Origin of the sequence: Arthrobacter sp. UNC362MFTsu5.1 (genome assembly GCF_000685965.1) — a bacterium.
GTDB lineage: Bacteria > Actinomycetota > Actinomycetes > Actinomycetales > Micrococcaceae > Arthrobacter.
The window spans coordinates 1-57671 of the sequence record NZ_JMLE01000011.1 but is presented as its reverse complement, the minus strand read 5'-3'; the positions used below and the strand labels follow the sequence as shown (position 1 = coordinate 57671).

Sequence of the window (57671 nt, the reverse complement as noted above, 5' to 3'; positions counted from 1 at the left end):
CCCTTCGCCGTGGGCAGGTCGAAGCCTCCCGACGCCGGGTCCACGAACGTCCGGGTCTCGACGTCGAACTCGCGGTAGCGGTTGGCGTCGCCGCCGTCGGGGGAGAGGGCCACCAGCGCCAGCCGGTGCGGTTCGCCGGGCGCAGGGCGGAGGAAATTGGCGCCGTGGAAAACCCACTCTTCGCCTTCGGCGGCGGCCAGCGCGTCGACGTCCAGCAGCACATCCCATTCAGGCTCCCCGCTCCGGTAGCTCTCCCAGGATGTCCGGCGCCACAGCCCCTTGGGGTTCTGGCCGTCCCGCCAGAAGTTGTAATACCAGTCGCCGTGCTTGCCCACCATGGCGATCTTGTCCGTGGAGTCCAGCACCTCCAGGATGCGGCTTTCGAGCGCGGCATAGTCGGCGTCTTCGAGCAGGTCCTCGGTGCGGGCGTTCTGTTCGCGGACCCAGGCCAGCGGCTCCTCGCCGTAGATCTCCTCAAGCCAGATGTTTTCGTCGGTCGGTTCGGGCGCTTTCCCGCCGGGGGAAGAGGCACCGGACACGGGCTGGTGATCAGCTGCTGTGGTGGTCATGGCCCTACGAAACAGCATCCGCGCGCGGCTAGCAAGTCACATGCAGATACTCTGGAGGGCGTGGGCACATCGCAAAGCATCCGGACAGCACTAATAGGGGCCGGACCCCGCGGCACCAGTGTCCTGGAGCGGCTCCTCGCCAACTGGCGGCTCAGGAACCCCTCCGATTCGGCAACTTCGGGGACTTCCGGACCTCATGGCACCGCGAGCCACCCCGCATCCAGCCTCCACATCGACGTGGTGGACCCGTACCCGGCCGGGCCGGGCCACGTGTGGCAGCCCGGCCAGTCGCGGCTGTACCTGATGAACACGCAATCGTTCTATCCCACCGTGATTCCCGAGGACCCTGAGCTGGCGGCACCCGTGGCCGGCAGCACCTTCGAAACATGGCGTGCGGCGCAGCAGGACAGCCCGCACCCTTCGCTGACCGAGGATGAACGCCACGAACTGGCCAGCCTCGGATCCCGGGATTTTCCGAGCCGCGCCCTGTACGGCTGCTACCTCCGCTTCACCCTGGACGAGCTGCTCGCGCACCTTCCGGAAGGCGTCACCGTCCAGTTCCACCGCACCACCGCCACCGCTGTGCGGCCGGCAGGAAACGGAACGTTCGACGTCGAACTCGAGGACGGCGGGCCCCTCACCGTCGGGTCCGTGGTGCTGGCCCTGGGCCACCTTGAGTCCAGGCTCAACGCCGAACAGCGCGAGCTCCAGGCCGGGGCCGGCCAGCTGGGCCTTCTGTACCTGCCCCCTGCGGTCCCCGCCGACGTCGACTGGTCTGTGGTGCCGGCTGGCGAGCCCGTCCTGGTCCGGGGCATGGGCCTGAACTTCTTCGACGTGATGGGCCAGCTGACCGAGGGCCGGGGCGGGAGGTTCGTTGCGGCAGAAGGCGACGGCACGGCGGACGGCGTCCCCGGACAGGGGAAGGCCGGTCTCGAATACGTCCCGTCCGGCAACGAGCCGCTGATCATCGCGGCGTCCCGGCGCGGGACCCCTTACCGGGCCAAAGCGGACCTTGCAGGGTACTACCCGTCCGGCGTGACGCTGCGGTACTGCACCGAGGCCGCCGTCGGAAGGTTCGCGGCCGCGGGAATCACCCCCGCCTTCGACCACGACCTCTGGCCCCTCCTGCAGCGCGACGCGCTCTGGGCCTACTACTCCACCCTGGTTCGGACCCGTCCGGACGCCGTCAACGAGCCCGAGGCGTTCCTGGCCCTGCTCCAGGAGGCGATGCGGCCGCACGCCCACAGCGTCTCCCACTGGGAAGCCGAAGCGGATGACCTGGTGGCCAGGCATGTGGCGCCGGACCAGCGGCTGAACCTCCCGGGCCTGGCAGCTCCCCTGGCCGGCCGGAACTTCGCGTCGCAGGCTGAGGTGGATGCCGCCGTCGTCGACTACCTGCTCGATGACGCCCGGCGTTCGGCACTGGGGGAGGACGACCCCGTGAAAATGACCATCGGGGCGCTGCACCACGGGCGGGCGGTGCTGAAATCGGTGGTGGCCGACGGCGGCATCACCGATGAGTCCTGGGTCGCCGGCCTGCGGGGCTGGTTCGAGTCGTTCGTCGAAGGGCTGGCCAGCGGCCCGCCGGCCATCCGGGCCGAGCAGCTCGCAGCGCTCGCCAGGGCGGGCGTGGTCAGCTTCGTGGGCCCGGATCCGAAGTTTTCGCTCGACCGCGCGGCCGGTTCCTTCAAGGCCGTGTCGCCGTGGGTCAACGGCGGGGCCATCCACGCCCGCACCATGATCGAGGCGCTCGCTCCGGCCAACCGGGTTTCCGTCAATGTGTCGCCGGTGCTGGAGCAGCTGCTCGCCGACGGCCTGGCCCGGCCCCGGCTGATGATGACTGTGGAGGGCGCGCCGGTGGAGACCTCCGGACTTGACGTCAGCCCGCACCCGTACCGGCCGGTGGGCGCCAACGGATCCGTCTCGGAAGGACTGTACGTGCTGGGACTGCAGCTGTCCGCGGCGCAGTGGGGCACGGCCATCGCCGCGGAGGCGAGGCCGCAGGAGGGGCCGGTGTACCGCAGCGGCCAGCGCACCCTCCGCGACGCCGACGAGATAGCCCGCCACATCCTCGACCGCTGACCTCCCGGACACGAAAATGCCCCGCGTCCGGGGCCGGAATCCGAAGGGATTTCCAGCCCCGGGGCGGGGCAAGTTCAGTTACCGTCAGGCCGGGAAACTAGCCTTTCAGGCACTTCTGGTACTGGATCCAGGCCAGGCCGTACTTGATCCAGCCTGCAAAGTCGTACCACTTGGTGGGCGGGACGGGCGCGGTGCAGACCGGCGGCACCGGTCCGCTGGAAGCAACCAGGACCGCCGTTTTGACCACGGTGCCCGATTCAGCAGCGGTGAGCACCAGGGTTCCGGCGCCTGGGGCCACGCCGGCCGGAACCTTCACGTCCACTGCGGCAGCCCCGGCGGACACCGGGATGGTGCCGAGCTGGGTTACGGTGCCCGCAGCGTCCGTGAAGGAGGCCGCCAGCGACGTGTTGACGGGGCTGCCCAGCGACGTGAGATCCAGCTTGGAGACGGCCAGCGTAATGGAGTCGCCGGCCTTGACCTCGGCCGCCGTCGTGTTCACCACGGCAACAGTGCGGCGGGCAAAGTCCGGCGCTGCCGGGTTGTGCTCCTGCAGGTACTTGATCCAGGCGTCGCGGTCCACGAGTCCTGAATCCTTGGTGCCGGTTCCTTCCTTGAAAATCCGGAAGTTGTCGCCGCCGGTTGCGAGGAAGCTGAAGGTGCCGACGCGGTAGGACCTGGCCGGATCGATGAGCGAACCATTGACCCGGATGGAGGTGATGCGGTCACCCGCGGCACGTGCGGCATCGTAGGTGTAGTTGACGTTCTTGGACAATCCCAGCTGCTGGTAGGCGCGGCTTGGGACCGTGCCGTCCGGGTTGGTCTGCCACTGCTGTTCCAGGAGCGTCTTGAACTGTGCCCCGGTCAGGGACGTGGTCCAGAGGTTGTTCACGAACGGAAGCACGGCGTTCGCCTCCGCATAGGTGATGGTTCCGTCCGGCGCGAAGTACAGCTCGTTGCGCAGGCCGCCGGGATTCACGACGCCGATTTCGGCGGCGCCGAGGTCCGGAGCCTTGAGTGCGTCCACCAGTGAGTCCGCCACCAGGTTGCCCAGGGTGGATTCGCCCGCACGGTCGTCACGGGACGCCGGACTTGTTGCCGTGGCGGGCGTGAAAGCCGTGGTGATATCAGCGGTGACCTTGCCGACCGGCTGGTTGCCGATGACGGCAGCGTCGGCGACTGCCTTGTCAACGATTGCCTTCACGGCTGCCACCCGCGGGTACTTGGTCACAAGGTCCGCGGCCGTCTCCGTGGTGGTGGGGACGGTGCGCTTGACGTTGCCCGCTTTGTAGCCGGTCACCTGCATGGTCTTGGTGTCGATCGTCAGCTGGATCTGGCCGATGAACTCGCCGTAGCTGCCGGTCTGGACGATGGGGCGCGTCCTGCCCGTCGGCTGGCCGTTGCCATCCAGCACCGGAGCATCCCAGGCGTACTGCTTGTGGGTGTGGCCGGTGAAGATGGCTTCCACCTCGGGAGAGGTTTCGTTGACGAGTTTGGCGAAGGGGCCGCCGGCTGCGACTTCCTGTTCCAACGTGGAGCCTTCGGGAGCGCCGGACCCGGCGCCGTCGTGGTTTTCCACGATGATGACGTCGGCGAGCTTGTCCGCGGTGATCTTCGCCGCAACGCGGTTGATCGCTTCCACGGAATCACCGAACTCAAGTTCGGTGATTCCGGCAGGCGTGACCAGCGACGGTACTTCCTGGGTGACGGTGCCGATCACGGCCACCTTCACGCCGTTCAGCTCCAGCACCGTGTATTCGGGCAGGGCCGGTTCCGTGGTGCCCTTCTTGTAAACGTTGGCGCCGAGATACGGGAACTTGGCGTTCGTACCGCCGGCGACGACCCGGTCCCGCAGGTCCGTCCAGCCGCCGTCGAACTCGTGGTTGCCCACGGCGGACGTCTGCAGCTCCAGGGCGTTCAGCACATCGATGGTGGGCTGGTCCTTGGCGACGGCGGAAGCGAACAGCGAGGCTCCGATGTTGTCTCCGGCGGACAGGAAAGCCGTGGCGCCCGGCGCCGCGGATTCGCGGAGCTTTTCGATGGTGGCGGCAAACAGGATCGTGTTGGAATCGATGCGGCCGTGGAAATCGTTGATTCCCAGGAAGTTCAGGTCAACGCTCGGCGGCAGGACCGGTGCGGCCGGCAGATCAAGGCCCACCACCACGGGATCGTGGTCGCTTGCCCTGAACTGGTCCGGCGCATAGTAGTTGGTCACATTGTTGTTATACCGGCTGTACTCCAGCGCCACGGACTCCACGGAGTTGATGTTCCAGATGTCGGCACCCGTGACCACCGAATTGGCGGCCGGCGAGGCAAGGACGTGGTCCAGGGAACCCACCAGGCCGCCGAACAGGTAGGAGTGCTTGGCGGAGCCGTCAGCGTTCTTGGCCTTCTCGTCCTGGTTGACGTAACCGGCAGCCGTGAGGACGTTGATGGGGTCTTCCTTGGCGTAGGAATTGAAGTCGCCCAGCAGGAAAACCTTGTCCGTGCCCTTCGAGGACTGAAGGTCGTTCGAGAAGCTGAGAAGTGACTTGGCCTGCTCGGTGCGGGCAAGATTCGAGGCGCCCTGGCCCTGGTCGGTGTCCTCCGGAGTAGCGGCAGAGCCCTTGGACTTGAAGTGGTTGGCGATGGCAATGAACTTCTTGTCATCGGAGGCACCAACCGGCTTGAACACCTGAGCGAGCGGCTTGCGGGCGCTGGCGAAGGCCACGGTGTCGTTGTGGATGATGGATTCGCCCACCGGTTCCGCAGCAGCCTTCTTGTAGATGAACGCGGTCCGGATCATGTCCTCGTCAGCCAGCGGCGGAGCGTTGGCGGGGGTGCGGACGTAGTCCCAGATCCCCGGCGTGGCAATGTTCAGAGCCTCCACCAGCTTTGCCAGGGCGTCGTCGCGGTCTTTGCCGAACTGTGCCGAGTTCTCTACTTCCATCAGGGACACCACGTCGGCGCCGGACTTGCCGATGGCGGCCACGATCTTGTCCTGCTGGCGCTTGAGGTTCTCGGCGTTGGCGGCACCGCGGGCGTCGCACCCGCCGCGGACCGTAATGGGGTTGCCGTCGCGGTCGGTGTAGAAGGTGCAGCCGGCCAGCATGTCGCCGGTGGTGGGGAAGTAGTTCAGCACGTTGAAGGAGGCAATCTTGAGGCTGCCTCCGACGGCGCCGGGGGCCTCGGCGCGGGTGGCGCCGAAGGTGGCCGGCTGGATGATGCCGGCGTTTTCCGGCGTCAGGTGGGTCAGCGGCTGGAACTTCCAGGAGTTGTTGGCGTAGCTGAGCACCACGTCGGTCTGGAACGTCACGGGTGATCCGACGCGGACCGGATCCGACGTGGTCAGGTACGGCAGCACCTGCGCCTTGGTGGCGGCGTCCTTGAGGAAGTTGGTGGTGGCGCCGTCGTCGAGCTTGATGCCGCGGGCGGCGTTGGCGGCAACGGTTGCCGTGTACTCGGCCGAACCGTAAGGTGCCACGGCGGTGGGCTGTTCAAGGGGAGTGGTGCCGCCGGCCAGGCCGATTTCGCCATACTGGTTCAGGGAGTAGTTGTCAGTGACCGTCACCGGTCCCTGCGGTGTCAGCAGCATGCCTTCGAGGGATTCACGGAACGCTTCATCCGCCGGGAGGGAGAAGCCGGTGGACTTCACCTCCGGCGCCGCCTCGGCGAGCTTCGTCAGCCCGGCCGCATCAGCAACACTCACCTGGGTCATGCCGAAGAACTCGCTGACGGTGCCGGTGATTTCGACGTAATCACCGATGGCGACCGAGCCGACTGTTGCGGGCGAAAAGACAAAAACAGCGTCCGACGCCGTGTGGTTGGCTGGCGTCAGATCGCCGCCGGTCCCGGGGGTCTGGACGTAGAAGCCGGAGAAGCCGCCGGTTGGGTACGCCGCGGTCACCTTGCCCCGCGTCGTGACACTGGCGCCGACGAACGGGCTGGCCGCACCGGAGCCCTGGATCTCGGCGATGGTCTTCGTGGCGGGCGCAGGCGGCGGATCCACGGGATCGGGGTCGACAGGCCCGGGGTCCACACTGCCGCCGGCCGCCGTCGGGGTGATGGTGGCGCTAAGGGCGAAGTCGGCCGCGTTGCTGTTGGAGTCCGCTCCGTTGGTGCGGTTCAGGCTCTTGACGTCGGTGTTGCCGGCGGGCGCTGTGGCAGCCTGAGTTTCGAACGTGTTGGACGTGCCGTACCCCAGCAGGTCGGCCACGTTGGCGGGCTCGATTACCGAACCGGTGGCCAGCGAAGTGATCGCAGTGGCCTGCCTGGCCAGGACCAGGGTGCCAGTGGTTCCGGACGGGTTCAAGCCGGTAGCCACCAGGTCCGGAGTGGGCAGGTCGGCGCCGGCGGGGGTGGGCGCTCCGTTCGCCCCGCCCTGGACCAGGTAATAACCCTTCGCCGGGATACTGCCCTTGAGGGCCGCCACTCCGTTGGGTGCGGCCGTTCCCGTGCCCGAGCGGTACTGAAGGGACCAGCCATCCAGCGAAACCGGCGCATCTGACGCGTTGTACAGCTCTACGAATTTGTTCTTGTAGGCCGCTCCGGAGCTGCCTCCGCTGAGGTACGCCTCATTGATGACCACTGGCGACGTGCCCGCAGCGGCTGGTGAGACCTCCACTGCGAACGCCGGGACGGCTGCCAACGGGGCGGCTATAAGCCCCGCTGACAACGCCGTGCCCAGCGTAATTTTCCATGGTGTGCGTTTCATCCGCTCTAACTCTCATTAGGGTGCCCCGGGTAAGGGCTCGGTGGAATGTGTCCGGCTTTGTGGCGCGGACAAAAGGGCCCGGACTTTACTCCTGGTCAAGCAGTTTCCGGCACAGCAAAACAGAGTCGAATGAACGTGTGATTGATTCAGCGTGCATTCTGCGAGACGTCCCCCAGCGAAACGTTCACCGCCGGCCACAGGGCAGCATGGGCCCTGTCCCGGCAACGGTGTTCTGCGGCAGTGCTTTGATTGTGTGCATGTGCCGGCTCACCCCATGTGCCGGACATGGCAAAAGAATACCGGCCAGTAGCTCCGATGGAAGCGGCTGGCCGGTATTTTTTAGATCAATTTACTTAAATGGCATGCTGCGGCTCGTTAAGCCCCGGTGGTGTCTCCTGAGTCGGCCGGATCGCCGGTGCCCTGGCGGGTGTCGGCAACGATCTTGAACATTGCGCCGGTGGGGTCGGCCAGGGTTGCCAGGCGGCCGAACGGGGTGTCGTCCGGTCCGTCGATCACCCGCGCGCCAAGGCTGACGGCTTTTTCAATGGACGCGTCGGCGTCCTCCACGGCGAAGTAGACCTGCCAGTTGGACGGGACTTCCGCCGGGAGGTAGGCGGAGGCATCCATGATGCCCGCCTTGGCTGAGTCTCCCTTGCCCAGGGTGGTGTAGCGGAAATCGGGCGTGTCGCTCATGACGTCCGTGTCCCAGCCGAAGACGTCCTGGTAGAACCTGACGGCGGTGGCGTAGTCCTTGGTGTGGAGTTCGTGCCAGGCCGCGGCGCCGGGCTCGGCCACCAGTTCGAAGCCGGTCATTTCGCGGGGCTGCCAGATGCCGATGGCCGCGCCGGTGGCGTCGCCGAACATGGCCATGTGGCCCTGCTCCGGGACGTCCATCGGCCCCATGAAGACCTGTCCGCCGTGCGCCGTGACAGCTTCGGCGGTGGCGGCGGCGTCGTCTGAACGCAGGTAGGTGGACCAGGCGTCAGGGAAGCCCGCCATCGTTTCATCCTTTTGCATGAGCCCTGCCACGGACTTCCCGTTTTTCGAGGCTGTGATGTAACCGCCGTATTTTTCCTCGTCGCCGGTCTGGAAGTCCCACCCGAACAGTTCTCCGTAGAACTGCTTGGCTTTGGCGGCATCCGATGTCATGAGGTCGATCCAGCAGGGTGCGCCGGGAGTGATGTCAGGGCTGGGCATTGTGGCTCCTGTCGGTGGCCGCGGCAACGGACCGCGGCGGAGGGGTGGTCAGTGAAGACAAACCAGACACTATTCCGGAGCACCGACAGTTTCAATGGTCCCGGCCCGAACAGGCCCTTAACCGGGATTAACGGAAAATGTCCGGGCCCTGATTGCTCAGGACCCGGACATTGTTCGCGGAAGGTAAGAGATTCGAACTCTTGGTACGGGGTTACCGCACACTGGTTTTCAAGACCAGCTCCTTCGGCCGCTCGGACAACCTTCCTTACCGAGTAGTGTTTCATAGGCAGTTGGCTGCGACAAAAACCGTCCGGAGTGTTTGCGGGCACGCGCGGCCGCTGCACACTATTTTTTGTGGCAGGAAGCAGCTAGGAATCGGGAGTTTTCCATGAAGGCCGTCTACGTTAGCGAGGCCGGCGGGCCTGAGGTGCTCGAAGTGCGCGAGGTCCCGGCTCCGGTTCCCGGCCCCGGCGAGGTGCTGATCGACGTTGTCGCCGCGGGACTCAACCGGGCCGATGTCCAGCAGCGCAGGGGTTTCTACCCGCCGCCGCCCGGGGCCTCGGACATCCTTGGCCTGGAAGTTTCCGGCCGGATAGCGGGCTTCGGCCCCGACGTGTCCAAGCCGTTTTCGGTGGGGGACAAGGTGGTGGCACTGCTTTCGGGGGGCGGTTACGCCCAGCAGGTGGCCGTCCCTGCCGAACAGGTCCTGAGGGTTCCCGACGGCGTGGATCTGGTCACTGCCGCGTCCCTCCCCGAAGTGGCGGCCACCGTTTACTCGAACCTGATCATGACGGCGCAGCTTCAGCCGGGTGAGACCGTGCTGGTCCACGGAGCCACGGGCGGAATCGGCACCATGGCCATCCAGTTGGCCAAGGCCTTTGGCGCCACGGTGGCCACTACGGCCGGAACTGCCGAGAAGGTGGGCACCGCCAAAGCCTTCCTCCATGCGGACATCGCCATCAATTACACGGAGGAGGACTTTCCAGAATCCCTCCGTGCGCAAAACGGCGGACACGGTGCCGACGTCATCCTGGACGTTGTAGGCGCCAAATATCTCGGGCAGAACGTTGACGCCCTCGCGGACTACGGCCGGCTGATCGTGATCGGACTCCAGGGCGGCACCAAGGCGGAGCTTGACCTGGGAAAGCTCCTCAGCAAGCGGGCCGCCATCATCGGCACAGCGCTCCGGCCACGGCCGGTGGCGGAGAAGGGCGTGATCATGAATGCCGTCCGGGATGCGGTGTGGCCGCTCCTGGCGGATGGACGCATCCGCCCCCTGGTGGCCAAGACGTTCCCGCTGGACCAGGTGCGGGCGGCCCATGAATACTTCGACTCCGGCGACCATGTGGGGAAAGTACTGCTGGTCATGTAGCCGGACACCGGCGTCGGAATGAATACCCGGTATTGCCTTCGTACCGAAATCACGTTACTGTAATTCCATACGCGGTATGCACGCGTCTTGGGGGCGCGTGTATGCCGTCGTCTTTGCGACATCAGGGGGCAGTATGTCCATTCGCCATAGTCTCCTCGCCCTGCTTCAGGACAAGCCCCGTTACGGGTACCAGTTGAGGGTCGAGTTCGAGGACCGCACCGGCTCTGCCTGGCCGCTGAACATCGGGCAGGTCTACACCACCCTGGACCGGCTGGAACGGGACGGACTCGTCACGAACGATGGCGGCGACGGCGAAGGCCACGTCATCTACAGCATCACCGACGCAGGCCGCAGCGACGTCGCGGACTGGTTCCAGGCCCCGGTGGCCCGCAGCAATCCTCCCCGGAACGAACTCGCCATCAAACTTGCCCTCGCCGTGACCATCCCCGGAGTGGACGTCCCGGCCGTCATCCAGGCCCAGCGCACCGCGTCAGTGAAAGCGCTCCAGGACTACACCAAAACCCGTCGCGAGGCGTCCGCCAGCCTGCGCCGGGCCGACACCGCATGGCTGCTCGTCCTCGATTCACTGATTTTCCAGACCGAAGCGGAGGTCCGGTGGCTGGACCTCTGCGAGGCGCGGATGGCGCAGTTGAACACGCCGGCACCCTAGGCTGCCTGCCGCTCAACGCTCCCGTCCGACCGTTCAGCGAGGGCCTCAAGAGCGGCGCCCCCAAAGCAGTATCCCTGCGTCCGGGGCGTTGATATGGTGCGAAGGGGAGATCACTTTCCAGCTGGGGTTCTCGAGGAGGAGACATGGGCAAAATGCCGGATGGCAAAGCACGGACTGCATTATCGGAGGACGCGCTAGAGCCTGATCCAAAGCTTCCGCCAACGTCGGTGGACGACGCGGTGCGGGAGGCCGAAGAGCGCAAATGGACACCGACGAAGATCGCCATTTGGGCGGCGATTTCGCTGCTAGGCGGGGTCTCCTGGTTCATGCTGGCCATCATCCGAGGCGAAACGGTCAACGCGATCTGGTTTGTGTTCGCCTCGGTCTGCACGTACCTGATCGGCTACCGCTTTTACTCCAAGGTGATCGAGCGGTACATCACCAGGCCCAACGACCGCCGGGCCACTCCCGCCGAGTACAAAGCGGACGGCAAGGACTACGTCCGCACCGACCGCAACGTCCTGTTCGGCCACCACTTTGCCGCCATCGCCGGCGCAGGCCCCCTGGTCGGGCCCGTCATTGCGGCCCAGATGGGTTACCTCCCCGGCACCATCTGGATCATCATCGGCGTCGTACTGGCCGGAGCGGTGCAGGACTACCTCGTCCTGTTCTTCTCCATGCGCCGTGGCGGCCGCTCGCTGGGCCAGATGGCCCGTGAGGAACTCGGCGTGATCGGCGGCACCGCCGCCCTGATTGCCACCCTGCTCATTATGGTGATCATCGTCGCGATCCTGGCCCTCGTCGTCGTGAACGCGCTGGGGGAAAGCCCCTGGGGCGTGTTCTCCGTGGGCATGACCATCCCCATCGCCCTCTTCATGGGCGTTTACCTCCGCTTCATCCGCCCCGGCAAGGTCATGGAAGTGTCGCTGATCGGCTTCGTGCTGCTGATGGCCGCGATCATCGGCGGCGGCGCCGTGGCGGGGACCGAGTGGGGCGCGGCGTTCTTCCACCTGGACAAGGTCACCATCGCCTGGGGCCTCATCGTGTACGGCTTCATCGCCGCCATCCTTCCGGTGTGGCTCCTGCTGGCTCCCCGGGACTACCTCTCCACGTTCATGAAGATCGGCGTGATCGTTATGCTGGCGCTGGCCATCATCGTGGTCCGCCCCGAAATCACCGTGCCGGCCTTCAGCGAATTTGCCAGCAGGGAAAACGGGCCGGTGTTCCCCGGAGCGCTCTTCCCGTTCCTGTTCGTCACCATTGCCTGCGGCGCGCTATCCGGCTTCCACGCCCTGATCTCCTCCGGTACCACCCCGAAGCTGATCGAAAAGGAACGCCAGGCCCGCCTGATCGGCTACGGCGGCATGCTGATGGAGTCCTTCGTGGCCATCATGGCCCTCGTGGCAGCCATCTCCATCGACCGCGGCCTGTACTTCGCCATGAACTCCCCGGCCGCCCTGACCGGCGGCACTGTGCAAACGGCAGCCACCTGGGTCAACAGCCTGGGACTTGCCGGGGTGAACATCACTCCGGACCTCCTGGCCGAGACAGCCAGGAACGTCGGCGAGGAAAGCATTGTGTCCCGTACCGGCGGTGCTCCCACACTGGCCGTCGGCCTTGCCCACATCATGCAGCAGTTCATCGGCGGCACGGCCATGATGGCGTTCTGGTACCACTTCGCCATCATGTTCGAGGCACTGTTCATCCTCACGGCAGTGGACGCCGGCACCCGCGTTGCACGCTTCATGCTGCAGGATTCCATCGGCAACTTCATCCCCAAGTTCAAGGAGCACTCCTGGCGGCCCGGAGCCTGGCTCTGCACGGCCGTTATGGTCCTCGCGTGGGGAGCCGTGCTGCTGATGGGTGTCACGGACCCGTTGGGCGGCATCAACACGCTGTTCCCGCTGTTCGGAATCGCCAACCAGCTGCTCGCAGCCATCGCGCTGTCCGTCTGCCTGGCCATCGCAGCAAGGCGCGCCTCGTTCAAGTACCTATGGATTGTGGCCGTTCCGCTTGCTTTCGCGGCAGTCGTCACCATCACTGCCAGCTTCCAGAAGATCTTTTCGCCGGTTCCGGCAGTGGGTTACTTCGCCAACAACGCGGCCTTCTCCAAAGCCCTTGCAGACGGCAAGACGGAATTTGGCACTGCCAAGACCGTTGCTGCCATGGAGGCCGTGGTCCGCAACACCATGATCCAGGGGTGGCTGTCGGTGATCTTCGTGGTGCTGAGCATCATTGTGATCATCACGGCGATGGTGGCCACGGTGAAGGCGTTCCGGGATGCGAAGCAGGGCGTTGCCCACGCGGACCACGAGGACCCGGCCGTGCCGTCCCGCGCCTACGCGCCTGCGGGATTCATTCCCACGCCTGCTGAGCGGGAACTCGTGGCCGAGTGGAACAAACTCCCCGCCGACCTGCGCCTCGAAAAGTCCGCGCACCACTGATGCGGAGCTGGTCATGAACGCGATACTCGAAGGGTTCCGTGGCTTCGCCCGCTATTTCGGCGGGGTCATGGGAGCGGACGCCTATGCGAAGTACCTGGAGCACCATGAGGCCTCAGGGCATGCGGAAGCGCCCATGACCGAGCGGGAGTTCTGGCGGGACCACACGGACCGCCAGGACAACAATCCCCAAGGCCGCTGCTGCTGAAAGGCCGCGGCCGTTGAAAACACCTGCGCCGGGGGCGCCGTCGGATCTTAGGGTCCGACGGCGCCTCCCGCGTTTTCGGGGCACCGCCGGACCCGCCGGGGTCAACTGGGTTCACGGACTCGCGCCCGGGCTCGCAGCCCGTGAGAGTATGAAGCCATGAGCGATCCGAACGACACTCAGCCAGCTGATGATGCCCCTGTAGAGGGCACCACCCTCGACGACGAGGTCTCTTCCGGTACGGCCCCGAACCACGGCGCGGGAACCCGGCCGAAGGGGAGTAACCTCCAGGACCTGGTGGACGAGCCCGCCAAAGTGATGCGGATCGGCACCATGATCAAGCAGCTGCTGGACGAAGTGAAGTCGGCACCGCTCGATGACGCCGCACGCGGGCGCCTGGCTGCGATCCACGAACGCTCCATCAAGGAACTTGAGGACGGGTTGGCTCCCGAACTCGTCGAGGAGCTGGAACGGATCAGCCTGCCTTTTCCCGCACAGGCTACGCCGTCCGACGCGGAACTCCGGATTGCCCAAGCACAGCTGGTCGGCTGGCTGGAAGGGCTGTTCCACGGCATCCAGACGGCCATCGCAGCCCAGCATGCCGCCCGCGAACACGCGGCGGCACAGCGGCAGCTGCGCCAGCTGCCGCCGGGGACAGTGATAGCTCCGGGTGTGGTGATCGGCGAGGACGGCGAGCCGCAGCGCGCCCGGCTGCCGCATCCCGGCTCAGACAAGCCGGGCGAAGCGGAAGATCCGGACCACGGTCCCGGCCAGTATCTCTAGGGGCGGCGTGGCATTCTTCGCAGCCGCCCGCCAGGGGCGAAAAGACGACGCCGAGCTCGGCAAAGGGCTGTGGCGGCGCGCCCATGACCGTTTCCTTCGCGGGCTTGACCGGTTCCACCAAGTCCTCGAAGGGGTGGAGGACGACGTGCTGTATGCCGAACTGGTGGAGATCGCCAACGACCTTGCCGGCCTCGCCGTCAGGGTCCGGCAGGTGTGCGTCGAAGCCCAGCGGCGTTCGCCCAGTGACGGCCTGGATATCCCGGGCGCATTGGCCGGCGTCCACCGATCGCTGTCCAAAGCTGGCAACTCCCTGGCGACCACCGCGGAGGCGGCCGCGATGTTGCGCCTGGCCGTCGGGCCGGTGCCGGTAGGCGCCGCCTCGGTCCGCCGCAGGGCCGAGTCAGTCTTTGAACAGATCGCCGACGCCGAACGCCGCCTTGCCGAACAGCCGCAGGATTCCTAGCTATTCCCGGTTAAGCGCCTAGCTTAGCCGGCTGTTTTTGCTGGCCGGGCGCTGCCGGCGTTGGCAGTATGAAGTAATGACTTTTTCTCCTGAACTGACTTTCAACGACGGCAACACCATTCCCCAGCTCGGCTACGGAGTGTGGCAGGTTGAGGACGACGTAGCGGAAAAGGTAGTGGTCCAGGCCTTCGAGGCCGGGTTCCGCCACATCGACACCGCCAAGATCTACGGAAACGAAGCAGGCGTAGGCCGCGCCATCGAGCGCTCCGGATTGAAGCCTGAGGACATCTTCATCACCACCAAGCTGTGGAACGCGGACCAGGGGTACGAGTCCACCCTGGCGGCCTTTGATGCGTCCATGGAGCGCCTGGGCCTCGAAACCCTGGACCTGTACCTGATTCACTGGCAGCAGCCGCAGCAGGACAAGTACGTGGACACCTGGAAGGCCCTGATCGAGCTGCAGAAGCGCGGCCGGGTCAAGTCCATCGGCGTCTCCAACTTCACCACCGAGGGACTCCAGCGGATCATCGATGAGACCGGTGTTGTTCCGGCCATCAACCAGGTGGAACTGCACCCGTTCTTCAACCAGGCTGAACTGCGCGAATTCAACGCCTCCAAAGGCATCCTCACGCAGGCATGGTCGCCGCTGGGCCAGGGCGGCGAACTCCTGGAGCACCCGGCCGTCGCGGAGATCGCGGCCAAGCACAGTGCCACCCCGGCGCAGGTGGTCATTGCCTGGCACCTGGCCCTCGGCAACGTGGTGATTCCGAAGTCCGTCACAGAGTCCCGCATCCGCGAAAACTACGCGGCCCTGGACGTGACGCTGGATGAGGCCGACATCGCAGCCATCAACGGGCTGGACCGGACGGCGGAAGGCTCCGGCCGCATCGGCCCGGACCCTGCTGTCTCCGACTTCGCCTAAGCGGCTGCAGAGGCCCCGCACTCACAGAGTGCGGGGCCTCTGGCGTTTTCTCAGGCCGCCAGCCGTCCCTGCTCTGCGGGCACGGCGTCGATAACGGCCCAACCCTGCTCATCGAAAATGCTCCGGTTGGCGAATCGCTCCGCCGCGGGCAGGGAATCGAACGTTTCCGTGCGGATCAGGCCGCAGTCGGTATCAAAATAGGTGACGTGGAATTCCCGGGGCTCCGGTGCGTCGCCGCCGAGGTTTCCCCGCGTGGCCGCCTGGCTGGTGCTGAGGTTCGTATCCATGAATCCAGTGTGCAGCCGGCCTCCGACAGTAAAGGCGACTCAGTCCGGCGTGTTGCGAAGCCGGAGCACTCTCTCCCTCGCGAGCATTTCGGCCCGCTGTCCCTTTTCCGCGGCGCGGGCGGCCAGTTGCATCTGGGCGGCCGCGGACTCCCGCCGCCGCCGTGCAAGCTCGAACTCCTCTTCCACCGTCTTGAGGCGCGCGCGGAGGCTCCGGGCTTCGTCGCCCAGCCGGGTCAGTGCCGTTTCAGCTTCGTCGAAGTCCGCGGTGCGTTGCCGGGCTTCCTCCGCCGCCGACCGGGCGGCTTCTTCCGCCTCGGACAGGCGGGCCGCGGCGCGCTCGACCGCCGACGGCGCGGGAGCCGGCCGTTTCGTCCCGACGGCCTTCAAGCGCGGTCTTTCGGCCGTCCCTACAACAGGCGGGCTGTCCGGCGGCGCGGACTTCGGGACGCCGTGTTTCGGTGTCCCGGGCGCCCCCTGCGCCCCCTGCGCTCCCGCACTCAGTCCACTGCCCGACGTCGGCACTGCCGGCTGCGCGGGCGCGCCGGGGACCGCCACGGCATCCCGCAGGTCCACGCGGTCCACGCCGTCGGCCGACAGTACCCGGAGCAGGCGGCCGCTCCGCACGGCTGACGCCGCACCTTCGTCCACGGTGGCGGCCCGCAACGTGGCTTCAACTTCGGCTGCCACGGCGGCACTTATTTTTCGTCCCTGCTGCTCCGCCACCTCACGTGCTGTTCCCATCACGCGGGTGAGCAGCTGCCGGCGCTCCTGCGAGAGCACGCGGAGGGCGCCGGCGTCGAGCTCTTCCTGGGCGCTGCGCATGGCGGCGCCAAGCGTCTCCAGCTCACTGAGCGCGTCCGGCCGGTGGACCGCCATCATGTTCACCGCCCAGGCCGCGGCCGAGGGCTTGGGCAGCGACCGGACGGAATCGGCGAGATCCCGCCCACTGTCCGCGGCAGCAGTTTTGGCCGCCGCGGTCCTGGCGGCCACGAATCCTTCGAGCGGCAACCGATAAAGCGCGGAGGCAATATCGGCTAATTTTTGCTCTCCCATGCGAGCATCATAGGGGTCCGGTTAACGCGCAGCTGCGTCGGCGTGTCAATCCATCCGTGACCTGATGTTGTAGTGGAGGAAATCGAATGATCGAAATTGCGGGGCTGCCTGCCCACACCCTGCTGATCCACGGCGTCGTCGTACTGTCTCCGCTGGCGGGGATCGCTGCAATCGTCTACGGCGTGTGGCGTGCTGCGCGGGATTACCTGGTGTGGCCGCTGGGCGTGCTTTCCCTCGGTCTGGTCCCGTTGACGCTTATCACCGCACAGGCAGGCGAACAGTTGGAGAAAACACTTCCGGCGTCGCATCTCCTCCACGAGCACGTTGAACAGGGCGACCTGTTGAAGTACCTTGCCGTGGCGTTCTTTGTGGTCATGGCCGTGATGCTGGCTGTCACCCACGAACCCTTTGCGCGGCGGTTGGGATCCATCGGACGGCTGCAGGACAATCGCGCGGTTCGGATCGCCGCGATGACGGTGGGGGCCCTGGCTGGCGCAGCCCTGATCTACCAGAGCATCATCACGGGCCACTCCGGGGCCGCGTCGGTGTGGGCGGGCCGCTGAGCCGACGCCGGACGGGGGCCGTAGGCCCCTTGCGCCGTCCCGCCCGGTGGGCAAGGGTGGGGGCATGTGGGTGACAGCGCCATGACGGATGCCCCTCGACAGGCGGCATCCCCCGATGCCGTCCCCTGGCACCTCCGTGAGGCGGCCGAAGCCGTGGCCGCCTGCGGTGTTGACCCCGCGACCGGCCTTTCCTCGGCGGAAGCCTCCCGCCGGCTTGAGCGAGATGGGCCCAACGAACTCGAGTCCGCGCCGCCGGCACCCTGGTGGCGGCGGGTCGTTTCCCAGTTCCAGGATCCGCTGATTTACCTGTTGCTGGCTGCGATCGCCATTTCAGTTGTAGCCTGGGCAGCGGAGGGTGCCGGCGGAGTTCCGGTCGATGCCGTCGTGATCAGTGCCGTGGTCCTGTTCAACGCGGTGCTGGGCTTTGTCCAGGAGAACAAAGCCGAGACGGCCGTGGCGGCACTGCAGGTCATGACGGCGGCCAACTCCACTGTCCTGCGCGACGGTCAGCTGAAGACGGTGCCCTCAGCGGGGCTTGTTCGCGGCGACATCCTTGTCCTGGGTGAGGGCGATGCCGTAGGCGCGGATGCCCGCCTGGTCACCGCCACGTCGCTTCGTGTCAGCGAAGCCTCGTTGACCGGAGAGAGCGAGCCGGTCTTCAAGAACCCGGGAACCTTGTCCGGTGTTGTTCCTCTGGGCGACCGGCTCAATATGGTGTTCAAGGGCACTGCCGTGGCCCAGGGCGTGGGACGGGCGGTGGTGACCGGAACGGCCATGGACACCGAAGTCGGCAACATCGCCGGGATGCTAGAGCGGACTGTTGCCGAGCCGACGCCGCTGCAGAAGGAAATTGCGGGCGTGAGCCGGCTTCTGGGCACCACGGTGATCGTCATCGCCGTCGTGGTTATGGTCACCGTAGTGGCCGTTAACGGCGTCACCTCACTGAGCGACCTTGTGACCGTCCTGCTGCTCGGTGTGTCGCTCGCCGTGGCGGCAGTCCCGGAGGGGCTGCCCGCCATCCTGTCTGTTGTGCTGGCGTTGGGCGTGCAGCGCATGGCCCGGCGCAACGCCGTCGTGAAGCAGTTGCACTCGGTGGAGACACTCGGCTCCGCCACGGTGATCGCCTCGGACAAGACCGGAACGCTGACGCGGAACGAGATGACTGTGGGCCGGATTGTCACGGCCTCGGGCGAGGTGGAACTAACGGGCGTCGGCTACCGGCCGGAGGGCCGCGCCCGCCAGGAGGGCAGGGACGATATCGATCCGGCCGTGCTGCTGGAGGTGGGCCTCGTCCTTGCCGGCGGCACCTTCGCGAACAACGCCCAGCTGGCAGAGCACGACGGCGAGTGGGAGATTCAGGGGGATCCCACCGAGGCGGCCTTCCTCGTCGCGGCCCGCAAGCTGGAAGGCGTCACGGAGCGCGTCGGCGAATATGAACGTCACGGTGAAGTGCCGTTCACCTCGGAGCGGAAGCTGATGTCAGCGGTGGCGCACCACAAGGAACTGGGCACCCTGTCCCTGGTCACCAAGGGTGCACCGGACGTGCTGCTCGGACGCTGCACCGGTCTGCAGGTGGGTGAAAGCATTGTTCCGATGGACGGGGTGCGCCGTGACCAGGCGCTGGCAGCCGTGGAAGCTTTGTCCGCGCAGGCCTTCCGGACGCTCGGCGTCGCCTACCGCCGCTACGGCGAAGAGGACCGGCACGAACTTGAGGTGCTGGACGAAGCTGATGAAAGCACGCTGGTGTACCTCGGAGTGGTGGGGATCATCGACCCGCCCCGGGAGGAGGCCGCCGCTGCGGTGGCCGCGGCGCAGAATGCCGGAATACGGGTGCTGATGATCACCGGCGACCATCCGCTCAGCGCGGCCCGGATTGCCGGCGACCTGGGGATAGCGGTAGCGGGGGAGCGTGCGGTCACCGGGGCGGAGCTCGATGCGCTGGATGAGGCAGGGCTGCACGCCGTCACGGCCGCCACCTCCGTTTACGCGCGGGTGGCACCGCAGAACAAGCTGCAGATCATTGATGCGCTCCAGGCACAGGGCAACGTGGTGGCCATGACGGGGGACGGAGTCAACGACGCACCGGCGCTGAAGTCGGCGGACATCGGCATTGCCATGGGCATCGCGGGGACAGAGGTCACAAAGGAGGCGTCCAAGATGATTTTGGCCGACGACAACTTCGCCACGATTGTCTCGGCCGTCCGCCAGGGCCGCATCATCTTCGAAAACATCGAAAAATTCCTGCGCTACCTCCTGTCCTCCAACATGGGAGAGGTCTTCACGGTCTTCCTCGGCGTCGTTTTTGCCGGGGCGCTGGGCCTGGCCGGTGCCCCGGGCGAGGCTGTTGCCCTGCCCTTGCTCGCCACCCAGATCCTCTGGATCAACCTGGTGACGGATTCCGGCCCGGCGCTCGCCATGGGGGTGGACCCCGAGATCGACGACGTCATGGCGCGCCAGCCCCGCAGGAGCACCCAGCGGATCATCGGCCGGCGGATGTGGTCCGGGATTCTGTCGGTGGGCCTCGTCATGGGGCTTGCATCCCTGTTCGCCATCGACATCTTCCTCCCGGGCGGGCTGGTGGAAGGCGACGATTCCCTGGAGGTGGCACGGACCGCAGGGTTCACCACCCTCGTGTTCGCCCAGTTGTTCAACGCGTTCAACTCCCGGTCCGAGACTTCCAGCGCGTTCCACCGCCTGTTCGTCAACAAATGGCTGTGGGGTGCCGTCGCGCTGGCTGTGGTCCTGCAGGTAGCCGTGGTTGAGGTGCCATTGCTGCAGCGTGCTTTCGGCACGGCATCCATGGATGCGTACCACTGGGGAGCCTGCGTCCTCCTGGCATCCGCAGTCCTGGCTTTCGGTGAACTCCGGAAACTGTCATTCAGGTTCCGGACCATGGGCGGACTCCGGGGCGGGGCCGGTCCGGCGTGACCTGATCACGGTTGCCAGCAGCAGGACCGTCGCAACCGCCTGCAGGGCGGCCACGGCAGCAATGAGGGCCGGGCGGGAACCGTAGAGCGCGCCGTACAGGGCGCCGCCGGCGAGTGCGCCGCCTCCCTCGAAACCGGCGAAGATTCCGTATGCCGTTCCCTGCTTCTCCGGTACTACCAGATCGGCCACCAGTGCCTTCACCGTGGAGTCCTGGATGCCCGTGGCGGCTCCCCACACGAACACTCCGGCCAGGACCGGTCCCGCCCCCGAGGAGAAAGCCAGTACCGGGATCACGGCCACGAGGGCCGGCAGGACCAGAAGCACAGCGCCGCCGGCGCGGTCGTAGGCGTAGCCGCTGGCGAGGGCTCCCAGGGCGGCGGCTGCCATGCCGCCGGCGTAAACCAGCGGGACGGCGGCCACGGGAACGCCAACAGTGGACGTCAGGTGGAACGCGATGACTCCGAAGGCCACCAGACCGGCGCTCCAGAAGAAGGCGGAAACGGCGAAGAGGACGAATACCGCGGAAAGGCGCTCCTTTTGACGTGCGGCAGAGGCCCCAGCGTCCGAATCTGTCTGCGCGTCCAGCATCCCCGGCACACGTGGTCCGTGTGGATCGGGGATGCGGCGCCGCATCCGGAACAGGAGGGCCATGGCAAACGCGGCAGGAATCGCCAGGACCGCGAACGCCGGCCACAGTGCGCCGGTGGCCGCGATGACAGCGGAGGCGATCAGAGGCCCGGCAAATGCGCCGGCAAGGTCCAGGGACTTGTGCACGGCAAAACCGCGTCCACGCCCGATTGGCTCGGCAACGGCGGCCAGCAGGACGGTCTTCGCCGGGCTGCGGACAGCCTTGCCCACGCGATCGCCAATGATGAGGGCGGAGGCCAGCATGAGCCCCGCGGCACCCAGTGCGGGCGCCACGGCGAGCAGCGGGATGCACAGCGCCGTGAGGGCATAGCCGGCCAGCGTGAACGTCCAGTACTTCCCGGTTCGGTCCGCCCAGGGCCCGAAGACGAGCCGGAGCCCCTGGGCTGCAGCCTCGGCGCCGCCGGTGACCAGCCCGATCACCAAGGCGGAGGCACCCAACTGGGCAAGGAGCGGTCCGGCGAGCGGGCGCGCGCCGTCGGACACGGCATCTACGGCCAGGCTGACCAGCCCGAACCTGAGCACCATGCCCCACGGTGTGGCCGGAGGGGCCCCGCGCCGGGGAGCTGTCCGGCCAGACGAGCCTTGTTCCACAGCTCAAGAGTTTCGGACGGCCTGCCGGATTTCAATAGCGCCGGCTTCCGCTCTGCGGGTGCCCTGCAGCTGCCAGCGGATAAGATCGCAGGGTGACGAACTCACCGGGAGACGAGCGCTACGTTGTCCGCCGGTGGTGGAGGGGGCGGGCGCTGCCTTGGGCAGGGCTGGTCGGCGTTTCCATCATCCTGACAGGCATTTCCTTGGAGCGGACATTGTTGTTCGCCTACGAGCCGGTGCCGGAGTTTGTGGAGCGGCTGCGTGTGGGCCGGCTGTTCATGCTCGCCGGGTCGGCTGCCTCCATTGCAGCGGCGGTCTGGTCCCAGATCAGGCAGTACCCGCTATGGGTGACGCTCTGTGTTGCGGCGCCGGTGGCACTGGTGGGCCTGGCGACCATGATCACCACGCCGCCGTCGTTGATGCCGCAGATCTTTGGTTTGTTCGCCCTGCCGGCCGCGCTCGCAGGGCTCATCGGAGGGGTTACGTTCAAGCGGCGGTGACCGGCGCCTCCCACGGCATCGTCAGGAACCCCGGTCACCAGCCAGCTGTCATACGGCCGTGTAGCCGCCGTCCACCAGGTAGTAGCCGCCCGTCATGAACGACGCTTCCTCGGAGAGGAGGAAGCTGACAAGGTGGGCAACTTCCTCCGCCGTGCCGAGCCGGCCCAAGGAATGCTTTCCCTCAAGGGCCTTCCGGACTTCGGGGCTGAGGCTACTTTCGACAAGCGGTGTCTTGATGTAGCCGGGGCCAACAGAGTTGATGCGCAGACCCTGGGGACCGTACTCGGCGGCGGCGTTCTTCGTGATTCCGACGACGCCGTGCTTGGCTGCGGTGTAAGCGCCGTTGCCCAGTGCCGCGACGGTGCCGTGGATGGAGGCCATGTTCACGATGGCGCAGTTCCCGCCCCCGGCCTCGAGCATCTGCGGGATCTGGTAGCGCATCCCGTAGAGCACGCCGTTGAGGTTGATGCCGATGACCTTGTCCCATTCGTCCAGGTCCGTCTCGCCTGCGGGGGCCTGCTTGCCGCCGATGCCGGCGTTGTTGACCGCGAAGTTCAAAGCTCCGTACGTGTCCACGGCATGGCGGACAACCATCTCGGCGTCCTCCTTTTTTGCCGTGTCCTGCCGCACCGCTGAGGCGGTGCCGCCGGCATCCACAATTTCCCGGGCAACCCGCTGCGCTGCGTCCAGGTTGATATCAGTCACGACAACTTTGGCGCCTTTCGCCGCGAGTTCCTTGCTGATCGCTTCGCCGATGCCTGAGCCGCCTCCGGTGACCAGGGCGACCTTGCCGGTGAACTGAGCCATAGTGGGGTTCCTCTCTGTAACGTGCCGCAGAAATTCCGTCTGTCCCTACAGTCGCTCATCCTACTCATCGGCTTGTTGCGGTTCGCCAAAGAGCATCCGCCGCCGTTGACCAGACCGGCAGACTGCCGTAGCTTATCGATTGTCGTTATTAACGACTGTCGATAACTCATGGGGGAATGATGGAAGCAACGCAAGACCAGGGCAGGCCGCAGCGCGGATGGACGACGATTGTCTCCCGGAAAGAGGCGACCATCGTGATGATCTCCTCGGCCGCTGCCGCAATACTCACAACCGCTCTGTCCGTAGCGGGAATCGTAGGGTATTTCACCGGACCCGTGACACTGGAGCTTCCGCTTGCCGGCGAAGACCAGTTGGTCCCCGGCCTGGAGCTGGAATCTACTGGGCATTACACGTCGCTGGAGGCCACCATTCCCGAACTTCCGGCCGGTCCCGCGGAGCTCCTGGCCTGGGGCGCGGTGCTGAACCAGGTGGGCGTCCTGGCCGTTCTGGCACTGGTGTTCCTGCTGGCCTACCGGCTTCGCAGTGCTGTCCTGTTCACCGCAGAATCGGTCTGGATGGTGGGTGCCGGCGGCGCCCTTCTGGCGCTGGCCGGCACGTTCGGCCAGGTCCTCGACGGGTGGGCGCTGGGCCGGGTGGCGGAGATGATCGCAGCGAACGGGCGCACTCCGGGGCTGTCACACGGTTTCGCGGCGGAGATCAACGCCACCCCGTTGACGATTGGCCTGGTCATGGTGCTGATCGCCGGGGTCTTCCAGTATGGCCGCCGCCTCCAGCAGGACACCGAAGGGCTGGTTTAATGCCGGCCGATGACGAGGGCTCGGATATTCACTGCCGCCTCGATGAACTCCTCGAGGCGCGGGGGATGACCCTGACGGAGCTAAGCAAGCAGGTCGGTGTGAGCCTGGTGAACCTATCAGTGCTCAAGAACGACCGGGCGCGGGCCATCCGGTTTTCCACGCTGACGGCGATCTGTGACGCGCTGGACTGCCAAGTGGGTGACCTGCTGGTGACGGGCAGGGCGTCCTCCTGAGCGGATCAGGAGCATGGCTCCCTGAGTTGCAGTCTGCCGGTGAATTATCCCGCGGCCCAGCATGCATATGCGCGACACTCCTACAGACCATGGATAGTGTTGCCCCCAGACGCGGGAACCCATATTCCCTCGTCCGCCGCCGAGGCCTTACTCAGTGAGGCCGAGGCGGTTGGCTTGTTTCCGCATTGACGAAAGGGCAAGACTATGGCTGTTTCCATTGAACTGGGCAAAGCACTCGACAAGGCGTACGAGAATTCGACGCTGGACGAGGTCCTGGCCGCGCCACCATCGGCCCTGGCCGGCCTCACCGAGAAGCACGACGAACTGCTGGCCGGCCTTGGCATCAACACGGTCCGCGAACTGGGAGGCAACAAGTTCTTCGCCCTGGCAGGTGTCCTGGTGGCACTGTCCGGAAAAGTCGACTGACACCTGACACTGACGTCAGTGAACTAGGCGGCAGAGAGCCCGGTCGGATCTACCCGGCCGGGCTCTGTGCTGCAGTGATGAACCGCATCCAGAAGTGCCCCGCTCAGAACAGGTAATTCTCGACGTGGTCTTGCGTGTCCGGGGGTAGATTCAGGCGGGGGCGACGTGGTGCGCCGAGGAAGGGTTGATATGGGATTCTTGAGGCGCAAGGCCGCTCCGGCCTCCGTACATCCAATTTCAAAATTCTGGCAATGGTGGACATCGAAAGGTGCGGCCCGATTCAGTGCCGCAGCGGCAACCGGTCAATGGGGTGATCTACCCAACGAGATGAGCCAACAACTCGCTGCCATCGACCCGGACCTGGCATGGGACACCGGACCCGGGCGCACGTCCCGCAATCTCCTTGCCGTCAGCTCCGAAGGCGATGCCGCTCTGCGGCGAATCGCGGAACAATGGCTTCGGTCGGCTCCGGCCGCGGATGAATCCTGGGAGTACGCTGCCGCCCGCCAGCCAGCCGAGGGTGTGCTCGGCAACGTCATCGAGATCGATGGCCACCGGCTTCGCCTTGGCGATGTCCGCTTCGGTCTAAAGCTGGACTCCGAAAGTGAATGCCTTGACATAGACGTTCATCACCCGCTCTTTGTGGAAATGACTGAGGACGGGCCCCTCCGGGTATCCTTCCTGCTCCTCGACTGGATTCTCGGCGAGGATGGGGTCGAACGATGGGTGCGCGCCATAGAAATAACCGACAACGGAGAGACGGCCAACGCCACCGCATCAGATCTCACCGCGGCCATCGACGCAATGGCCGCACAAGCGCAGGCGGACAAATGGGTTCTGATGGAGGGAATGACACACGGCGGCGAAAGGGTCATCGTAAGCGCCCGCCGGCCCCTGCGATGGATCGACTACCCTCTCTTCGACCTGCATACCGAAATACGCATCCCGTATGACGACAAGCGGGACGACGGGCTGCCGACGGTGGACTCTCTCGATTCTCTCCGCGGAATCGAGGATGACATCTCCGCGGCACTTGGAGCGCGGGGGATCTTGGTCGCCCATGAGACAGCAGCCGGTGCAAGGCTGCTGCACTACTACTCGGACTCCGAGGACCAAAACGGACGCGACGCCATCGAGACCGCGGCTCGTGTGGCCGGCGGGGCCACCCGCCACGATCCTGACCCCGGGTGGAAGCACGTACGTCGGTTCGCATGACAACTTAGCGCGCCGGGAACAAACATTGGGGGACTCTTTTGACTCATCAGAACTTCGCACGGGAGAGACCGAAGACCAGTCGGGTCAGGGGGACACCCGTCGGCATCGGCGCTCTGGTTGCCACCGCCCTGTCTCTCGTGCTCGTCATGACTTCCTGCGCCAGGGCCTCCATCGAGGAAATGGGACGCAACGCCATCCGACAAGAGGCGGCCAAAGGCAAAGACTGGTTCATCCGGTTCACGGCAGCCACCGATACGAGCAACCGGGACCTGGTGGTCTCCAGACTCGGAGACCTGAGCGACAACCGCGACCCTTACGCCTTCGGCTGGGACACCGAGGGGAATTTCCATACCGATCACTATTACCGTGAGCACCTGACGACCAGCGGAGGCTTCTGGGGCGAGCAACGGACGGTCAGCGCCTGCGTCCGTTTCGAGGTGGACCTGGGTTCGGTGATTGCGACGTCCATCGACTGCCCCGACCGACCTCCGTTCTCCGACTACACCGACGAATGGGTCGTAGTGGCTTGAGCCGGGGTGAACACGTGCACCCCGCGATCGTGAAGGGTTCAAGTCCTCGGCGCTGACCGGCGCAGGCCCATTCTGCGCCTTGCCCCAGTGGGGGTCTTTTGGGCTTAACCAGCGAAAAGACCCCCCAAAAACCTTGGTTTCTAGGGGGTCTATCCCGAGCTTCCTATCAGAATCGAACTGATGACCTTTTCATTACGAGTGAAACGCTCTACCGACTGAGCTAAGGAAGCACCGCACAACAAATCCCGGAAGAACCGGGCGGATCATGCAAGAGACAACTGTAATAGAGTCCCCTGCCCGGGTCAAAATGAGCGGACCGGACGTCCGCAGAATGGCCGTTGCGGACGTTATTTGGATGTTCACCCTGCGGTCGGTGCGGGTTCAGCGCGGGGTCCCGGAGCACCTGCACTGTGGAACGACCAAACGCGGCCGCGTCGGCGGCCGCATGTCAGCGAAGGGGCTTGGCCATGACTCCGGACACAGCAGACGCATCAGCACCGGAAGCCGCTCTCCGCGGCAGCTTTCCCGGCGCCGCCCACGAGGTGCGGCTGGCCGTGCTTGCGATGGTGGGAACAACAGTTTTCGACGGCGGCCTGCTGGAACGCGCCATGACCCGCACCCTGGCGGACCAGGGTGTGGGGGAAGGATCGGCGCAGTTCGAGCGCATGCTTCGCTACGCCAAGGACACGGCAGGCATGTCGAAACTCGCTGTGTTCAGCCAGCTGTTCGAGGACCGGCACCGGGCCGCCGCTGCCAACACCTTTTTCGAACGCAGCTGCGACGAGCTGATAGCGGACGGCGTCATCCAGGCGGTTCCCGGCGCGGAAGACGCCATCGCCTGGCTCCGCGAAGCGGGCATCATGGTCTGCCTTGCCACCGGCTTCGGCCGCCACACGCAAAACATGGTGCTGGAGAGCCTGGGCTGGATGGGGCTGGCCGACCTGAGCCTCTGCCCGGCGGACGCCGGGCGGGGCAGGCCCTATCCGGACATGATCCTGACAGCCGTCCTGGCCCTGGACCTGGATGACGTGCGCAAGGTCGCCGTCGTGGGGGACAGCTGTGCGGACATCCAGTCGGGCCTGCGGGCAGGCGCCAGCACAGTGGCCGGTGTCCTCACCGGAGCGCACGGGGAGCCGGCGCTGCGCGCGGCCGGGGCCACCGCCGTCGTACAGTCCATCCGGGACCTGCCGGTGCTGCTGGAGCCCCGGTCCAACTAATCAGGCCTCCGGCCGCCCTAGCACTCCGTGTTGTCCGCGGGCGGCTCTCCGGTCAGGAGGTAGCCGTCCACGGCGTCGGTGACGCAGCTGTTCGAGCGGCCGTAGGCGGTGTGGCCTTCGCCCTTCCACGTCACCAGGGAGGCGTTGCCCAGCTGCTTGCGCAGGGCCCCTGCCCATTCCACGGGGGTCGCGGGGTCGCCGGTGGTGCCCACCACCACGATCGGGGCCGAGCCCGGGTACTCCACGGGTGCCGGTGTGCGGGTGCTCTTGTAGGGCCAGTCCTGGCAGTTCGTGCCGCCGTAGGCGAAGAAGTAGCCCAGGGTGGGGGAGTCCTGCCGCAGCTTCTGCTCTTCGGCCCGCATGGCAGCCGGGTCACTCACCATGGGGTAGTCCAGGCAGTTGATGGCATTGAAGGCGAAGGCGCTGTTGGACGTGTACTTGCCGCTCGGATCGCGGTCGGCGCCGAAGTCTGCCAGCCGCAGCATCGGGGAGGCGTCGCCCTTCAGGGCGGCGTCCAGGGCCTGGGTCAGCAACGGCCAGTTGTCGTCGTTGTACAACGGCAGGATCAGGCCGCTGACAAAGGCCGAACCGGTCACCATCCGGCCGTCCTGGGCACGCCGCGGGTTGGCGTCCACGGACTGGACGACGTCGCGGATCTGCTGGACGCCGCTGTCCACGGTTCCGCTCAGGGGGCAGCCGTTGTCACCGAGGCACTTCTCCACGTAGGCGCGGATGGCCTTCTCAAAGGCGCGGGCCTGGCCGCTGGTGAGCTCCTCATTGCTCAGGGACGGGTCCAGGGCGCCGTCGAGCACCATGCGGCCCACGTTGTCCGGAAACAGCGAAGCATAAGTGGAACCCAGGAACGTGCCGTAGGAGTAGCCGAGGTAGTTCAGTTTGGCGTCGTTGACCACGGCGCGCAGGATGTCCATGTCCTTGGCGGCGCTGACGGTGTCCACGTGTCCCAGCACAGGGCCGGTCTTTTCGGCGCACTTGGCTGCCGTTGCCTTGTTGTCCGCGACAGCGGCCGCCAGTCCGGCGTCCGAGCTGAGGTCATAGTTCTTTGCCCGGGATTCGTCGCGTTCCTGGTCCGTGAGACAGGTGACGGGGGAGGACCGCTTCACTCCGCGGGGGTCGAAGCCCACCAGGTCATAGCTGGCGCGCACTTCACTGGAAATGTTGGTGGCGCCGGCATCCTTGACGAAGTCGTAGCCGGAACCGCCCGGGCCGCCGGGGTTGACCAGCAGGCTGCCGGTCTTTTTGCCCGTTGCCTTCATTTTGAGGGCCGCGATCTCGATGCTGTCGCCGTCGGGCTTGCTGTAGTCCAGGGGCACCTTGATTTTGGCGCATTCGAGCTTGTCCTCGCAGGACGTCCAGGAGACCTCCTGCGAGTAGAAGTTCCGGAGCTCTTCGGGAGCCGCTTCAGCGATCGAAGGGTCAGCCTTGGCGGTGCTGCCGCCGCCCGATCCGCCGTCGGGCTGGCCGAACAGGGTGCAGCCGGTCAGTGCCAGCAATACGGCCAGGGAGCCAGCAGCTGCCTTGGCGGCGGTCGATCCGGACCGTAACCGCAGGGGCAGACGTCGGGCAGGCTTCATGCAGGACTCCTTGAAGGACTTGGCGTGGGCTCGGGCGAACATACGGCGGCGGGACGGGGCTGGGCGGGGCTGCACTAGATCAGGCTCGCGGCCATGGATTCGATCGCCAGCAGGGGTGCAACGTTGGTGGTGGTGATTCGCTGGCGGGCCTTGTTGATCGCATCCATCCGGGCGAGCGTTGCCTCCGCACTGGACCGCCCCGCAAACTCGGCCAGCTCGCTCCTGAGTTCAACGTTTACCAACTCTACGGCGTTCCCCATCTGGATGATGAGGACGTCCCGGTAGAACGAGAGCAGGTCCGTGAGCGTCCGGTCCAGGGAATCGGTGATGGAGCGTTTGGCGCGCCGCTTCTGGTCGTCCTCAAGATGCTTGAGCTGGCTTCTCATGGCGGGCGGCAAGGTGCCGCTTTCGGGCGCGCCAAGGGTGGCCAGCAGGGCTGCCTTTTCCTCGGCGTCACGCACTTCGTTGGAGCTGTTGGCTTCCTCCGTGGCGATCTTCACCAGCTTTTCAGCCATCAGGACCGCTGCCGTGATGCCCCGCAGCCCCAGCGGGAAGCGGACTGTCTCCATGCGCCGTTCGCGGGCGTCGGCGTCCCGGGCGAGCCTGCGGGCAATGCCGACGTGGCTCTGTGCCGCGCGGGCCGCGCGTTCGGCGAGTGCCGGATCCACGCCGTCGCGCCTCACCAGCAGCGCCGCGACGTCGGCAGCCGGCGGAAGCCGCAGCGCCACCGGGCGGCAGCGGGACCGGATGGTAACCAGGACGTCCGCCGGTGAGGGCGCGCACAGCATCCATACGGTGCGGGGAGTGGGCTCTTCAATGGCCTTGAGCAGCACGTTCGTGGTGCGTTCCGCCATGCGGTCGGCGTCTTCCACCACAATGATCCGCCACCGTCCGGAGGAGGGGCGGTTTCCGGCGGTCGAGACCAGGTCACGTGCTTCATCAATGGTGATGGTGACCTTTTCGGTGCGAACGAACGCAACGTCAGAATGTGTTTCGCCCAGGATGGTCAGGCAGGCCGCACATTCGCCGCAGCCGCGCCTGGAAACGTCCTCCTGGTCGCAGTTGAGGGCGGCGGCAAAGGCTTTCGCGGCGTTGGACCGGCCGGATCCGGGCGGGCCGGTAAACAGCCACGCATGCGTCAGGCCTTCGCCCTGGGCGGCCTGGCGGAGCTGGGCGACGACGGCGGGCTGGCCCTGCAGATCGTCCCAGACAGTCACGGGGCCACGCCTTCCCTGGAACCCTGGCGGGACACGCTACTGGAACCCTGCCTGGACCGGATCAGGGTGTCCACCCGGTCCAGGATGAGCCCTGCCAGCTCGGCGACGGGCAGGTGGGCGGCAAGCACCAGGTAATGGTCCGGGCGGTCCGCGGCGAGGTCCAAAAACGCGCCACGGATCTTCGCGTGGAATTCGTCGGCTTCGGATTCCATCCGGTCTTCGGCAGCGTCACCCGCGGTCCGGCGGAGGCGGCCGACGGCGGGGTCGACGTCGAGCAGCACCGTCAGGTCCGGCTGCAGGCCCGAGGTGGCCCATTCGTTCAGGTCCCGCACGGCAGCGGTTCCAAGGCCCCGTCCGGCGCCCTGGTAGGCCACCGAGGAATCGATGTAACGGTCCGTCAGCACGATGTCGCCGCGTTCCAGCGCAGGCAGGATGACCTGGTCCGCGTGGGCCGCGCGGGACGCGGCAAAGATGAGGGCTTCGGTGCGGGCATCGATATGGCCGTGCCCGTGGTCCAGCACCAGGGACCGCAGTTTTTCGCCGATGGGGGTGCCGCCCGGTTCCCGGGTGCGCAGCACGGTGAAGCCGCGCGAATCAAGGGCCCCGGCCAGCGCCGCGGCCTGCGTGGACTTGCCTGCGCCGTCGCCGCCTTCGAAGGCGATGAACAGTCCGGGGTTCTGGGTACTCACTTAACCAGCCTACCGACAATCACTGACACCGCAGGTGCCGGACCGTAACGGCTTTCCTGCCCTGCGGGCCTCCCACGTAGTCTTTGAGCATGAGTCTTTCCGAACAGCAGGCCGCCGCGCTGTCGGCTGAAACGGTGGTTGTGGCCGCCGGCCGGCCGCCCCGCAAACGCGATGCGCCAGTTAACCAGCCCATCGTCCTGTCCTCCACCTACTTCGGGACCGGGCCGCTCGCAGACGGCGACCGTGGCTACGGCCGCTACTCCAATCCCACCTGGGACCCGTTTGAAGAAGCGCTGGGCCAGCTTGAGGGCGCATCCCTTCCCGGCCTGCTGTACGCCTCAGGCCTGGCCGCCGTCAGTTCAGCGCTGTCCCTCATCCCGGCCGGGGGAGTGCTGGTCATGCCCTCGCACAGCTATGCAGGGTCCCTGGTGATGGCCACCGAACTCGCGGAGAAGGGGCTGTTCGAACTCCGCACCGTGGACATCGCGGACACTGACGCCGTGAAGGAGCTGCTGGCTCCGGCGGACGGCAAACCCGCCAGCATGCTCTGGCTGGAAAGCCCCACCAACCCGATGCTCGGGATCGCGGACATCCGCGCCCTCACCGCTGCCGCCCACGACGCCGGAGCGATCGTTGTCACTGACAACACCTTTTCCACGCCCCTGGTCCAGCAGCCGCTGAGCCTCGGGTCCGACGTTGTCCTGCACTCGGTGACCAAATACCTGGCCGGGCATTCCGACGTCGTCCTCGGCGCCCTGGTCACCTCGGACGCCGCGATCCGCGCGACGCTGCTCCACCACCGCATCATCTACGGCGGCATTGCCGGGCCGTTCGAGGCGTGGCTTGCACTCCGCGGACTGCGGACCCTGGCCCTGCGCATCGAACGCTCCCAGGCGTCGGCGGCCGTCCTTGCCGCCCGGCTGAGCGACCACCCCCGGATCGAGAGCATCCGGTTCCCGGGACTGGAAACCGATCCCGGCCACGAACGCGCCAAGTCACAGATGAAGAGCTTCGGTTCGGTGCTGTGCATCCAGATCGCCCCGGCCGGCGGACTCAACGGTGCCGATGCGGCGGACAAGCTGGTCCGTGCGCTGCAGCTGTGGCTTCCCGCCACGTCTTTGGGCGGGGTTGAGTCCCTGATTGAACGACGACGGCGCCACGCGGCTGAGCCGGTCAGCGTGCCGGACAACCTGGTCCGCCTCAGCGTGGGGATTGAAAATGTCGAAGACCTTTGGGCCGATTTGGAGCAGGCACTGGACGCTCTGGGCGGCTAGGCTGGGGACGTGGACGGAAAAGTGTTGATTAACTACGTCGAGACCGGGGTCTATTTCCTCATGGCGCTCGTGGCGTTTGGTCTTGAAGCGTGGGCACTGTTTGATTGCCTTCGCCACAAGGCGAACGCCTTCGAAGCTGTTTCCAAGCGGACCAAGACGTTCTGGCTGGCACTGACCGGCGGGGCCGTGTTCGTTGGCGGCCTGTCACTGTATGGCGCCGCCCAGGCCATGGGCGCCCTGGCCTATGGCGGTGGCGGCGGCGGTTTCGGCACGTTCGGGCTGTTCGGGCTTGCGGCCGTGACCGCAGCCTCCGTCTACCTGGCCGATGTCCGGCCCGCCGTGAAAGACGCCGGCCGCGGCGGCAGCCGCAACATGGGCCCCTACGGCCCCTGGTAACCGGAAAACACCTCTTGCCTGCCGTCGCCGACTGAAGCGGCAGCATTTATCAGGTGGCCGGGGCCACCGCATCCCAGCCCACCGTCAACTCGCCCAGCCGCCAGCGGGACGTTCCGTCCTGGACCGGCCAGCCGCCGTCGAGCATGGACCGGCACATGGCCGTCCACCGTTGTTTGTTCCCGAACGCGGCAAGTGGCGCTGCCTCCAACCAGGCCTTGTCCAGGGCCTGAAGGAAACCGTGGATCCTTTCGCCGGGCACGTTCCGGTGGATCAGGGCCTTCGGCAGCCGTTCGGCGATCTCCGAGGGCAGCGCAAAGCCGCCGAAGCGCATGGAGATGCTCAGGCTCAGCGGGCCTCCGGCGTCGAGGGCCACCCACGTGACGCGCCGTCCGATTTCGTCGCAGGTACCGTCGATGAACAGCCCGTTGGGGCCGAGCCGGCCCCGGACCAGGGTCCAGATCGCCTCCACGTCCGCTTCCTCGTACTGCCGCAGGACGTTGAAGGCGCGGACAATCACCGGCTGCCCGGACACCGGCAGCTCGAAGCCACCCACATGGAAGCTCAGCCCGGTCTCTTCCAGTGCCTTGGCCGCCCGGACGCGTTCGGGTTCGATTTCTATCCCGGCCACCCTGACATCCGGGCGCACAGCAGACAAGCGGTGGAAGAGCTCGACGGCGGTGGCCGGTGAGGCGCCGTAGCCGAGGTCGATGACGAGCGGGTCGGCTGCCCGGCGCAGCCGCCAGGCCTGTGTCCCGGTGAGCCACCGGTCCAGGCGCCGCATCCGGTTGGGGTTGGTGGTGCCGCGGGTCACGTTGCCAACCGGCCTGCCGCTTCTGCCCGCGCTTGCCGCGCCCACCCGTTCCGCTTTTTGCACCACCGGACAAGCTTAACGGTGCGGCCCGGTCCTTAACGGTGCGGCCCGGTGGCCGGGCACTGACCCTTGAGTGAGGGGGAGCGGCAGTGTGATGTAACGCTCGGCGGCACAGCCACCTGCTCGGCTAGGATGAAAACCATGACTTACAAGCTGATTCTGCTGCGCCACGGCCACAGCGAATGGAACGCCAAGAACCTGTTCACCGGCTGGGTGGATGTCGATCTCAACGACCAGGGCCGCGAGGAAGCGGCACGCGGCGGCGAGCTCCTGGTTGAGAACAATGTTCTCCCGGACGTCCTGTACACCTCCCTCCTGAAGCGGGCCATCAACACGGCCAACATCGCCCTGGACAAGGCAGACCGCGGCTGGATCCCGGTCAAGCGCGACTGGCGCCTGAACGAGCGCCACTACGGCGCGCTGCAGGGCAAGGACAAGGCGCAGACGCTGGCCGAATACGGTGAAGAGCAGTTCATGGAGTGGCGCCGTTCTTACGACACCCCGCCGCCGGCCCTGGACGACAGCAGCGAGTTCTCCCAGGCGCACGATCCCCGCTACGCCGGCCTGGGCGACGCCCTCCCGCGCACCGAATGCCTCAAGGACGTCCTGGTCCGCCTGATGCCCTACTGGGAATCGGACATCAAGGAAGACCTCAAGGCGGGCAAGACCGTGCTGGTGACCGCCCACGGCAACTCCCTGCGCGCGCTCGTCAAGCACCTTGACGGCATCAGCGACGAAGCCATCGCCGGCCTGAACATCCCCACCGGCATCCCGCTGGTCTACGATCTCGACGAGAACTTCAAGCCGCTGAACCCGGGCGGCACGTACCTCGACCCCGAGGCCGCTGCCGAGTCCATCAAGGCTGTGGCCAACCAGGGCAAGAAGTAGGGCAACGCTTTAACGAACGACGGCGGGCTGGTCACCAATGGTGACCAGCCCGCCGTCGTTCTTCCGGCGACCGGAAGTCAGCTGATTTCGGTGCTGTGCGGGTGCCACGCGCCGGTGACCAGGTACGTGACCTTCTGGGCTACTGAGACGCCGTGGTCCGCGAACCGTTCAAAGTAGCGGCTGGCCAGGGCAACGTCCACCGTGGTGGCCGGCGACTCGTTCCAGTCGCTGCGCGCGATGGCCTTGAAGACACTCAGGTGCAGGTCGTTGACGGTCGCGTTCGCCTTGAGGATGTCGCGGGCAACTTCCAGATCGCGCGTTTCCAGCAGTTCGGTGAGCTTGTCCGCAATCAGCTGGTCCTGCTCGGCAAAGTTCTTGAACGTGTCCGCGAGCTGCGGCGGAATTACGTTGGCCGGGTAGCGGAGCCGCGCCAGCTGGGCGATGTGCCGGGCGAGGTCTCCCATGCGCTCCAGCGAGGCGCTCATCCGCAGCGAACCCACGATCATCCGAAGGTCGCTGGCCACGGGCCCCTGCAGCGCCAGAATGTCGATGGCCCGCTCGTCCAGGCTGTTCTGCAGGAAGTCGATCCTGGCATCAGCGGCGATGACATCCTGGGCGAGGTCGACGTCGGCCCCTTCGAAGGCCGTCGTGGCCTTGTTGATTGCCTCGCTGACGAGCTTCGAAATCTCGACGAGCTGCTCGCCCACCTGTGTGAGCTCCTCCTGAAAAACCTTGCGCACTACGCGTCCTTTCCTTGGAAATCCGGCCCCACCGGGTGGCGGCCGGATTTCGTGTCACCGCTCTGCAGTCCAACCAATAACTCTGTCAGTGCCCGGTGAACTGTTACGCACCTATAGGTGAACGTTAGCTGAACCCCGCGGTGAATCGCATCAGATTCGCTTCCGGGGCCCGGGCCAGAGCATAAGCTGGAGCCGTGGATCCTATGCTCATCGGTGTCATCGCAGGCCTCGTCGGCCTGTCATTCGGCATCTTTGGCGTGCTCGCGTTCCGGGTCAGCGAACAGCAGCGCAAGCTGGTGGATGTTGAGTTCGACGAACCGGCACTGCCGCCGGGCGCCGCGGAGGTGCTCGCCGTCGTCGGCCGTGCTTTCGTTGTGGTTGACGCGATCGACGGCGTGGTGCGGGCGAGTCCCGCGGCCTACGCTTTCGGCCTGGTCCGGGGCCACACCGTGGTCCACAGACAGCTGCTGGACATGACCGCGAAGGTGCGGCGGGACGGCGTGATCCTCGAGAGTCAGTTTGAACTGCCCCGCGGGCCGCTGGGGCAGGGCACCATCATCGTCCAGGTCCGGGCAGCCATGCTTGGCGAGGAATACATCCTGCTGCTGGCGGACGACCGGACCGAAATCACCCGCACCGAGGAAATCCGGAACGACTTCGTGGCCAACGTCTCCCACGAACTCAAAACGCCCGTGGGTGCCATTTCCCTGCTGGCTGAGGCGCTCGAATCGTCGGCGGACGACGAAGTGGCGGTCCGCCGCTTCGCCCAGCGCATGCAGAAGGAATCAAAGCGGCTCGCGGCGCTGGTGCAGGACATCATCGAGCTGTCCCGGCTGCAGGGCGCCAGCGTTGCGCAGCAGGCGCACCCGGTGGACATCAACTCCGTGGTCACCGAAGCCGTTGACCGTTCGCAGCTGCCCGCCGAAAGCAAGAACATCTCCATTGTGGTGGGCGGCCGCGTGGACGCCATGGTCTACGGCGACCAGGACCTGCTGGTGACCGCCCTTCGAAACCTGATCGACAACGCCATCCGCTACTCCCCGGAGAACACCCGCGTGGGGATCGGCGTGCGCTCCAAGGAGGGCCTGGTCTCCATCTCGGTCACGGATCAGGGGGAGGGCATGAGCCCCGAGGACCAGGAACGGGTTTTTGAACGCTTTTACCGCGTGGACGCCGCCCGGTCCCGGCAAACCGGCGGCACAGGCCTGGGCCTGAGCATCGTGAAGCACGTCATCTCCAACCATGGCGGGGAAGTGACGCTGTGGTCGCAGCCCGGCCAGGGGTCCACCTTCACCATCCGGCTTCCAGAGATGGAAGGGCAGGACGACGGCGACGCCCCCGCGGCGCCGGCAACGGCCGCCCTCAGCAACCCACCACACAGTAACGACGCCACCGGCGTCCATGAGCAAGGAGCCAGCGCTTGAGCAGGATTCTCATAGTCGAGGATGAGGAGTCGTTCAGCGACCCTCTGTCCTACCTTCTGGGCAAGGAAGGATTCGAGGTGGAAGTCGTGGACAACGGCCTGGACGCAATCACGGAATTCGACCGGAACGGCGCCGACCTCGTGCTCCTGGACCTCCAGCTGCCCGGCCAGTCCGGCACCGAGGTCTGCCGGCAGCTGCGCCAGCGCTCCTCTGTGCCGGTCATCATGCTGACGGCCAAGGACGCTGAGATCGACAAGGTGGTGGGGCTGGAACTCGGTGCCGACGACTACGTCACCAAGCCCTATTCGTCCCGGGAACTCGTTGCCCGCGTCAGGGCGGTCCTCCGCCGGCAGGGCGAGCCGGAGGAGCTCATCACCAACACGGTCCAGGCCGGCCCCGTCAGGATGGACGTCGAACGCCACGTGGTGAGCGTCGACGGCGAACAAGTGTCGCTGCCGCTGAAGGAATTCGAACTGCTGGAGATGCTGCTGCGCAATTCAGGCCGCGTATTGACCCGGGGCCAGCTCATCGACCGGGTGTGGGGATCGGACTACGTGGGTGACACCAAAACCCTGGACGTCCACGTCAAGAGGCTCCGCAGCAAGATCGAGCCGGACCCGTCAGCACCGAGGTACCTTGTGACGGTCCGGGGCCTGGGCTACAAGTTCGAGCCGTAGGCCGCACCCCGGCAACACCGGGACATGCCGGGCCGCACGCCCGGTGCGGCAAGCCCGGGACCAAAGAATTCAGACGCAAAAGGAGGGCCCCCGCGCGGCGGGAGCCCTCCTTTTTTGCTGTGCCGGCATTTGCTGTGCCGGCTAGTGGCCCGCGCTGCTCGAAGGCGTCGGCGACGGCGTGGCTGACTCCGAGCCCGTGGGCTCGCTGCCTTCCGGCAGGTACTCCTTGTACTCGGGGAGGGTGGCGTCCAGGACGGGCACCTTGACCTTGGCGGTCTGGTTGGTGCCGTCCTCGGAGATGGTGACCTCGGACAGGGAGCCGGGCTTTGCGCCCGTGCTGCTGAGGATCGCCGGATCCGTGGACTCGTTGAGGAGCGTGTAGGAATTCTTCTTCACGGACACCTCCGTCCGAGAGCCGCCCGCACCGTTGATGGTCAGCTTGACGTCGCTGGAAGAGGAGTTGTACACGGCGCCGACCACGCGGCCCGGCTTGTCCTCGCCAGTGGAAACGATCATGAAGTTACGGATCTGGAGGGGACCGAGGTCTTCCCGGGTTCCGTCCGATGCAGAGTACTGCTCAGAGGTCTGCTGCGGGTTGATGTAGCCGCAGCCGGTCACGGACAGCAGGCCGATGGCAAGTGCTGCCGTTGCCATTGCCAGCTTGCCGCGCTGGCCCCGGTTCATCGCAGTGAAACGCACGTCACGCACTCCTTGAGAGTCTTGAAACATTATTCAGCCATAGCCTATCCTCTTGCGGTCTCAAACAAGGATTCGGGCAGTACACATTCACGTCCGGAAAGCAGTCCCCTCCCGGCCGCTCACTGCATGGCCGGGCGTGCCGGAACCCGGCCGGCGACTGGCCGGACCCGCCCTTGGCACAGCCTTCCTCATGCACTAATATCCGCATCCGTCAAGGGGTTGAAGGGGGTCGATTGGCCCCATTTTCCTTGTATTTCCGCGGTTCGCGGCCCCGATCCGTGCCAGTTGTATGCCTGAATCGTGATAAACTGGTCTGCGGGAAAGGGGAAAGTCCACATGGTTTTTGAGGTCGGCGAGACAGTAGTTTACCCTCACCACGGTGCAGCAAAAATTGAAGAAATCAAGATGCGCACTATCAAGGGCGAAGAGAAGATGTATCTCAAGCTCAAGGTGGCTCAGGGTGATCTGACCATTGAAGTTCCAGCAGAGAACGTTGACCTGGTTGGTGTTCGTGACGTAGTGGGCAAAGAAGGTTTGGAGCATGTCTTTGACGTGCTGCGGGCCGAGTTCACTGAAGAGCCTACCAACTGGTCGCGTCGTTACAAGGCAAATCTGGAGAAGCTTGCTTCCGGGGACGTCATCAAGGTGGCAGAGGTCGTTCGTGACCTGTGGCGCCGTGATCACGACCGCGGCCTTTCCGCAGGTGAGAAGCGTATGCTGGCCAAGGCCCGCCAGATTCTGATTTCAGAACTGGCGCTGGCTGAAAAGACGGATGAAGAGAAGGCTGCAAGCGTTCTCGACGAAGTCTTGGCTTCCTAAGAATTGAACCCCGGTGGCTCAACGGCCGCCGGGGTTTCTTTTTGCCCTTTTTTAGGAGAATGCCGGGATTTTGCCGGGCGCCGCATGCGCGCAGGCACGTAGTGTTGTGCCCATGAGTGCAACAGAATTTTCGGCCGGATCCGGGCCGGAGGCCGGGGCCCGCGCCGTCAGCCCCGTCGTCGCCGTCGTGCTGGTGGCGGCCGGATCAGGGCAGCGGCTTGGTTACGGCATGCCCAAGGCCAGGGTTCCCCTCGGCGGAGAGCCCATCCTGATGCATGCCCTTCGCGGGATAGTGGCGTCCGGCGTCGCGCAGCAGGTCTGCATCGCCCTGCCGGCCGGCGATAGCGCACTGCGGCGCATGTGCGATGACTTCAAGGCCGAACTCGTCGACGGCGGGCCGCTGCTGACGGTCGTCGACGGCGGCGCGACGCGGGCCGACTCCGTGCGGTCCGCATTGGAGGCGCTGGAAGACGGCACCCAGGCGGTGCTGGTCCACGACGCCGCGCGCGCCCTGACGCCCGAGTCCGTTTTCCACCGTGTGGTCGACTCCCTGGCGGCAGGCGCCCTGGCAGTCATCCCGGTGATACCCGTGGTGGACACCGTCAAGACCGTGGAAGCGACGACGGACGAAGATGCCCGGATCGCGCCGGAGGTAGTCGTGGGCACGGCGCCGCGGGAGAAGCTCCGGGCCGTGCAGACGCCGCAGGGATTCGACCTTGCCACGCTGCTGAAGGCGCACCGGGAGGTGGCAGGGTTCGACGAAGCCCAGGCCGCCGCCATCACCGATGACGCCATGCTGGTGGAACGCCTGGGCGTTCCGGTCCATGCCGTCCGCGGCGCCAGCCAGTCACTGAAGATCACCACTCCCTTGGACCTCATCATTGCGGAGGGCCTCCTGGAAGGTCCCCTGGGCGCACGCTGGGTGGAAGGCTGACCATGGCGGCTCCCATCATTCCCAGGACCGGAATCGGCATCGATGTCCACGCCTTCGCTTCCGAAGACAACCCGCGGCAGTTGTGGCTCGGCGGACTGCTGTGGGAGGGCCAGCAGGGCCTGGCCGGACACTCCGACGGCGATCCGGTAGCCCACGCGGCAGCTGACGCACTCTTTTCGGCCGCCGGGATCGGGGATCTCGGCACGCACTTCGGCACGGACCGGCCCGAATTCGCGGGTGCCTCCGGAGTGACCCTCCTGGCCGAGGCTGCCCGCATTGTCCGGACGGAAGGCTTCGAGATCGGCAACATCGCCGTGCAGTTCGTAGGCAACAGGCCAAAATTCGGTCCCCGCCGGGAGGAGTCCCAGGCGGTCCTCACCGCGGCGGCGGGTGCGCCCGTCAGCGTCAGCGCCACCACCAGCGACGGCCTCGGCTTCACCGGCCGCGGCGAAGGCATCTCGGCCCTCGCCACAGCACTGGTGTACCGGGCGGGCTGAGGCGGAGCGCGCGTTTCGCCTAGGCTTAAGGGATCCATTCCTCAGCCGAACACCCAGGAGAACCCTCGTGAAGAAGCCGATTGCCGCCGTCGTACTCGTTGCAGGGTTGCTGCTGAGCGGCTGCGGCACGCCGAAGATGAGCGTCGAGGAAAGCTGTAAATTCCTCAACGGGGACACGTTCGTGCCAACCGGAAACCAGCAGCAGCAGGCTGACCAGATCGCCAAGCATTACCAGGAAGTGGCGGACAAGGTCGCCCCCGAGGTTGCCGAGCCCATCCAGAAAATGGCCGACATCATGAAGAAGGTCGCAAGCACTTCGCTGGGTACCAAGAGCGCCGAACAGACTGCGCAGCTGAGCGAGCAGAACAACAAGATCGGCGAAGTCTGCAAATAGCCCGCGGTGGGCCCCGGCGCGAAGGCCATCGGCTAATCTGGAGCGGTGACCCTGCGCTTTTACGACACAGCATCCGCCGAAGTCCGCGACTTCGTCCCCCTGATCCCGGGCAAGGTGAGCCTGTACTACTGCGGTGCGACGGTGCAGGGCCTGCCGCACGTGGGGCACATCCGGTCCGCCATTGCCTTTGACCAGCTCACCCGCTGGCTGGAATACCGCGGTTTCCGCGTGACGGTGGTCCGCAACGTCACCGACATCGACGACAAGATCCTCGCCAAGTCCGCCCTCTCCTTTGAACAGGACTTCGAGGAAGGCCCGGACGACATCCGCGAAGAGGAGTGGTGGGCACTGGCCTACCGCTACGAGCAGGCGTTCCTCAAGGCCTACGACACCCTGGGCGTGTCCCGACCCACCTACGAGCCGCGCGCCACAGGTCACATTCCGGAGATGCATGCACTGATCCAGCAACTCATCGACCGCGGCCACGCCTACCCTGCCCTCGACGATTCCGGCGACGTCTATTTCGACGTCCGCTCCTGGAACCGCTACGGGTCGCTCACGCGCCAAAAAATCGATGACATGCAGGGAGCTCCCGACGCCGACCCCCGGGGCAAGAAGGACCCGCGGGACTTTGCGCTGTGGAAGGGGCATAAGGAAGGCGAGCCGACGACGGCGAGCTGGGTTTCGCCCTGGGGCACCGGGCGTCCGGGCTGGCACCTGGAGTGCTCGGCCATGGTCACCAAATACCTTGGCACCGAGTTCGACATCCACGGCGGCGGCCTGGACCTCCGCTTCCCGCACCATGAGAACGAGATGGCCCAGTCCCAGGCGGCCGGCCACGCCTTCGCCAACTTCTGGATGCACAACGGCATGGTGACCTACCAGGGCGAGAAGATGTCCAAGTCCATCGGCAACACCGTCAGCCCCGCGGAAATGCTGGAGCTCGCCTCGCCGCGCGTGGTCCGGTACTACCTCGGCCAGGCGCAGTATCGCTCGGTCCTGGACTACCAGCCCACGTCGCTGCAGGAAGCGGCGGCCGCCATGGAGCGGATTGACGGGTTCATCGCCCGCGCAGTGCGTACCTTGTCCGACAGCGTTGGTTCCGGCGCGGCCGGCCTCCTGTTCGGCAGCCACGGCCAAGTGCCGGACGCCTTCGCCGCGGCCATGGACGACGACCTGAACGTTCCGCAGGCGCTGGCTGCCCTGCACGACACCGTGCGTGCCGGGAACACCGCCCTCACCGCCGGCGACAACGCGGCGGCCAGCGCTGCCCTGCATTCCGTCACCGACATGCTGCGCGTCCTGGGCCTCAACGACGTCGCGGCGCCCGCCCGGGACGACCAGGCGGACACAGCCCTGGGCGTCCTCATCGAAGCCCAGCTTGGCGCCCGGGCACAGGCGCGGGCCACCAAGGACTGGGCGGCGTCCGACGCCATCCGGGACACCCTCGCGGCGGCGGGCGTCTTGGTGGAGGACGGCCCGGACGGTGCCAGCTGGAGCCTCAAACGCGGCTGAGCCGCGGCAGGCAGGATGCCCCGCAGGGTGACAACAGAGCGTCGGGCGGGCCCCGGGCGGGCGATTTAACCTGAGTAAGTAGACTGGAGGTCAGACTTACTCAACAAAGCAAGGGTGAAACTCATGGCCAACAACGGTCGCCGGTCGGTCAAAGCGAAGAAGGGCCCCACCATCGGAACGGGTGGCCACGGCCGCAAGGCCCTCGAGGGCAAGGGCCCCACTCCCAAGGCGGAGGACCGCCCGTACCACAAGGCCCACAAGAACAAGCAGCTCGCCGAGCGGTCCGCCGCCAAGCGTCCGGGCGCACCCCGCGGCGCCGGCGCCCGCTCAGGCCCGAAGGGCCGTGCCACGGAGGAAGTCGTCACGGGACGAAACTCCGTTGTTGAAGCGCTGCGCGCCGGAATCCCGGCCAAGGCCCTCCACGTTGCCATCCGCATCGAAATGGACGACCGCGTCAAGGAGTCCCTGAAGCTTGCGGCCGAACGCGGCATTCCGCTGATGGAAACGGGCAAGCCCGAGCTGGACCGGATGACGGACGACGCCATCCACCAGGGCCTTGTGCTGCAGATTCCACCGTACGAGTACCAGGACGCGTACGAGCTCGCCGAGGAAACCGTGGAGGCCTGGAAGAAGGGCCACGTGTCCAACGCGCCGCTCTTCGTCGCCCTGGACGGCATCACGGACCCGCGCAACCTCGGCGCGATCATCCGGTCCGTATCGGCTTTCAGCGGTCACGGCGTCATCGTTCCGGAACGACGCTCAGTCGGCGTCACTGCCTCAGCCTGGAAGACCAGCGCCGGCGCAGCAGTCCGGGTTCCGGTGGCACGTGCCGCCAACCTGAACAACACCCTCAAGGCGTTCAAGAACATGGGCATTTACGTGCTCGGCCTGGACGGCGACGGCGACGTGTCGCTGCCGGACCTCAGCCTGGCCAAGGAACCCGTGTGCATCGTGGTTGGTTCCGAGGGCAAGGGCCTGAGCCGCCTGGTCCGCGAAAACTGCGACCAGATCGTCTCCATCCCGATCGACTCCGCCATGGAATCGCTCAACGCCTCCATGGCCGTCGGCATTTCCCTGTACGAAGTCTCCAGGCAGCGCTCAGCTAAGTAGGCTTTCGGAGGGCGGCACGGCCGCCCAACGCTCTGTCGCCCCCCCGGAACGCTCTCTCATTTCCTGCGGGTCAAACAGCAACGCTCTATCACCTGGTGATAGAGCGTTGCTGTTTTTGTGGCGAAAGGTGAGAGAGCGTTGCTGGTTTTTAGAACGTGTGGCGGTTGGCCAGGACCGGCAGCTTTGCCCGGGCTTCCTTGACGACGGCGGGGTCCAGGTCAGCGAACAGCAGCCCGGTCCCGCCGTCGAGCTCTGCCAGGACCTCACCGAGCGGGGACACGACAGCGGAGTGCCCCACACCGGTGGGCGCGGAGCCTTTGGTTTCGATGCCTTCGGTGGCAGGATCGCCCTGGCCGCAGGCCAGCACATACGTGGTGGTGTCCACGGCGCGGGCGCGTGCCAGGAGGCGCCACTGGTCGACTTTCCCGGGCCCGGATCCCCAGGAAGCGCACACGATATTCGCTTCGGCGCCGCGGTCGGCATTGGCGGTGAACAAGGCCGGGAACCGGATGTCGTAACAGGTGGCCAGGCCGAAACTGATGCCGCCGAGCTCGAACGTCACGGCCCGCGTACCGGCCTCCACGGTGTCTGATTCGGCGAATCCAAAGGCATCGAACAGGTGGATCTTGTCGTAGCTGGCCTCCACGCCCGGACCGGTGGCCAGCAGGGTGTTGCGCACTTTCCTCGTGCTGTCGCCGGAGCCGTCACCTGACTGCCCCGGGGTGAACATGCCCGCCACGATCACGATGCCGATTTCGGCGGCAATGCCGCGCACCCGGGTCGCCCAGGGGCCGTCCAGCGGCTCGGCAATATCCACGAGCGAATTACCGAATGCGCGCATGGTGGCTTCGGGGAAGACCACCAATTCAGCGCCGCCTTTTTTCGCCTTGCGGGCGAAATTTTCCAAAATGTCCAGATTCGCGGAAATATCGCGGCCTGTAACTACCTGAGCAAGTGCAACTCGCACAATTACCTCCAACGTGGCGTCTCACTTCAGTATGCAACCCGGGACGGGACGCTGAACAAGGCCAGCCCTTTTACCGACACATTGCGGAGAATATCGGACATTTGTGTGGCACAGCTAATATTTAAGCAATGGTTATGCCACTCCTAGACACAGCCTCAACCGTGGACGCCTCCAGGCCGTTTCCACTGGGCATCAGCGTTCCGCGCACGGGCTCCCCGGCAACGGACGATCCTCAGAGTGCCTGCGCCAACGTCGCGGTCTACGCGCCCGGGGTGGCCACGCTGGAAATCGCCTACTGCGCGCCGGGCGGAACGTGGCAACTGAAGACCCTCCCGAACATCACCAACGACGTCCACCATGGCATTGTGGACGGCTTCCCGGTGGGTTCGCGTTACGGCTTCCGCTCCTCGTCCGAGGACGATGCCCTGCCGGTGTCAGTGCCAACCGTGGCTTTTGACGACGACGGCGAGCAGCCGCTGCTGCTGGATCCCTACGGCCGGGCAGTTGATCAGAGCGACGGGTTCCTCAGCAATGTGCGCATGTCCAGCGGATTCGACTGGGGCGGGGACCGCAGCCCGCACGTCTCGTGGCGGAACACCATCATTTATGAAGCCCACGTCCGCGGCCAAAGCATGCTGCACCCGGACATTCCCGAGGACCTCCGCGGCACGTACGCCGGGATGGCGCACCCGGCAATGATTGAGCACCTCACGGGACTGGGCATCACCTCGGTCCAGCTGTTGCCTGTCCATTTCCACTTGGACGAACCCCATCTCCAGAACCTGGGCATGACCAATTACTGGGGCTACAACACCGCGGCCTTCTTCGCCCCGCATCCTGACTACGCCACCCAGGCCGCCCAGGCGGCCGGCCCGCAGGCAGTGCAGGATGAATTCAAAGGCATGGTCAAACTCCTGCACGCAGCGGGGCTGGAAGTCATCCTGGACGTTGTGTACAACCACACCGCCGAAGGCGGTCCTGACGGCCAGACGCTCAGCTTCCGCGGGCTGGGGGAGAAGCAGTACTACCGGAACGACGGCCACGGCCGGTACATCGACACCACCGGATGCGGCAACAGCCTGAACTTCGGCCACCCCCGCGTTGTCCAGCTGGTCCTCGACTCGCTGAGGTACTGGGTGGAGGAGTTCCACATCGACGGTTTCCGGTTCGACCTTGCGGTGACACTCTGCCGCAACGCCGCGAACGACTTCGACCCGCACCACCCCTTCCTCGTGGCCATTGCCGCGGATCCGCTCCTGTCCTCCGTCAAACTGATTGCCGAGCCGTGGGATGTGGGTTACGGCGGCTGGCAGACCGGACGCTTCCCGCCCGGCTGGGTGGACTGGAACGACCACTACCGCGACGCGCTGCGCTCGTTCTGGGTAGGGGACCGGGCCGCGATCGACGCAGGTGGCCAGGGCGGCTCCGTCGCCCGCCTCGCCGATTCCATTTCCGGCTCAGCCGGCCTTTTTGCGGAATCGGGACGCTCCCGCATGGCATCGCTCAACTTCTTCACGTCGCACGACGGTTTCACCCTGGCTGACCTCGTGTCCTACGACCGCAAACACAACGAAGCCAACGGCGAGCAGAACCGGGACGGCCACGGCGATAACCGCAGCTACAACCACGGCTTCGAGGGACCGACTGAAGACGAGGAAATCCTGGCGCTCCGGGCGCAGACCAGCCGCAACCTGATGGCCACCCTGATGGTCTCCATGGGCATCCCCATGATCACAGCCGGCGACGAGATCGGCCGGACACAGCAGGGCAACAACAACGCTTATTGCCAGGACAACCCCATCACCTGGCTGGACTGGACCAGCACACCGGAATCCCACGCCATGCTCCGGAGCACCAAGCGGGTCATCCGGCTCCGGAAGGAGTTCCTGGCGGGCCAGCCGCACCACTATCCTTCCCGGGACAAGCAGGCCTACCTGCACTGGTTCGACGAGCACGGCAAGCCCATGTCCATGGACCAGTGGAACGATCCGCAACACCGCGTGGTCCAGCTGCTGCTGGGCTCGGACGACGGCCAGGTGGACGGACTCGTGGTGGTGAACGGCAGCGCCCACGACATTAAAATCACCCTGCCCGACGTCAGTAACGACGACGGCACGGGCAAGCGATTGTTCGAACTTCGATTGACCACCTCCGAACTCCATGACCGCCGTCAAGGGGTCAGGGTAGCCGCCGGCGAACGCGACGTGGCGCAGTCCAACACCATCAGTATCTACCGCACGTAGGGTTCAGCAGATGGGGACGTCATGAGGGGGATCGGGAGGCTCCTGGCGCTGGCCGCGGTCCTGGTGCTGGTGGTCGGCCTGGGCATGGTGCTGTCCAGCACGCAGGAGGGCCTGGTCAGCCCGCCCGTTCCCGCGGGCTCGACGGCGGCCTCCGCGCCCGGGCGTTCGACGGCGGCGTCCGCGCCCGCCGTCGACGGTTCCGGCCTGGAAGCCGTGCCGGCGTCCAGCCTGCCGCCGGAGGCGCGGGAGACGCTGGCCCTGATTGCCCGCGGCGGGCCGTACCCGTATTCGCGTGACGGCGCGGTCTTCAGCAACTTTGAGCGACTGCTGCCCCGGAAACCGGGCGGCTACTACAAAGAATTCACGGTCAGGACCCCCGGCGAATCGGACCGGGGCGCCCGCCGGATCGTGGTGGGTGAAAGCGGCGATAAGTACTACACGCCGGACCACTACGAATCTTTTTTTCATATTCTGGAAGGCAAATAGAGGCACGAATGAAGATTTACTCCGCTGATACCTGGACCATTGATGAGCTCCGCGACCAGGCGTCCGACGCCGGCCGCCGGGTCCTGGTGATCCCCGCCGCCGATACCAAGAAAGCAGTGCTGCAGACGTTCGGGGAAATCCTGGATTTCCCGGAACACTACGGAGTCAACCTTGATGCACTCAACGATTCGCTGCACGACTTCGCGGACACGGTCACGGACGATGGCAAGGAGCCGCTGACGTTCATCTGGCAGGTGCCCGCCGTCTTCCGCTCGGACCGGTCGTTCGGCATCATCTGCGAAATCCTGCAGGACGCGGAGAGCTATGCGGGCAAGAGCCTGTCCGTGATCACCGTCTGCCTCTAACCGGATAACCGGACCCTCTCTCACTTCCCGTCGCGAAAAACCGGACCCTCTCTCACCTTTCGCTTTTAAAGACGTAACGCTCCCTCACTGTGAACTGAGTGAGGGAGCGTTACGGTCGACGGCGGATCAGGCGTTGACGATGAGTCCAAGTTCCGCCCGCGACGCGAGGGCCGGATGCTTGGGCAGGACGCGCACCGTGTAGCCGAAGGACCCTGACCGGTCGATCAGCAGCGAACCGCTGAAGAGGAAGCGCCCCTTGCCGAGGTCCTCCTTGGGCACCAGGTCCGCCACCGTGACGTCGGCCAGTTCGTCGCTTTCCTCGGCGCGGCCGAATGCAACCTCCACGGCGACGTCGTCCGGATCAAGGTTGTGAAGCGCGATGTAGGCGTTCACCTGCAGGGTGTCGCCGATCTGCGGGTCCTCGGACACGCCAACCGAGTCGACGTGCTCCACCTGGATCTGGGGCCACGCGGCACGGATCTGTGACGTCCAGGCCGCCAGGGACTTCGACTGGGCGAAATTGTCCGCGACGGCCCGGCGCCCGGCGATCGCCGCGGGACGGTACAGGATGTTCACGTAGTCGTGGAGCATCCGCTCGGCGGAGACCGCCGGGCCCAGGTGCGCCATGGTGTGCTTGATCATCGATACCCAGTGCGTCGGCACCTTCTGCGGTCCGGGTTCCGAAGGCCCTGCCGCTCCGGCACCGTCGGACACGGTGAGTCCGTAAAACCGCGGAGCCACCTGCGTTTCGAGCAGCTCGTACAGGGCCGCCGCTTCGATGTCATCCCGTTCCTCGGGCGACGCGTTGTTGTTGGCCGTGGGGATGGCCCAGCCGTTTTCGCCGTCGTACATCTCATCCCACCAGCCGTCCAGCACCGAAAGGTTCAGCGAACCGTTGATGGCAGCCTTCATGCCGGAGGTGCCGCAGGCTTCCAGCGGGCGCAGCGGATTGTTCAGCCACACGTCGCAGCCGGGGAAGAGCGTGCGCGCCATGGCGATGTCGTAGTTGGGCAGGAACGCGATCCGGTGGCGCACCTCGGGATCGTCGGTGAACCGGACCAGGTCCTGGATCATCTTCTTGCCGGCATCGTCCGCGGGGTGGGACTTGCCGGCAATCACGAGCTGGATCGGGTGTGTCTCGTGCAGCAGCAGGGCCTTGAGCCGGGCGGGTTCCCGGAGCATCAAGGTAAGCCGCTTGTACGTGGGCACACGCCGGGCGAAGCCGATGGTGAGGACGTCCGGGTCCAGCACGGAGTCGGTCCAACCGAGCTCGGCGTCTGCCGCCCCGCGCTTCTTCCACGCCGCGCGAAGGCGCTTGCGGACGTCCTCCACGAGCGAGACCCGCATTTCCCGGCGGAGCGCCCAGACGTCCTCGTCGCTGACGTTGTAGGCGAGGTCCCAGCGGCCCGTGGCTTCCGCCTCGGCACCGAACTGGTCACGGGCCAGCTTGGAGACACGGCTGTCCACCCAGGTGGGGACGTGCACTCCGTTGGTCACGGAGGTGATGGGAACTTCCGAGTGGTCGAATCCCGGCCAGAGGGCCGAGAACATCCCGCGGGACACCACGCCGTGGAGCTTCGCCACACCGTTGGCCCGCTGTGCCAGCCGCAACCCCATCACGGCCATGTTGAACACTGCGGGATTGCCGTCTGCAAAGTTCTCGCGGCCCAGGTCCAGGATCCGGGACACCGGAACGTCGGGAGCGAGTCCGGCCTCGAAGAAGTGCTGGATCTGGGACACCTCGAACCGGTCGATGCCTGCCGGGACCGGAGTGTGCGTCGTGAAGACCGTGGAGGCACGGCCCGCCGCGAGGGCTTCCTCCCAGGTCAGCGGGCTGTCCGACGACATTAGTTCCTGGATGCGCTCAACGCCGAGGAAACCGGCGTGGCCCTCGTTGGTGTGGAACACCTCCGGTGCCGCGCACCCCGTCAGGTGCTGGTAAACGCGCAGCGCCTTCACTCCGCCCATGCCCAGCAGCAGTTCCTGCTGGAGGCGGTGGTCACCGCCGCCGCCATAGAGCCGGTCGGTGATGCTGCGGGCGGCGTCGTCGTTGCCCGGCACGTTTGAATCGAGCAGCAACAGCGGGACACGCCCGACGTCGGCACGCCAGATGTGTGCCAGCAGCCGGCGGCCGTGGGGGAGCGGCAGCGAGATCTGGATGGGTTTGCCGTTGCCGTCGGGGGCGTCCTCCCGGAGGAGTGTCAGCGGGAGGCCGTCCGGGTCGAGGACCGGGTACGTTTCCTGCTGCCACGCGTCCCTGGACAGGGACTGCTTGAAATAGCCTGCCTGGTAAAGCAGGCCGACGCCGATGAGCGGCACGCCGAGGTCCGATGCAGCCTTAAGGTGGTCGCCCGCCAGAATTCCCAGGCCACCGGAATATTGCGGCAAAACTTCGGTGATTCCGAATTCCGGTGAGAAGTAGGCGATACAGGACGGGGCATCATCACCCAGGCCCTGGTACCAGCGGGGCTGGTCCAGGTAACGGTCCAGGTCTTCAGCGGCAGCGTGCACGCGCCGGACGACGTCCTGGTCCGCGGCCAGCCGCTGCAGCTCCTCGCGGCTCACCAAGCCGAGGAAACTTACGGGATCATGGGCGCTCTCGTCCCAAATTGCGGGGTTCAGTCCCTCAAAAAGCTCCCTGGTGGGGCGGTGCCACGACCACCGCAGGTTAGTGGCCAATCGGGCCAGCGGCCGGATAGATTCCGGAAGTACGGTTCGGACAGTAAATCTGCGGATAGCCTTCACCTGCGTCACACTAACGGACAAGATGGGCCGCAGGAACAGGTTTTGGTTTCTTTTAGGTAAATGACGGATTGCTCGGAGAAAAACGGAAGTTCCCTTAGCAAAACGGGGGATTTCTCGATAACGTCGAGTTTGTGACGACTAATACGCGAACCAGTGCCGGATCCAGCAAAAAGCCTAAGGCCCTGATCACGGAAGGCCTGCGTTTTGGCCGGTTCCCGATCACTGCCGTGCAGCCCGTCGTGGACGGAGGGACGTTTCCGGCGAAGGCGCTGCCGGGTGAAGGGCTCGTCGTAGGAGCGACCGTATTCCGCGAAGGACACGACCAGCTCGGCGTCAGCGCGGTGCTGTTCGATCCGAAGGGCAAGGAACGCCAGCGTGTCAGGCTGGCCCCGCCGCGCGGTGACCGCGGAAAGGGCACGGACCGCTGGGAGGGCATCATTACGCCTGCCGCCACGGGCAACTGGTCGTTTGCCATTGAAGCCTGGCATGACCGGTACGGGACCTGGCACCACAACGCCGAGGTCAAGGTCGAGGCGGGCATCGACGTCGAACTGATGCTGGCCGAAGGCGCGGCACTGCTGTCCCAGGCCGCGGAAGACCCGGCCCGCCCCTCCGCCGACAGGCGGACGCTCCGGACCGCCGTCGTCGTCCTGTCCGACACCTCGCTGTCCCCTGAGGAGCGGCTCGCCGCCGGGTTCGGAACAGAGGTGACGGACGTCGTCGCCCGCCAGCCCATCCGTGAACTCGTCACGGTTTCGGAGCGTTTCCCCCTCTTGGTGGAACGCGATCTGGCCGGCCGCGGGGCCTGGTACGAATTCTTCCCCCGTTCGGAGGGAGCCGTCCGCAACCACGCAACCGGCGAGTGGCAGTCCGGCACCTTCCAGACGGCAGCCAAGCGGCTCGACGCCGTCGCTGAAATGGGCTTCGACGTCATCTACATGCCGCCCATCCACCCGATCGGCATCCAGCACCGCAAGGGGCCCAACAACACGCTTATTGCCGGACCGCACGATCCCGGCTCCCCCTGGGCCATCGGTGCCAAGGAGGGCGGACATGACGCCATCCATCCGGACCTCGGCACGTTCGAGGACTTCGACGCGTTCGTGGCCCGGGCCCGGGAGCTCGGCCTTGAGGTTGCCCTGGACCTGGCGCTTCAGGCGGCTCCGGACCACCCCTGGGTGACGTCGAACCCGGAATGGTTCACGACACGCGTGGACGGCAGCATTGCCTACGCGGAGAACCCGCCGAAGAAATACCAGGACATCTTCCCGCTGAACTTCGACAACGATCCCGAAGGCCTGTCCAAGGAAATCCTCCGGATCGTGCTGCTCTGGGTCAGCCATGGCGTCAAGATCTTCCGCGTGGACAACCCGCACACCAAGCCGGTGTGGTTCTGGGAGTGGCTGATCGCCAAGGTCAACAAGAAGCACCCCGACGTCGTTTTCCTCGCCGAGGCTTTCACCCGCCCGGCCATGATGCACGCCCTGGGACGTGCCGGTTTCCAGCAGTCCTACACGTACTTCACCTGGCGGAACACCAAGAAGGAACTGGAGGAGTACTTCACCGAGGTCAGCCAGAAGTCCCCGGCCTATTTCCGTCCGAACTTCTTCGTGAACACCCCGGACATCCTTACCGAGTACCTTCAGTTCGGCGGTCCGGCCGCCTTCAAGATCCGTGCCGCGCTCGCAGCGACAGCCAGCCCGCTGTGGGGCGTCTATGCCGGCTACGAACTCTACGAACATGTGGCCCGGCCCGGCGCCGAGGAATACATCGACAACGAAAAATTCGAATACAAGGCACGGGACTGGGACGCCGCTGCCGAATCCGGCCGGACCCTCGCCCCGTACCTGACGAGGCTCAATGAAATCCGCCACACCCACCCGGCGCTGGGGGACTTGCAGAACCTGACGCTGCACCACAGCACCGACGACGCCACGATTGTCTACTCAAAGCACAAGACGCTGCCGGACGGCACCAAGGACACCCTGATCATCGTGGTGAACGTGGATCCGCACAGCACCCGCGAGAGCACCGTCTCCCTGGATCTGGCGGCACTCGAACTCGACCCGGCGGACCTGACGCACAACGGCGGCTTCAGGGTGGATGATTTGCTGACCGGCGAGAGCTGGGAATGGGGCGAATACAACTACGTGCGGCTTGATGCCCACGTGGAGCCGGCACACATCCTGAACATCCGGAGGTAGCATACGTGAGTTTCAGTCCGCAGAACCCGAGCCAGCATTTCACCCCCAAGGGCACATTCGAACTCAACGCCCCCGGTCTGCAACACGATCCCCTGTGGTACCGCAAAGCAGTGTTCTACGAAGTCCTGGTCCGCGGCTTTGCTGACGGAAACGGTGACGGTTCCGGCGACTTCCACGGGCTCATCGAGAAACTGGACTACCTCCAGTGGCTCGGCGTCGACTGCCTGTGGCTGCCGCCGTTCTTCCAGTCTCCGCTCCGCGACGGCGGCTATGACATCTCGGACTACAACTCGGTCCTGGACGAATTCGGCACCATCAGCGACTTCAAGCGGCTGGTTGCCGAAGCCCACGCCCGCGGCGTCCGTGTGATCATCGACCTGCCGCTGAACCACACGTCGGACCAGCACCCGTGGTTCCAGGAGTCCCGCAAGGACCCCGACGGGCCCTTCGGTGACTTCTATGTCTGGAGCGACACGGACGAGAAGTACCAGGATGCCCGCATCATCTTCGTGGACACGGAGGAATCCAACTGGACCTTCGATCCCATCCGGCGGCAGTTCTTCTGGCACCGGTTCTTCAGCCACCAGCCTGACCTGAACTTTGAGAACCCCAAGGTCATCGACGCCCTTTTCGACGTCGTCCGGTTCTGGCTGGACCAGGGCATTGACGGCTTCCGCGCGGACGCTATCCCGTACCTCTTCGAGGAAGAGGGGACCAACTGCGAAAACCTGCCCGCCACTCACGATTTCCTGCGGGCACTGCGGAAAATGGTGGACGAGAACTACCCCGGCAGGGTCATCATCGCCGAGGCCAACCAGCCGCCGGTCGAGGTGGTGGAGTACTTCGGGACCGAAGAGGAACCCGAATGCCACATGGCCTTCCACTTCCCCATCATGCCGCGGCTCTACTACGCGCTGCGGGACCAGAAAGCGGCACCCATCATCGAGACGATGAAGGAAACGCCGGACATTCCGGAGGGCGCCCAGTGGGGCACGTTCCTGCGGAACCACGACGAGCTCACCCTGGAAATGGTCACCGCCGACGAACGCGCGGCCATGCTGGGCTGGTATGCGCCGGACCCCCGCATGCGCGCCAACATCGGTATCCGCCGCCGGCTGGCACCGCTGCTGGACAACTCCCGGTCCGAGATCGAGCTGATCAACGCTCTGCTGCTTTCGCTTCCGGGCAGCCCCTTCCTGTACTACGGGGATGAAATCGGCATGGGCGACAACATCTGGCTCGAAGACCGCGACGCCGTCCGCACACCCATGCAGTGGAACCCGGACCGCAACGCGGGCTTCTCGCACGCTGATCCGGGCAAGCTGTACCTGCCGGTCATCCAGTCGCTCGTGTACAACTACGGCATGGCCAATGTGGAAGCGGAGGCCGCGCATTCCGGGTCGCTGCTGAGATGGACCCGGCAGATCCTTAGCGTCCGGAAGAACCATCCCGCGTTCGGGCTGGGTGCCTTCAAGCATGTCGAAGCAGATCACGACGTCGTCCTGGCCTACCTGCGGGAACTGGCCCCTGACAACGCGGCGGGCGAGGACGCCGAGTCGATACTGTGCGCCTTCAACCTGTCGCAGCACCCCGTGGCCACCACATTGCGGATTCCGCAGTATGCCGGCCGCGGCCTCCGCGACGTTTTCGGTGGCCAGCCGTTCCCGGCCATCGGCGACGACGGCCGGCTCACGCTGACGCTGGGAAGCCACGATTTCTTCTGGCTGCGGATTCGCTCGGCCGCCTCCAACCCGGCGTCGCCGTTTACCCAGGCCCTACCGGTCCTGTCCATCGAAGGCTGAAATGACCCAATCCACGCTCAACCCCTCCCTCTCTGAACTGCTCCGGGCCTGGCTCCCGCGCCAGCGCTGGTTCCCTGTCAAGACAGGCGACTTCACGCTGTCTCCTGTCGGCGGCGTGCGCTTGGACGATGGCAGCGGCGAGGTGGGCATTGAGGTGTTCCTCGCGGCGGTCACCTATCCCACGGCCGACGGCGGCAGCCGCACCGACGTCGTGCAGGTCCCGCTCAGCCACCGGATTGAGCCACTGCCGGGCAAGGAAGCGGCCCTGGTCGGCGAGGGCGGCGACGCCCGCGGGCGCCGGTGGATCTACGATGGCGTCCATGACCCCGTATTCGTGTCGGCCTGGCTGGAATTGATGCGGAGCGGCGGCACTTCGGCGGAAGGAAACGCCGTGGGCCACCTGGTGCCTTCCGACTATCCGCTGCCGACGGCCACCGGGACCGTCAAGGTCCTCTCCGGTGAGCAGTCAAACAGTTCGGTGATAGTGGACGACGGCGGCTCTGCGGCGATCGTCAAGTTCTTCCGTGTGCTGTCCGAAGGACGTAACCCGGAAGTGGAAATCGGCGCTGCCCTGACGCAGGCAAGGACGTCGGAGGTTCCGGCCACGCTCGGCTGGGTCACGGGGGAGTGGCAAGCTCCGCTGGGCGGCGGCGACGATAGGCCGCGGACCGTTCAAGGCGAACTCGCCGTCGCGCATGAGTTCCTGGCCGGCGGCCGCGACGCCTGGCGGCTGGCCGTTGACGCCGCAAGTTCCGGCACGGACTTCTCCGCCGAAGCACATGCCCTCGGCGTGGCGACTGCAACAGTGCACCGGCGGCTGGCCGAGGCGCTCGGCCTTGCGTCGGAATCCGCGCCGGGGAAGGACATCGCCCCCGGAGTAGCCCAGCGCGTCCGGCAGTCCTGGGCGGAAGCAGGCCCCGCCGTCGGGCAGTATGACGACGCCCTGGCCGGCCTGCTCGATCAGCTTGAAGGCAGCAACGCCGGCGCACTGCAGCGGATCCACGGCGACCTCCACCTGGGACAGATCCTGCAGGTGCCGGGGCGCCCGGGGGAGCACGAACGCTGGGCCATCCTGGACTTCGAGGGCGAACCCCTGAGGCCCATCGCGGAACGCAACTTTCCGGACGTGCCGCTGCGCGACGTCGTCGGCATGCTGCGGTCCTTCGACTACGCCGCCGGTGCCGCCGAACGCGAGCGGGAAGGCGTCCACGTCCCCGCCTCGTGGGTGGACGACTGCGCCGAAGCGTTCCTGGCCGGGTACGGCGAAATTACGCCCGGGACCATTGACCGCGGCTCGCCCTTGTTTGTGGCATTGTGGCTGGACAAGGCGTTGTATGAAGTTGTCTATGAGTTGCGCAACAGGCCCGGATGGCTGGACATTCCGGTAAATGCTTCACGGCGTCTCCTCAGCAGTACAGGCTCCGGCGCTTCAGCCGCAGCCGCAGCGGAAGGTAACAAAATGACAGGCTCAGCACGTACAGATCGGCCCGCGCCTCTTCAAGTGGACCCGGAGACGCTTTCGAAGGTGGCATCAGGCGAATATCACGCCCCGCACTCCGTCCTGGGCGCACACCTTGACGACCACGGCCATGTCACCGTCCGCACCGTCAAGCACCTTGCATCGGCTGTGTCGGTTGTGACCGCCGCGGGCTCGGTGCCCATGACGCACGAATCCAACGGTGTGTGGGCCGTCGTGCTCGACCCCCTTCAGCCGGGCCATGTTCCCGACTATCGTCTGGAAGTCACCTACGAGGGAGTGGCCCCGCAGGCGACGGACGATCCGTACCACTACCTGCCCACAGTCGGGGAGGTGGACCTGCACCTGATCGGCGAAGGCCGCCACGAGAAACTGTGGGAAGTGCTGGGCGCGCACGTCCAGCATTACAAGTCTGCACTTGGCGACGTGGACGGCGTCTCGTTCGCGGTGTGGGCGCCCAATGCACAGGCTGTCAGGGTCAAGGGCGACTTCAACGCGTGGGACGGCCGGGAGAACTCAATGCGTTCGCTGGGCTCGTCGGGGGTTTGGGAACTCTTCATCCCGGGCGTTTTAGCAGGGGCGTGCTACAAGTTTGAAATCAAGACCAAAGCTGGCCACTGGGTGGAGAAAGCCGATCCCCTGGCATTCGGAACCGAAGTACCGCCGCTCACCGCATCACGGGTGGTTGAGTCGGCCTACGCCTTCAAAGACGAGGAGTGGATGACAGCCCGCGCCGAGCGGGATCCGCACAATTCGCCCATGAGCGTCTACGAGGTCCACCTTGGCTCCTGGCGCCTCGGACTCGGCTACCGCGAGCTGGCCAAGGAACTGGTGGAGTACGTCAAGTGGCTCGGTTTCACCCACGTGGAGTTCATGCCAGTGGCCGAACACCCCTTCGGCGGGTCATGGGGCTACCAGGTCACGTCCTACTTCGCGCCCACGTCAAGGTTCGGCCACCCGGACGAATTCAGGTTCCTCGTGGATGCGCTGCACCAGGCAGGCATCGGCGTCCTGCTGGACTGGGTGCCGGCGCACTTCCCCAAGGATGCCTGGGCCCTTGCCCAGTTCGACGGCGAGGCCCTGTACGAGCACGCAGACCCGAACCTCGGCGAGCACCCGGACTGGGGCACGCTGATCTTCGACTTCGGCCGGACGGAAGTCCGCAACTTCCTGGTCTCCAACGCCCTCTACTGGCTCGACGAATTCCACATCGACGGCCTCCGGGTGGATGCTGTGGCGTCGATGTTGTACCTCGACTACTCCCGTGAAGAAGGGCAGTGGCAGCCCAACAGGTATGGCGGCCGCGAGAACCTTGAAGCGATCTCCTTCCTGCAGGAGGCCAACGCCACGGTGTACAAGACCCACCCGGGTGCGGTGATGATCGCGGAGGAATCAACGGCATTCCCCGGGGTGACAGCCCCGACGAGTGTTGGCGGCTTGGGCTTCGGCCTGAAATGGAACATGGGCTGGATGCATGACTCGCTCAAGTACGCCTCCGAGGACCCGGTAAACCGCAAGTGGCACCACGGAACCGTCACGTTCTCGATGGTCTACGCCTTTACGGAGAACTTCCTCCTGCCCATCAGCCACGACGAAGTTGTGCACGGCAAGGGCTCCATGCTCCGGAAGATGCCCGGTGACCGCTGGCAGCAGCTGGCCAACCTCCGCGCATTCCTCGCGTACCAGTGGGCCCACCCCGGCAAGCAGCTGATCTTCATGGGTACCGAATTCGGCCAGGAAGCTGAATGGTCCGAACAGCACGGCCTGGACTGGTACCTGGCTGAAATCCCCGCGCACCGCGGCGTCCAGCTGCTCACCAAGGAACTGAACGAGCTCTACGCGTCGACCCCCGCACTCTATGAGCGGGACAACGAACCCGGCGGATTCCAGTGGATCAACGGCGGCGACGCCGACCGCAACGTCCTGTCGTTCATCCGGTGGGATAAGGACGGCAACCCGCTGGTATGCGCCATCAACTTCTCCGGCGGCCCGCACCAGGGATACACCCTCGGGGTTCCTGTGGCCGGCGCCTGGCAGGAGGTCCTCAACACTGACGACTCCAGCTACGGCGGGTCCGGTGTCCTGAACCAGGGTGCGCTCGCCGCCACGACCGAGGGGCAGGACGGCCAACCGGCGACGTTGACCGTCACGCTGCCTCCGTTGGGTGCCGCTTTCTTCAAGCCAGCCAGCTAGCGCCGGCGGCAGGTGTTTCGAAAAAGCCCCGGATCCTTGGGATCCGGGGCTTTTTCGGCCCTCATTTAGGGCCGCTTTGTATCCTCGCAAAAGTGGTGGTAGAGTTTATTTCCGCGCTGCTCCCCGGAGTTGGCCAGCAAAGACTACACGGAATGCCACAGGCAAAGTGAGTCGGGATGGCCGATTTGACTCGGGTGAAGCAAGCGGGTAAGTTTGGAAAGTTGCTCCGGAGCGATCCGCGAC

At 65.7% G+C, this 57671-nt stretch carries 49 protein-coding genes and 2 tRNA genes (1 of these 51 running past the window's edge); 34 read left to right on the top strand and 17 right to left on the bottom strand.

Going from position 1 to position 57671, the window contains the following annotated elements; translation table 11 throughout:
- Positions 1-569, bottom strand: partial view of a prolyl oligopeptidase family serine peptidase gene (locus BS38_RS0112160; protein ID WP_028271055.1) — the beginning only. 1768 nt of this gene lie to the left of the window's left edge; the window shows 569 of its 2337 coding nt (coding positions 1-569); it begins with the start codon at positions 567-569; its stop codon lies beyond the left edge, outside the window.
- A 60-nt stretch (positions 570-629) separates the two neighbouring features.
- Here BS38_RS0112160 and BS38_RS0112155 point away from each other — a divergent pair, with 60 nt between their 5' ends.
- The gene (locus tag BS38_RS0112155) at positions 630-2651 is read left to right on the top strand and encodes an FAD/NAD(P)-binding protein (protein WP_028271054.1); all 2022 of its coding nucleotides are present in this window, start codon (positions 630-632) and stop codon (positions 2649-2651) included.
- A gap of 97 nt (positions 2652-2748) precedes the next feature.
- Here the strand turns inward: BS38_RS0112155 and BS38_RS0112150 are convergent, their stop codons facing one another.
- The 3 genes from BS38_RS0112150 to BS38_RS0112140 form a co-directional block, all read right to left on the bottom strand.
- Positions 2749-7341, bottom strand: coding sequence for an ExeM/NucH family extracellular endonuclease (locus BS38_RS0112150; protein WP_028271053.1), 4593 nt, complete (start codon positions 7339-7341; stop codon positions 2749-2751).
- Positions 7342-7716: 375 nt separating this feature from the next.
- The gene (locus BS38_RS0112145; protein WP_028271052.1) at positions 7717-8538 is read right to left on the bottom strand and encodes a VOC family protein; all 822 of its coding nucleotides are present in this window, start codon (positions 8536-8538) and stop codon (positions 7717-7719) included.
- Positions 8539-8715: 177 nt separating this feature from the next.
- Positions 8716-8803, bottom strand: a tRNA-Ser gene (locus BS38_RS0112140).
- Positions 8804-8926: 123 nt separating this feature from the next.
- Between BS38_RS0112140 and BS38_RS0112135 the strand changes: the two genes are divergently transcribed.
- The 7 genes from BS38_RS0112135 to BS38_RS0112105 all read left to right on the top strand — a co-directional run bounded on the left by BS38_RS0112135 (position 8927) and on the right by BS38_RS0112105 (position 15394).
- Complete coding sequence (locus BS38_RS0112135) at positions 8927-9910, top strand: NAD(P)H-quinone oxidoreductase (RefSeq protein WP_028271051.1); 984 nt, start codon at positions 8927-8929, stop codon at positions 9908-9910.
- Between the two features lie 133 nt (positions 9911-10043).
- Positions 10044-10580: a PadR family transcriptional regulator gene (locus BS38_RS0112130; RefSeq protein WP_028271050.1), complete on the top strand. Its 537-nt coding sequence runs from the start codon at positions 10044-10046 to the stop codon at positions 10578-10580.
- 143 nt (positions 10581-10723) lie between these two features.
- On the top strand, positions 10724-13024 hold the full coding sequence (locus tag BS38_RS0112125) for a carbon starvation CstA family protein (RefSeq protein WP_028271049.1): 2301 nt from the start codon (positions 10724-10726) through the stop codon (positions 13022-13024).
- A 13-nt stretch (positions 13025-13037) separates the two neighbouring features.
- Positions 13038-13229: a YbdD/YjiX family protein gene (locus BS38_RS0112120; RefSeq protein ID WP_028271048.1), complete on the top strand. Its 192-nt coding sequence runs from the start codon at positions 13038-13040 to the stop codon at positions 13227-13229.
- Positions 13230-13385: 156 nt separating this feature from the next.
- Entirely contained in the window at positions 13386-14009 is a 624-nt protein-coding gene (locus tag BS38_RS0112115) for a bacterial proteasome activator family protein (protein ID WP_028271047.1), read from the top strand.
- A gap of 7 nt (positions 14010-14016) precedes the next feature.
- Positions 14017-14472: a hypothetical protein gene (locus BS38_RS0112110; RefSeq protein ID WP_028271046.1), complete on the top strand. Its 456-nt coding sequence runs from the start codon at positions 14017-14019 to the stop codon at positions 14470-14472.
- A 76-nt stretch (positions 14473-14548) separates the two neighbouring features.
- Positions 14549-15394, top strand: coding sequence for an aldo/keto reductase (locus BS38_RS0112105; protein WP_028271045.1), 846 nt, complete (start codon positions 14549-14551; stop codon positions 15392-15394).
- A 50-nt stretch (positions 15395-15444) separates the two neighbouring features.
- Here the strand turns inward: BS38_RS0112105 and BS38_RS0112100 are convergent, their stop codons facing one another.
- Together BS38_RS0112100 and BS38_RS0112095 are read right to left on the bottom strand one after the other, a co-directional pair.
- Complete coding sequence (locus BS38_RS0112100; RefSeq protein WP_043438487.1) at positions 15445-15681, bottom strand: hypothetical protein; 237 nt, start codon at positions 15679-15681, stop codon at positions 15445-15447.
- Between the two features lie 39 nt (positions 15682-15720).
- On the bottom strand, positions 15721-16734 hold the full coding sequence (locus BS38_RS0112095) for a hypothetical protein (protein WP_028271043.1): 1014 nt from the start codon (positions 16732-16734) through the stop codon (positions 15721-15723).
- A gap of 86 nt (positions 16735-16820) precedes the next feature.
- Here BS38_RS0112095 and BS38_RS0112090 point away from each other — a divergent pair, with 86 nt between their 5' ends.
- Both BS38_RS0112090 and BS38_RS0112085 read left to right on the top strand, forming a co-directional pair.
- Positions 16821-17297, top strand: a complete 477-nt coding sequence (locus BS38_RS0112090; protein WP_028271042.1) for a hypothetical protein — start codon at positions 16821-16823, stop codon at positions 17295-17297.
- Positions 17298-17378: 81 nt separating this feature from the next.
- Positions 17379-20225 (top strand): cation-translocating P-type ATPase, encoded by a 2847-nt coding sequence (locus tag BS38_RS0112085; protein ID WP_028271041.1) that lies wholly within the window; start codon positions 17379-17381, stop codon positions 20223-20225.
- On the opposite strand, the gene BS38_RS25015 is transcribed toward BS38_RS0112085, so the two are convergent.
- The gene (locus tag BS38_RS25015) at positions 20172-21398 is read right to left on the bottom strand and encodes an MFS transporter (protein ID WP_081818883.1); all 1227 of its coding nucleotides are present in this window, start codon (positions 21396-21398) and stop codon (positions 20172-20174) included. The two genes, BS38_RS0112085 and BS38_RS25015, sit on opposite strands and share 54 nt — an antisense overlap.
- Before the next feature lie 158 nt (positions 21399-21556).
- Here BS38_RS25015 and BS38_RS0112075 point away from each other — a divergent pair, with 158 nt between their 5' ends.
- Positions 21557-21964, top strand: coding sequence for a hypothetical protein (locus tag BS38_RS0112075; protein ID WP_051628873.1), 408 nt, complete (start codon positions 21557-21559; stop codon positions 21962-21964).
- 48 nt (positions 21965-22012) lie between these two features.
- Here the strand turns inward: BS38_RS0112075 and BS38_RS0112070 are convergent, their stop codons facing one another.
- A complete protein-coding gene (locus BS38_RS0112070; protein WP_028271039.1) occupies positions 22013-22771 on the bottom strand; it encodes an SDR family NAD(P)-dependent oxidoreductase in 759 nt (252 codons plus the stop codon).
- A gap of 179 nt (positions 22772-22950) precedes the next feature.
- On the opposite strand from BS38_RS0112070, the gene BS38_RS0112065 reads away from it, so the two are divergent.
- From BS38_RS0112065 to BS38_RS0112040, 5 genes are all read left to right on the top strand, one after another.
- Positions 22951-23589: a hypothetical protein gene (locus BS38_RS0112065; RefSeq protein WP_028271038.1), complete on the top strand. Its 639-nt coding sequence runs from the start codon at positions 22951-22953 to the stop codon at positions 23587-23589.
- Positions 23589-23822 carry a helix-turn-helix domain-containing protein gene (locus tag BS38_RS0112060; protein WP_028271037.1) on the top strand — a complete coding sequence of 78 codons (234 nt, stop codon included), beginning with the start codon at positions 23589-23591 and terminating at the stop codon, positions 23820-23822. The genes BS38_RS0112065 and BS38_RS0112060 overlap by 1 nt, the downstream gene beginning before the upstream one ends.
- A 204-nt stretch (positions 23823-24026) precedes the next feature.
- Entirely contained in the window at positions 24027-24248 is a 222-nt protein-coding gene (locus tag BS38_RS0112055; RefSeq protein WP_028271036.1) for a hypothetical protein, read from the top strand.
- 327 nt (positions 24249-24575) lie between these two features.
- The gene (locus BS38_RS26440) at positions 24576-25463 is read left to right on the top strand and encodes a DUF695 domain-containing protein (protein WP_051628872.1); all 888 of its coding nucleotides are present in this window, start codon (positions 24576-24578) and stop codon (positions 25461-25463) included.
- A 146-nt stretch (positions 25464-25609) separates the two neighbouring features.
- The gene (locus BS38_RS0112040; protein ID WP_156037117.1) at positions 25610-25993 is read left to right on the top strand and encodes a hypothetical protein; all 384 of its coding nucleotides are present in this window, start codon (positions 25610-25612) and stop codon (positions 25991-25993) included.
- Positions 25994-26150: 157 nt separating this feature from the next.
- On the opposite strand, the gene BS38_RS0112035 is transcribed toward BS38_RS0112040, so the two are convergent.
- Positions 26151-26223: transfer RNA gene (locus tag BS38_RS0112035), tRNA-Thr, on the bottom strand.
- A gap of 237 nt (positions 26224-26460) precedes the next feature.
- On the opposite strand from BS38_RS0112035, the gene BS38_RS0112030 reads away from it, so the two are divergent.
- Entirely contained in the window at positions 26461-27210 is a 750-nt protein-coding gene (locus BS38_RS0112030; RefSeq protein ID WP_028271034.1) for an HAD family hydrolase, read from the top strand.
- A gap of 17 nt (positions 27211-27227) precedes the next feature.
- Here the strand turns inward: BS38_RS0112030 and BS38_RS0112025 are convergent, their stop codons facing one another.
- From BS38_RS0112025 to tmk, 3 genes are all read right to left on the bottom strand, one after another.
- Complete coding sequence (locus BS38_RS0112025; RefSeq protein ID WP_028271033.1) at positions 27228-28802, bottom strand: alpha/beta hydrolase; 1575 nt, start codon at positions 28800-28802, stop codon at positions 27228-27230.
- Between the two features lie 74 nt (positions 28803-28876).
- Positions 28877-30019, bottom strand: a complete 1143-nt coding sequence (locus BS38_RS0112020) for a DNA polymerase III subunit delta' (protein ID WP_028271032.1) — start codon at positions 30017-30019, stop codon at positions 28877-28879.
- Positions 30016-30708: a dTMP kinase gene (tmk, locus tag BS38_RS0112015; RefSeq protein ID WP_028271031.1), complete on the bottom strand. Its 693-nt coding sequence runs from the start codon at positions 30706-30708 to the stop codon at positions 30016-30018. The genes BS38_RS0112020 and tmk overlap by 4 nt, the downstream gene beginning before the upstream one ends.
- Before the next feature lie 89 nt (positions 30709-30797).
- Between tmk and BS38_RS0112010 the strand changes: the two genes are divergently transcribed.
- Both BS38_RS0112010 and BS38_RS0112005 read left to right on the top strand, forming a co-directional pair.
- Positions 30798-31982 (top strand): trans-sulfuration enzyme family protein, encoded by a 1185-nt coding sequence (locus BS38_RS0112010; RefSeq protein ID WP_028271030.1) that lies wholly within the window; start codon positions 30798-30800, stop codon positions 31980-31982.
- A 9-nt stretch (positions 31983-31991) separates the two neighbouring features.
- Positions 31992-32378, top strand: coding sequence for a DUF2516 family protein (locus tag BS38_RS0112005; protein ID WP_028271029.1), 387 nt, complete (start codon positions 31992-31994; stop codon positions 32376-32378).
- 49 nt (positions 32379-32427) lie between these two features.
- Here the strand turns inward: BS38_RS0112005 and BS38_RS0112000 are convergent, their stop codons facing one another.
- Positions 32428-33255 (bottom strand): hypothetical protein, encoded by an 828-nt coding sequence (locus tag BS38_RS0112000; protein ID WP_028271028.1) that lies wholly within the window; start codon positions 33253-33255, stop codon positions 32428-32430.
- Positions 33256-33390: 135 nt separating this feature from the next.
- Between BS38_RS0112000 and BS38_RS0111995 the strand changes: the two genes are divergently transcribed.
- Entirely contained in the window at positions 33391-34137 is a 747-nt protein-coding gene (locus BS38_RS0111995) for a phosphoglyceromutase (protein WP_028271027.1), read from the top strand.
- A 77-nt stretch (positions 34138-34214) separates the two neighbouring features.
- Here BS38_RS0111995 and phoU read toward each other — a convergent pair whose 3' ends face one another.
- A complete protein-coding gene (phoU, locus tag BS38_RS0111990; protein WP_028271026.1) occupies positions 34215-34877 on the bottom strand; it encodes a phosphate signaling complex protein PhoU in 663 nt (220 codons plus the stop codon).
- Between the two features lie 203 nt (positions 34878-35080).
- On the opposite strand from phoU, the gene BS38_RS0111985 reads away from it, so the two are divergent.
- Entirely contained in the window at positions 35081-36301 is a 1221-nt protein-coding gene (locus BS38_RS0111985) for a sensor histidine kinase (RefSeq protein WP_028271025.1), read from the top strand.
- Positions 36298-36978: a response regulator transcription factor gene (locus tag BS38_RS0111980; protein WP_011690590.1), complete on the top strand. Its 681-nt coding sequence runs from the start codon at positions 36298-36300 to the stop codon at positions 36976-36978. The genes BS38_RS0111985 and BS38_RS0111980 overlap by 4 nt, the downstream gene beginning before the upstream one ends.
- Before the next feature lie 141 nt (positions 36979-37119).
- Here the strand turns inward: BS38_RS0111980 and BS38_RS0111975 are convergent, their stop codons facing one another.
- A complete protein-coding gene (locus BS38_RS0111975) occupies positions 37120-37662 on the bottom strand; it encodes a hypothetical protein (protein WP_028271024.1) in 543 nt (180 codons plus the stop codon).
- Between the two features lie 351 nt (positions 37663-38013).
- On the opposite strand from BS38_RS0111975, the gene BS38_RS0111970 reads away from it, so the two are divergent.
- The 6 genes from BS38_RS0111970 to rlmB all read left to right on the top strand — a co-directional run bounded on the left by BS38_RS0111970 (position 38014) and on the right by rlmB (position 42946).
- Entirely contained in the window at positions 38014-38496 is a 483-nt protein-coding gene (locus BS38_RS0111970; protein ID WP_011690592.1) for a CarD family transcriptional regulator, read from the top strand.
- A 112-nt stretch (positions 38497-38608) separates the two neighbouring features.
- Positions 38609-39430, top strand: coding sequence for a 2-C-methyl-D-erythritol 4-phosphate cytidylyltransferase (ispD, locus tag BS38_RS0111965; RefSeq protein ID WP_051628870.1), 822 nt, complete (start codon positions 38609-38611; stop codon positions 39428-39430).
- Between the two features lie 2 nt (positions 39431-39432).
- A complete protein-coding gene (gene ispF, locus BS38_RS0111960) occupies positions 39433-39927 on the top strand; it encodes a 2-C-methyl-D-erythritol 2,4-cyclodiphosphate synthase (protein WP_028271022.1) in 495 nt (164 codons plus the stop codon).
- Between the two features lie 67 nt (positions 39928-39994).
- The gene (locus tag BS38_RS0111955) at positions 39995-40321 is read left to right on the top strand and encodes a hypothetical protein (RefSeq protein ID WP_028271021.1); all 327 of its coding nucleotides are present in this window, start codon (positions 39995-39997) and stop codon (positions 40319-40321) included.
- A gap of 45 nt (positions 40322-40366) precedes the next feature.
- On the top strand, positions 40367-41836 hold the full coding sequence (gene cysS / locus BS38_RS0111950) for a cysteine--tRNA ligase (protein WP_028271020.1): 1470 nt from the start codon (positions 40367-40369) through the stop codon (positions 41834-41836).
- A 123-nt stretch (positions 41837-41959) separates the two neighbouring features.
- Entirely contained in the window at positions 41960-42946 is a 987-nt protein-coding gene (rlmB, locus tag BS38_RS0111945) for a 23S rRNA (guanosine(2251)-2'-O)-methyltransferase RlmB (RefSeq protein WP_028271019.1), read from the top strand.
- Between the two features lie 148 nt (positions 42947-43094).
- Here the strand turns inward: rlmB and BS38_RS0111940 are convergent, their stop codons facing one another.
- Entirely contained in the window at positions 43095-43913 is an 819-nt protein-coding gene (locus BS38_RS0111940) for a carbon-nitrogen hydrolase family protein (protein WP_028271018.1), read from the bottom strand.
- Positions 43914-44041: 128 nt separating this feature from the next.
- Between BS38_RS0111940 and glgX the strand changes: the two genes are divergently transcribed.
- Genes glgX through BS38_RS0111925 form a run of 3 tightly spaced genes read left to right on the top strand, consistent with a single transcriptional unit; the run spans position 44042 to position 47007 of the window.
- Entirely contained in the window at positions 44042-46156 is a 2115-nt protein-coding gene (gene glgX / locus BS38_RS0111935) for a glycogen debranching protein GlgX (protein ID WP_028271017.1), read from the top strand.
- A 21-nt stretch (positions 46157-46177) separates the two neighbouring features.
- Positions 46178-46642, top strand: a complete 465-nt coding sequence (locus tag BS38_RS0111930) for a ribonuclease domain-containing protein (RefSeq protein WP_028271016.1) — start codon at positions 46178-46180, stop codon at positions 46640-46642.
- An 8-nt stretch (positions 46643-46650) separates the two neighbouring features.
- On the top strand, positions 46651-47007 hold the full coding sequence (locus BS38_RS0111925; protein ID WP_028271015.1) for a barstar family protein: 357 nt from the start codon (positions 46651-46653) through the stop codon (positions 47005-47007).
- A 126-nt stretch (positions 47008-47133) separates the two neighbouring features.
- Here the strand turns inward: BS38_RS0111925 and glgP are convergent, their stop codons facing one another.
- Positions 47134-49752, bottom strand: a complete 2619-nt coding sequence (glgP, locus tag BS38_RS0111920) for an alpha-glucan family phosphorylase (RefSeq protein WP_197024938.1) — start codon at positions 49750-49752, stop codon at positions 47134-47136.
- A 131-nt stretch (positions 49753-49883) separates the two neighbouring features.
- Between glgP and BS38_RS0111915 the strand changes: the two genes are divergently transcribed.
- The 3 genes from BS38_RS0111915 to BS38_RS0111905 are packed head-to-tail and all read left to right on the top strand — an operon-like array spanning position 49884 to position 57428.
- Entirely contained in the window at positions 49884-51956 is a 2073-nt protein-coding gene (locus BS38_RS0111915) for an alpha-1,4-glucan--maltose-1-phosphate maltosyltransferase (RefSeq protein ID WP_051628869.1), read from the top strand.
- A 5-nt stretch (positions 51957-51961) separates the two neighbouring features.
- Positions 51962-53758, top strand: coding sequence for a maltose alpha-D-glucosyltransferase (treS, locus tag BS38_RS0111910; RefSeq protein ID WP_028271012.1), 1797 nt, complete (start codon positions 51962-51964; stop codon positions 53756-53758).
- Between the two features lies 1 nt (position 53759).
- Entirely contained in the window at positions 53760-57428 is a 3669-nt protein-coding gene (locus BS38_RS0111905) for a 1,4-alpha-glucan branching enzyme (RefSeq protein WP_028271011.1), read from the top strand.
- Positions 57429-57671: the final 243 nt, after the last annotated feature.

Bases quoted from the DNA above. Each gene is read 5' to 3' on its own strand.
- BS38_RS0112070 (WP_028271039.1), bottom strand. From the start codon at position 22,771: ATGGCTCAGTTCACCGGCAAGGTCGCCCTGGTCACCGGAGGCGGCTCA.
- BS38_RS0112105 (WP_028271045.1), top strand. From the start codon at position 14,549: ATGACTTTTTCTCCTGAACTGACTTTCAACGACGGCAACACCATTCCC.
- BS38_RS0112150 (WP_028271053.1), bottom strand. From the start codon at position 7,341: ATGAAACGCACACCATGGAAAATTACGCTGGGCACGGCGTTGTCAGCG.
- rlmB (WP_028271019.1), top strand. From the start codon at position 41,960: ATGGCCAACAACGGTCGCCGGTCGGTCAAAGCGAAGAAGGGCCCCACC.
- BS38_RS0112090 (WP_028271042.1), top strand. From the start codon at position 16,821: ATGATCGAAATTGCGGGGCTGCCTGCCCACACCCTGCTGATCCACGGC.
- BS38_RS0112065 (WP_028271038.1), top strand. From the start codon at position 22,951: ATGGAAGCAACGCAAGACCAGGGCAGGCCGCAGCGCGGATGGACGACG.
- BS38_RS0112030 (WP_028271034.1), top strand. From the start codon at position 26,461: ATGACTCCGGACACAGCAGACGCATCAGCACCGGAAGCCGCTCTCCGC.
- BS38_RS0111995 (WP_028271027.1), top strand. From the start codon at position 33,391: ATGACTTACAAGCTGATTCTGCTGCGCCACGGCCACAGCGAATGGAAC.
- BS38_RS0111975 (WP_028271024.1), bottom strand. From the start codon at position 37,662: ATGAACCGGGGCCAGCGCGGCAAGCTGGCAATGGCAACGGCAGCACTT.
- BS38_RS0112130 (WP_028271050.1), top strand. From the start codon at position 10,044: ATGTCCATTCGCCATAGTCTCCTCGCCCTGCTTCAGGACAAGCCCCGT.
- BS38_RS0112125 (WP_028271049.1), top strand. From the start codon at position 10,724: ATGGGCAAAATGCCGGATGGCAAAGCACGGACTGCATTATCGGAGGAC.
- ispD (WP_051628870.1), top strand. From the start codon at position 38,609: ATGAGTGCAACAGAATTTTCGGCCGGATCCGGGCCGGAGGCCGGGGCC.
- BS38_RS0112010 (WP_028271030.1), top strand. From the start codon at position 30,798: ATGAGTCTTTCCGAACAGCAGGCCGCCGCGCTGTCGGCTGAAACGGTG.
- BS38_RS0111970 (WP_011690592.1), top strand. From the start codon at position 38,014: ATGGTTTTTGAGGTCGGCGAGACAGTAGTTTACCCTCACCACGGTGCA.
- BS38_RS0112060 (WP_028271037.1), top strand. From the start codon at position 23,589: ATGCCGGCCGATGACGAGGGCTCGGATATTCACTGCCGCCTCGATGAA.
- BS38_RS0112100 (WP_043438487.1), bottom strand. From the start codon at position 15,681: ATGGATACGAACCTCAGCACCAGCCAGGCGGCCACGCGGGGAAACCTC.
- BS38_RS26440 (WP_051628872.1), top strand. From the start codon at position 24,576: ATGAGCCAACAACTCGCTGCCATCGACCCGGACCTGGCATGGGACACC.
- ispF (WP_028271022.1), top strand. From the start codon at position 39,433: ATGGCGGCTCCCATCATTCCCAGGACCGGAATCGGCATCGATGTCCAC.
- BS38_RS0111985 (WP_028271025.1), top strand. From the start codon at position 35,081: ATGCTCATCGGTGTCATCGCAGGCCTCGTCGGCCTGTCATTCGGCATC.
- BS38_RS0112145 (WP_028271052.1), bottom strand. From the start codon at position 8,538: ATGCCCAGCCCTGACATCACTCCCGGCGCACCCTGCTGGATCGACCTC.
- BS38_RS0112135 (WP_028271051.1), top strand. From the start codon at position 8,927: ATGAAGGCCGTCTACGTTAGCGAGGCCGGCGGGCCTGAGGTGCTCGAA.
- BS38_RS0111905 (WP_028271011.1), top strand. From the start codon at position 53,760: ATGACCCAATCCACGCTCAACCCCTCCCTCTCTGAACTGCTCCGGGCC.
- BS38_RS0111925 (WP_028271015.1), top strand. From the start codon at position 46,651: ATGAAGATTTACTCCGCTGATACCTGGACCATTGATGAGCTCCGCGAC.
- BS38_RS0112025 (WP_028271033.1), bottom strand. From the start codon at position 28,802: ATGAAGCCTGCCCGACGTCTGCCCCTGCGGTTACGGTCCGGATCGACC.
- glgX (WP_028271017.1), top strand. From the start codon at position 44,042: ATGGTTATGCCACTCCTAGACACAGCCTCAACCGTGGACGCCTCCAGG.
- BS38_RS0112115 (WP_028271047.1), top strand. From the start codon at position 13,386: ATGAGCGATCCGAACGACACTCAGCCAGCTGATGATGCCCCTGTAGAG.
- BS38_RS0111930 (WP_028271016.1), top strand. From the start codon at position 46,178: ATGAGGGGGATCGGGAGGCTCCTGGCGCTGGCCGCGGTCCTGGTGCTG.
- BS38_RS25015 (WP_081818883.1), bottom strand. From the start codon at position 21,398: ATGGTGCTCAGGTTCGGGCTGGTCAGCCTGGCCGTAGATGCCGTGTCC.
- BS38_RS0112085 (WP_028271041.1), top strand. From the start codon at position 17,379: ATGACGGATGCCCCTCGACAGGCGGCATCCCCCGATGCCGTCCCCTGG.
- BS38_RS0112055 (WP_028271036.1), top strand. From the start codon at position 24,027: ATGGCTGTTTCCATTGAACTGGGCAAAGCACTCGACAAGGCGTACGAG.
- BS38_RS0112095 (WP_028271043.1), bottom strand. From the start codon at position 16,734: ATGGGAGAGCAAAAATTAGCCGATATTGCCTCCGCGCTTTATCGGTTG.
- BS38_RS0112040 (WP_156037117.1), top strand. From the start codon at position 25,610: ATGACTTCCTGCGCCAGGGCCTCCATCGAGGAAATGGGACGCAACGCC.
- BS38_RS0112120 (WP_028271048.1), top strand. From the start codon at position 13,038: ATGAACGCGATACTCGAAGGGTTCCGTGGCTTCGCCCGCTATTTCGGC.